Genomic DNA, 54,906 nt, shown 5'->3' on the forward strand with positions numbered 1-54,906 from the left:
GTGGCCACAGGCGCGGCTCAGCCCTGCTTGGGCACGTTGATCATCCACGGCACGCCCCAGGCGTCGGTCACGCAGCCGAAGCTTTCGGCCCAGAACGTGGCCTGCAGCGGCATGGTGATCTTGCCGCCTTCGGCCAGGCCGGCGAACACGCGCTCGGCTTCGTTCGCCGATTCCAGGTTGAGCGAGACCGAGATGCCCTTGACGCCCTCGTAGGGGTACAGGGCGTTGGCGTCGGAGGCCATGAGCATGAAGTCCTTGCCGCTGAGGCTGACGTGCATGACCTTGCGCTGGTCGGCCTCGCTCAAGTCGTCGCAGCCGCTGCCCGCGGGGGCTTCGCCGTAGCGGGTGAGCAGTTCGATCTTGCCGCCCAGCACGCGTGCGTAGTGCTGGAAGGCCTGTTCGGCGGTGCCGTCGTAGGTGAGGTAAGGGGTGACGTGCATGGGTGTGCTCCGGTGGTGGCGGATGGGGTGGCTCAGGCCGGATCGCCTTCGACGATCAGGTGCAGGTCGGTGTTGCCGTCGCCGGCCACGGCCAGGAAGCGGCGGCTGTATTCGATCGCCGCTTCGGTGGACTCGGCCTGGATCAGCGCGTAGCCGGCGATCACTTCCTTGGCTTCGCTGTAGGGGCCGTCGGTGATCGAGATCTGCGTGCCGCGGCGCTGCAGGCGGGCGCCGCCCTGCGGCATCAGGCCGCCGGTGGACAGCAGGTAGCCCTCGCGGAAGCCTTGTTCGATCAGTTCGCCCAGGCGCTGTTGCTGCATGGGTTCGTCGTCGCAAGTGCGGTCGGCGTCGGGGGTGTAGATGGCGAGGAACTTCATCGGCGGGTCCGGTCGTTGGATGGAGGGCAGGGCGGCGGGCGCAAACGCGCGCGCCGCCGCGTGGGTCAATGCGCGGTCTGCGCGCGCAGGCGCTGTTCCTGTTCGCGCAGCTCCGGGGTGAGTTCGGCGCCGAAGTCCTCGGCTTCGAACACCTGGCGGATCTCGATCTCCGATTCGCCGTCGCCTGGGTTGGGGCAGCGCTTGACCCACTCGATCGCTTCTTCCTTGGACTTGGCCTGAATCAGCCAGAAGCCGCCGATCAGGCTGTCGGCCTGCTCGAACGGGCCTTCGATCACGTTGCGGCGCTGGCCGGAGAAGCGCACGCGGGCGCCGCGCGCGGACGGGTGCAGGCCTTCGCCGGCCAGCAGCACGCCGGCCTTGACCAGCTCTTCGTTGTACTTGCCCATCGCGGTCAGCAGTTCTTCGCTGGGCATGGCACCGGCTTCGGCGGCGGCGTTGGATTTGACGATCAGCATGAAACGCATGGCGGACTCTCCTGGGTTGGGGTGCGGGACGCCGCGGTCATGGCGGCGTTCTTACTCAGGGCGACGAAGCAGGGGGCGAGGAATCGACATGACAGGCGTAACTTTTTTTCGCCCCATCGCGGTGCTAGCGTGCGGCTCCCAACCCCCAGCCCCAGGCTCAGGTCCATGAAGAAGATCAAGTATTTGATTCCGCTGGCGTTTTTCTGCGGCGCCGCGGCCGCCGCACCGGTCACCTACGACATCGACCCCTCGCACACCTATCCCAGTTTCGAGGCTCCGCACATGGGCATCTCGATGTGGCGCGGCAAGTTCAACGGCTCCAGCGGCAAGATCGTGCTGGACAAGGCCAAGGGCGCCGGCACGGTCGAGGTCACCGTGGATGCGAGCAGCATCGACTTCGGTCACGACCAGATGAACGAGCACGCGCGCGGCGCCGACCTGTTCGACGTGGCCAAGTACCCCACCGCGGTCTACAAGGGCAAGCTCGAGGGCTTCGTAGACGGTGCGCCGACGAAGGTGGTGGGAGAGTTGACCCTGCACGGGGTGACCAAGCCGCTGGAACTGAAGATCAATTCGTTCAAGTGCATTCCGCACCCGCTGCACAAGCCGCGCGAGCTGTGCGGCGCCGACGCCCTGGCCACCTTCCAGCGCGACGCGTTCGGCATGGACGCGGGTAAGGACTGGGGCTTCACCATGGACGTCACCCTGCGCATACAGGTCGAAGCGGTGCAGCAGGCAAAGTAAGCGATCCACGCTATCCCTCATCGAAGGAGTGAAGTCATGAACAACGAACCGCAGTCCGAACACCGTTGGCTGGCCAAGCTGGTGGGCGAGTGGGAAGGCAAGGGCGAGGCCGAAGGCCCGGCCGGCGAAGGCACCAGCACCTGGCGCTCGCGCCAGAGCGTGCGCGCGATCGGCGAGCTGTGGATCCAGTGCGAGGCCAGCAACGAGATGGACGACGGCTCCTCGCCGTCGACCATGCTGATCACCCTGGGCTACGACCCGGCCCAGGGCCGCTATGTCGGCAACTTCGTCGGCTCGATGATGTCCAGCCAGTGGATCTACAGCGGCAGCGTCGATGCCGGCGGTCGCAGCCTGACCCTGGACACGCGCGGTCCGGATTGGAGCACGGGCGAGCTGCGCGACTATCAGGACATCATCGATATCGTCGACGACAATGAGCACGTGCTGCGTTCGCGCATGCTCGGCGACGACGGCCAGTGGCAGCAGATCATGCAGGTGCGTTACCGCCGCGTGAGCTAAGCGCAGCCCGCCGCCGCGACACCGGTCACGGCGGCGGGACTTGCCTGTGCGCGCCGCGCGTTCCAGTCTTGGGCTTTCCGAGGCGGAGAGCGACGGCATGGCGGGCAAGGCGTGGCGGTGGTGGAGCGGTGCGGCCCTGGCCGCGTGGGCCTGCTGCAGTGCGGCGGCGGTGCCGGCCGACGAGGCCGAATTCCGCGCCCTGTACCGCGAACTGGTCGAGATCAACACCACGCGTTCGGCCGGCGACTGCACCCGCGCCGCGGAGGCCATGCGCGCGCGCCTTCGCGCGGCCGGCCTGCCCGAGGCCGACATGCAGGTGCTGGCGCCGCCGGACCGGCCGCGCGACGGCGCGCTGATCGCCTTGCTGCGCGGCCGCGAGCCGGCGCTGAAGCCGGTGTTGCTGCTGGCCCATATCGACGTGGTCGAGGCCCGCCGCGAGGACTGGGAGCGCGACCCCTTCACCCTGGTGGAGGAGGACGGCTGGTTCTACGCGCGCGGCGCGGCCGACGACAAGGCCATGGCGGCGGTGCTCACCGACAGCCTGATCCGCTACCGCCGCGCAGGCCACGTGCCGCGCCGCGGACTGAAGCTGGCGCTGACCTGCGGCGAGGAAACCCCCGACGTGTTCAACGGGGTGAAATGGCTGCTGCAGGCGCACCCGCAGGCGCTGGATGCCGAGTTCGCGGTCAACGAAGGCGCCGGCGGCGAGCTCGACGACCAGGGCCGTGCGCTGGCGCTGCAGGTGCAGGCCGGCGAAAAGGTCTATCAGGACTTCGAGCTGGCCACGTCCGACATCGGCGGCCACAGCTCGCGCCCCACCCACAGCAACCCCATCGTGCGCCTGTCCGCGGCCTTGCTGCGTCTGGACGCGTACCGCTTCCCGATCGCGCTGAACCCGGTCACGCGCGGCTATTTCGAGGCCCAGGCCAGACTGTCGCCGCCGGCGGTGGCCGCCGACATGCGCGCGGTGCTGGCCGATCCCAAGGACGAAGCCGCGGCCGGCCGGCTGTGGGACGTGAACCCGGGCTGGAACAGCATGCTGCGCACCACCTGCGCGATCACCCAGACCACCGGCGGGCACGCGCCCAATGCGCTGCCGCAGCAAGCGCGCGCCAACGTCAATTGCCGGATCCTGCCGGGCGTGCCGGTGCCGTCGGTGCGCGACGAGATCGCGCGCGTGCTGGCCGACGAGCGCATCAGCGTGAGCGCGCGCGGCGAGCCGGGCATGGCGACCACGATGCCGCCCTTGAACGACCGCGTCCTGGGCCCGGTGCGCGAAGTCGCCGCGTCGCTCTGGCCGGGCGTGGCGGTGGTGCCGACCATGGCCACCGGCGCCACCGACGGGCGCTTCCTCAACGCCGCCGGCATTCCCACCTACGGCATGACCGGCGCCTTCCACGACGCGCGTGGCAGCGGCGCGCACGGCTTGAACGAGCGCATCCGGGTGAAATCGCTGCTGGACTCGCGCCGCTTCCTGTACGAGGTGGTGCGCCGCTACGGCGAGCTGCCGTAGGTTGCTGGGTGGCGGGGTGTGCGGGCTGTGCATACGAGTACCCCGTCATTCCGGCGTAAGCCGGAACCCATCTGACGTTCGCTCTGGTTGCAGCGCAGTCCAGGCCGGTACAGCAAGATCAAAATGGGTTCCGGCTTGCGCCGGAATGACGGTACAGAGCGGGGCGCGCTGCGCTGCCGGCAAACCGCATCGGACGCAGCCCGCATGCGATGCTCGCAGCCGACGCCACTATGGCAGCTTTCAGGGCAAGCGCATGGACATCCTGCTGCACATCAGCGAACTCGGCCCCGGCCTCAGTGTGGACAGCGCCAGCGAGGCCGACCTAGCCGAGGTGATCGCGCGCACCGCCCACCTGGGCCCGGCCCGTTACCTCGTGTACGACGAGCATCGCTTCCGCGTGGTCGCCGCCACCGCGCCGGACTGGCAGGCCAAGCTGGCCCAGTCCGACGTGCCGGACACCATGCTGGCCCTGCTGAGCGCCTTGCGCGCCGGCACTACGCCGGCTCCGGGCTGAGGCCGGGCGCTCACGCCGGCCCCGCCGCAACGCGCGATAATGACGCCCGTTTCCTAACGGCGAGGTGTCCCATGGTTCAGCGCTACGAAATCGGACCGCGCATGTCCGAGGCGGCCGTGCATAACGGCGTGGTCTATCTGGCCGGCCAGGTGGCCGACGACGAGCATGCCGACATCGCCGAACAGACCCGGCAGGTGCTGGCTTCCATCGACGCCCTGCTCAAGCAGGCCGATACCGACAAGTCCAAGATCCTGCGCGCGCAGATCTACCTGGCCGACATCGCCGACTTCGCGGCCATGAATCAGGTCTGGGACCGCTGGGTGCTGCACGGGCACACGCCGCCGCGGGCGACGGTGCAGGCGGCGCTGGCGAATCCGAATTGGAAGATCGAGATCGTGGTAACGGCGGCGCTGTAAGAGGCGCGAAAGCAAATCCTCCCCGGTCCACCCGGCCAGCAAGCGCAGCTTGCTGGCGTTCGATCGTGCGCGAACCTGCGGTTCGCATGCGCACGCTCTTACCTTTTTCAAAGGAGGGAGCAAAGCGCGATCCGCCGCTGGTCTTCCCCCTTTGAAAAAGGGGGTTGAGGGGGATTTGCCTTTGCTTCGCGCGCGATCCGCCTCAGTCCCCGCGCTCCCGCCGATCCTGCGCCACCGCTAAAAACGCCTCCAGCAGCGGCCGCCCCGGCATCAGCTCCGGAAAGCGCGCATCGTGGAACTCCGGGTGCCATTGCACCCCAACCACGAACGCCGCCTCGCGCACGCGGATGCATTCGGGGATGCCGTCCTCCGACCAGGCCTCCACCGCCAGGCCGTCGCCGAGGCGGCGCACGCCCTGGTGGTGGATGGAATTGACCCGCACCTCGTCCTGGGCCGGATACAAGGCCGCCAGCCAGCCGCCGGGTTCCACCCGCAGGCGGTGGACGTGCTCGTCGTAACGTTCGGGCAGGTAGTGCTGGTTGGCGGTGGCGCCGGCGGCGACCAGGTCCTGATACAGGCTGCCGCCGTAGGCCACGTTGATCAGCTGCATGCCGCGGCAGACGCCCAGCACCGGCTTGCCGGCATCGATGAAGGCGCGCAGCAGCGACAGTTCGAAACGGTCGCGCACCGGGTCGGTGGTCTGCAGCAGCTCGCTGGGCTGTTCGCCGTAAGCCACCGGGTCGATGTCGGCGCCGCCCTGCAGGATCAGGCCGTCGAAGGACCGGGCGTACTCGCGCACCGACAGGGTGGCGCGCTGCACGTCGCCGTCGGGATCGACGGTGGGGATCATCGCCACCAGCGCGCCGGCGGACAGCACCCAGTGCGCCATCGACTGCTCCAGGTACTGCAGGGTCTTGTTGCGGAAGCCGTACTGCACCGGCAGGTTGCGCATCAGCCGCGGCGACAGGCCGATCATCAGTTTGCGCGCGGCGGCGTTCATGCGGCGGTGTCCTCGAAGTCGATGGTGGCGGCGCGCAGCCAGTCCACGACCGCGTCCAGCGCGCGCACGCGGTGCAGGCCGGCGTCGCGCTGTTGGCGGTAGATGGCCAGTTGCACGTGGGCGCTGCTGCCCTCGGCGACGATCGCGTCCAGCGGCGCGAGCGCGGTTTCGCTGTCCAGGTCGCGGATGTCCTGCGCGCACATCGCGCGCAGGCGGGCCAGGGCCTGCGGCAGCGGTTCGGGCTCGTCGCCGCTCTCGTCGAAGAGCAGCGCTTGGGTGCCGAAGCGCTTGGCGCGCCAGCGGTTCTCGTCGATGACCCGGCGGGTCAGGGCGCTGCGCGGCGGGTCGTGCTCGGGGTGGCGGACCAGGTAGCGCAGCAGGCAGCGGTACAAGGCGGCGATGGCCAGCGCGTCGCGCGCGCGGGTGCAGCAGTCGGCGATGCGCAGCTCCAGAGTGGGGTAGCGCGGCGAGGGACGGATGCCCCACCACAGCGCGCGCGCGTCGGGGATCGCGCGCACCCGGGTCAGCAGCGCGGCCAGGGCGTCGTATTCGGTTTCGTCGGCGTAGAAGTCGGGCACGCCGGTGCGCGGCCATTCGTCGTACACCGCCTGGCGGTAGCTGAGCAGGCCGGTGCGCGAGCGGTTCCAGAACGGCGAGGACGTGGACAGGGCCAGGAACAGCGGCAGCCAGGGCATGGCGCGGTTCATCACCTGCACGCGGTCCACGCCCGGCGGCAGCTGCACGTGCACGTGCAGGCCGCAGACCAGGCTGCGGCGGGCGACGATCTGGAAGTCTTCCATCATCCGGCGGTAGCGCGAACGCGGCGTGCGCTCCTGTTCGCGCCACACGCCCAGCGGATGCGTGCCGGCCGCCACCAGGCCCAGCTCGTGGCGCGCGGCCACCTGCGACAGGCCCTGGCGCAGGCCGGTCAAGGTGCGCGCGGCATCGGCTGCGTCGCGCAGTATCGGGCTGGAGATTTCGATCTGCGACTGCAGCAGTTCGTTGGCGACAGAGTCGCCGAGCTCGCGCCGCGCGTCCTTGAGCAGCTTGCTCGGGGCGCGCGTGGCCAGGCCGTGCGCGCCGGGGCGGACCAGGAAGTACTCCTCCTCGATGCCGTAGGTGTAGTCGTGCTGGTCGCTCACGCGCGAAGGTCCGGCGCGGGGGCGGGGCGGGTGGGGTACATGCGCGACTCCTGTCGGGGCGGGTTCAGGCGACGGTAGCGCGGGCCGTGTAAGCGGCAGTTGAAGGCCGCGCGGTATCATCGGCGCATGGCGAAACTGCTGATGGTGCTGCGGCACGTGCCCGAGGACGAGGTCGAGGAAGTGCGCGCGCTGCTGGACGCGCACGGCATCGGCCATTACCAGACCGAACCCAGCCGCTGGGGCGTGTCGCACGGCGGGCTGTGGCTGGCCGAGGACGGCGACCACGCCGCGGCGCGCGCGCTGCTGGACGACTACCAGCGCCAGCGACAGGCGCGCGCACGCGAGCAGGCCGAACAGGACCGCCGCGAAGGCCGCGAGGAAAGTTTCGTCGATCAGTTGCGGCGCGAGCCGCTGCGGGTGCTGGCGGCGGTGGCCGCGATCGTCGCCTTGCTGGCGCTGATGGCCTTGCCGGCCTGGCTGCTGTGGCCCTGAGGGCTGCGCTTCGCTACCTGCCGTACCAGTTCCGTCATTCGGTCCGCCGCGGCCCTGCATTTCCGGTCATTGCGGCGCTTTCAGGGCGGCCGCTTGGACGGGCCAAGCGACAGTCAAAATGGGTTCCGGCTTGCGCCGGAATGACGACGGATTCTCTACGGTTGGTGAGCACGTGACGGTGCGGTTGTCGCCGTACCCTACAGCTGTGCGCCGCTGGGCGCGCCTTCCACTTCCAATGCGGTCAGGTACAGGCGCAGGTCGAACTCCAGCTGGTGGTAGTTCGCTTCCATGTGCGTGCACAGCTGATAGAAAGCGCGGTTGTGATCGCGTTCCTTCAGGTGCGCCAGTTCGTGCACCACGATCATCTTCAGGAACGGCGCCGGTGCGTCGCGGAACAGGCTGGCGATGCGGATCTCGCGGTTGGCCTTGAGCTTGGCCCCCTGCACGCGCGAAATCACCGTGTGGGTGCCCAGCGCCTGGCCGATCACCCGCAGCTTGCTGTCGTACAGCACCTTGTGCAGCGGCTCGGACTTGCGCAGGTAGCGCGCCTTGAGTTCGTTGGCGTAGTCGTACAGCGCGCGGTCGCTGCGGATCTCGTGGTCTTCGCCGTAGCGTTCGCGCAGACGCGCGCCCAGGCGACCCTGTTCGATCAGCTCGCGCACGCGCGCAAGCACGGGTTCTGGATAACCGCCCAGATAATGGAACCGCTGCATGCCCACACGATACGGCAAGCGGCGCGCGCAGCGGACATGCGCGCAGTGCGCGCGATCACGCTCTACGCAATACAGATGCATTTCTCGCATCGAGTTTGCTGCTGTTTTATACGGAAAGAATGCTCCCGATGTTGACAATTTTTAGTTGGTCTTGATTGTCAATTTCGGATTGTGTTTTCCTCGTTCGCAAATGAAGCCGCCGCGTTCTCCGAATGGGATCGCGTCGGCTCCAGGGATGGCGACGGGGAGACGTGACAGTGGCATCTAGAGACAAGGCAAAAGGCGTCGCGGTCGCGGCAGCGGTCGCCGCACTGGCGGTGACGGCGTGGTGGTGGTCGGCAGCGAAGCCGGATTCGCAAGCGGGCGGCGTCGCGGGCGCGCCGGCCGTACAGGAGCACGGGCCGGCCAGCGACGCCGCCGATGCCGCACGCGACGATGCGAGCCGGTCGCCCGCGGGCAACGCAGCTCGGGCCCGCCCGCCCGCATCGGCCGGCATCGAGCGCAGCTACCTTCCGCCGCCCGGCGATGCGGCCGAGGTCTACGCCGCACTGGAAGCGCGCGCACGCGGCGGCGATATCGATGCCGCGCTGAGTCTGTACGCCAAGGTCAACGACTGCCGCCTGCGCGCGAGCATCGCCATGCGCCGTGCGCCCGATACGGACGTGCAGGCGCTGATTCCGCCGGAGTGCCGCAGTCTGAGCGCCGAACACTATCGCGAGGCCGGGCGCTGGCTGGAGCGCAGCGCCGACGCCGGCGACGCCTACGCGCAGCTGCTGTACGCCGACAGCGCCGAGAGCGTGCTGGGCCCGCGCGGCGAATGGCTGCGCGATCCGCAGGCGCTGCAGCGCTATACGCGCAAATCCTTGGACTACCTCAACGCCCAGGCCGCGCGCGGCGGCATGGAGGCGATGAACCGCCTGGCCTACGTCTACGCCAGCGGCAAGCGCGTGCCGCAGGACCTGGGCAAGGCCTACGCCTACTTCTACGCCCTGCAGTTGGCGGGCGATCCGAATCTGAGCTTGGGCCACATGCGCCAGGTCGAACAGCGGCTGTCGCCGCAACAACGGTCGTTAGCGACCCAACAGGGGAGAAGGATCTATGAACAATGCTGCAAGCGTTAAACACACCCGCAAGCGCGGCAAGCGCATCGCGGTAGCCGCGGTGCTGGTGGCCGGCTTGGCCACGGCCTTGTGGCTGTACGCCGAGGACCGCATGGGCCCGTTCACCTGCAACCACTGCCCGCTGCAGAACCCATTGGTGGATGCCACCACCAAGGCCTTCATCAACGACCTGCGGCCGATGTGGGGCATGGGCGCGCCTTGGGAAGCCGACGACGTCTACGTGGTCTGCAACACGGCTTACTGCGTGGACTACCGTATCGCTTACCCGGACGAGCAGAGCTACGAAGGCTTCAACGCCCGCCCGATCCAGGACGGCGGCAGCGGCAGCACGGGTGGCGGCGGCGGTAACGAAACCGGCGGCAGTGGCGGCGGTTACAACCCCGGCGCGGGCGGTGGCGGGGGCGGTGGCGGCAGCAGCGGCGGCGGCAGGGTGATCGTCGGCGATCCGGTGGTGGTGGAGAACTGAGCACAGACGGAGCCCGCTTCGGCGGGCTTCGTTGCGTACGCTGCCAGGAAACTGGGCGGTAGTAGTGAGCACAACGCGCGTTTGCGAATGATTAAATGTGGAAATGAGGTGCTAATACAGTGAGTTCTTGCGCTCTTACTTTCGCGGGAGTTGTTCAGCACTTTTCTATATATGGGTTGCTTTCGCCTCTACAGCGCTGTGCTTGCTTGTGCTTGTAACGGAGTTCTAGGACGGTTATGGAGTTGGCCAACAAGCGAATGTGCTGGGCTCCAATCGCGGCGGTGGCCGCCATTTGTTTGGTAATCGCGTGCCTGACTTGGTCAAGACGTTCGACTGGACTCCAAGAGACGGAACTATCAACGCACGTCAACTTAGACCGCAAGGGCCAACCTGCCAATTCCAATTCAAGGCTGGGTGAGGGGCAGGGGGGGAGCGTCGTTGCTGTCGAGTCGCGTAAAGGGCGAGCCTACTTCAACCAACGCAGCTACTTCGCACCCGCAGGCGATGTCGAGGATGTCGCGCGACGCCTGACGCTCTTGGCTGAGGCCGGGGATGCGGAGGCGGCCTTTCTGCTCTATTTGAAGTTCGAGGAGTGCAGGCGAGCGCTGGAGGATGGCGTCAGCCAAGCAGAGCTGCGTCTCTATTCCGATGCAAAAGCAGTGCAGAATCGACTGAACGCAGAGGCACGGACACTAGATGGCTGTGCGAACTACTCAAAGATCAAGGAGCCACGGGCGGGATATTGGTTGGAGCAATCCGCTGACGCCGGCTATCTAATCGCTCAGTTGATGTACGCCTCCGACTCTCGTGCTGTGCTCGGCTCGAGAGCGGATATGTTGCGCTCGCCTGAGGACACGATCCGCTACCGACGCAAGGCGATCGCGTACTTGGAACGCGCGGCCAACACCGGGAACGTGGACGCATTGATCTCGCTGGGGAAATCGTACCAGAGCGGGATTATTGCCAAGGAAGATTTGGTCAAAGCGTATTCGTACTTCTACGCAGCGGGCATGGTGAATCCAAACTTTACCCGGAATTACATCGGGAGGCTCGAGCGCAAATTGACCCGTGAACAAATGGAGCAAGCCAAGCAGCGCGGCGTCCAGATTTTCAATGGCTGCTGCAAATAAAGGGTGGAATGGAGTGCTATGAATAGGATGTTTTTTGGATGGGCGGCGCTGTGCTTGGGCCTATCCGTTCTGATCGTAGTTGCGGCCGATCCTGGGAGCAGATCGTTTGGTCCGTATTTGTGTTCTGGCGGTTGTGCTTTAGGTATGCCCATGCCGGATTCTGCCACCGACGCGTTTATTGACGCTTTGGATCACGGCCCCGCTTTTCCGGCCAGCATAATAAACCCAGGGCTGAACATGGTGGCCGGGGATTCGATCATGGTCTGCGACAGCACGCACTGTGCGACCTATGTTCTCTCGGATGATGACCTCTACCAAGGGATAAAAATCGAGGAGCGTACGAACGGCAGCGGCAGCGCGGACGGTGGCGGTGGTGCCGAAACTGGCGAAAACGGCGGCGGCTACAACCCGGGCGCGGGTGGCGGCGGCGGTGGTGGCGGTAGCAGCGGCGGCGGCAAGGTGACCATTGGCGATCCGGTGGTGGTGGAGAACTGAGCGCGAACGGAGCCCGCCCAGGCGGGCTTCGTTGCGTTTGCCGGTCGCGCCCCAGGCGCTTTGCGGGTCCAGGCCCTATCGCAACAAATCCGTCATCGTCCGGCCATAGTCTGCGCGGCATGGACATCCTGATGCTGTCGGACGTGTACTTCCCTCGGGTCAACGGCGTGTCGACCTCGATCCGCACCTTCGCCCAGGTGCTGGCGCGCATGGGCCACCGGGTGACCCTGGTGGCGCCGGACTACGGGCCGGACAGCGGCCAGGAGCAGCACGACGGCCACGGCGAGTTCGAGGTGATCCGCCTGCCGGCGCGGGTGATCTTCTTCGACCCCGAGGACCGGCTGATCCGCGCCAGCGCCTTGCGCCGTGCGCAGGAGGAACTGGCCCAGCGGCGCTGGGACGTGATCCACATCCACACGCCGTTCCGCGCCCACAGCCTGGGCGTACGTCTGGCGCGGCGCGGCGGCTGGCCGACGGTGGAGACCTACCACACCTATTTCGAGGAATACGTGGGCCACTACCTGCCGTGGGCGCCGGCGCCGCTGCTGCGTGCGTTCGCGCGTCGCGCCTCGCGCTCGCTGTGTCACGGCGTGGATCACCTGATCGTGCCCACGGCGCAGATGGTGCAGGTGCTGGACGGCTACGGCATCACCACGCCGTCGACGGTGCTGCCCACCGGCATCGAGCTCAGCGAGTTCGCGCGTGGCGACGGCGCGCGCTTCCGCGCCGAGCATGGCATCGCGCCGGAGCGGCCGACGCTGGTCACGGTGAGCCGGTTGGCGGTGGAGAAGAACATCGCCTTCCTGCTGCGCGTGGCGCAGCGTCTGGTCGGCGAATTTCCGGATCTGCTGTTCCTGATCGCCGGCGAAGGTCCGGACGCGACGCGGCTGAAGCGGCTCAGCGCCGAGTTGGGGTTGCAGGAACATGTGCGCTTCTTCGGCAACCTGGACCGGCGCACCACGCTGCTGGATGCCTACCGCGCGGGCGATGTGTTCGTGTTCGCATCGCCCACCGAAACCCAAGGCTTGGTGCTGATCGAGGCCATGGCGCTGGGCGTGCCCATCGTTTCCACTGCGGTCATGGGCACGGCCACGGTGCTGCGCGATGCGCGCAGCGCGGTGATCAGCGAGGAGGACGAGGCCGCGTTCGCCGGGCATGTGGCGCGGGTGCTGCGCTCGCCGGAGACGCGAGCCGCGTTGTCGGCGGCGGGGCCGTCGGATGCGCGCGTGTGGAGCGCGGACGGTTTGATGGAGCAGGTGGTTGCGCTGTATCAGCGCTTGGCGCATGCGCGGCAGCGGACGGCGGCAGAGCCGGTGCAGGCGGCCTAGCAGCGGCTGCGCGCGACGTTCCCATTCGCCGGGCCGTCGTGGGGCGCTGTCGTTCCCGTCCCGTCATTCCGGCGAAAGCCGGAACCCATTTTGATCTTGCTGCCGCAGCTCAGCCTTTTTCGCAGCCGGCGACTTATCGAGCAACGGCACAATGGGTTCCGGCTTTCGCCGGAATGACGGTGTGTGGGAAGTGGAGGGTGTCAGGACGAACTAAATCAACCCACCGGCCGCACCCGCGGCGCCAGCCACGCGCCCAGCGCGGCCAGCGCCAGCGACACGCCGAAGCCGGCCAGGTAGGCCGCCGACGGCGCGACCGGCAGTAGTGCGGCGAACAGCGTGCCGCCGACCGCGAGCACGCTGGCGGTGAACAGCGCATCGCCCAACTGCAACGCGGAGACGTTGATGCCCTGGCTCTCCGGCGGCGACAGTTCCAGCGCCAGCACCGACAGCGTGGGATAGACCAGGCCCATGCCCAGGCCCGCGAGCAGCCAGCCGGCCACGCCCAGGGCCACCGGTGCCGCCGGCAGCAAGGTCGCGGCGATCGCGGCCGCGCCCAGGGCGATGCCGAGCAGGCCGGCGCGCAGCACCTGCGGAGCCGCGTAGCGCTGCCGCGGCCGGCCGCGGTACCAGGAACCGGTGGACCAGCCGACCGCGCCCAGGGTCAGCACCAGGCCGGCCGCGGTCGGCGACCAGCCGTGCTCGCGCGAGAGCAGCAGCGGCACGAACACTTCGGTGCCGAAGAACGCGGCCGAGGCCAGGCCGCGCAAGGCGATCACGGTGGGCAAACCGCGCGCGGCGCGCAGGCTGCCGACGGGCAGCAGGCGGCGTGCGCACAGGATCAGCGCGGCCACCGCCAGTGCCAGGCCGGCCCAGCGTGCGATGCCGGGCCAATGGCCGGCCAGATGCAGCAGCAAGGCGCTGGTGGCGGCGCCCACCGCCCAGTACAAGCGCGTGCGCGCCACCGGATCGGCGGCCGCTGGCGGTGTCGCCAAACCGCGCAGCGCGGGCAGCACCAGCGCCGCCGCGGCCAGGGCCAGCGCCGGCACCGACAGGAATACCCAACGCCAGCCCAGGTGCTCGACGATGGCGCCGCTGATCGCCGGGCCGACCACGGCCGGTATCACCCAGGCGGCGGCGAACGCGGCGAAGATGCGCGGGCGCAGCGCCTCGGGATAGGTGCGGCCCACGGCCACGTACAGCGACACCGACATCAGGCCGCCGGCATAGCCCTGCACCACGCGTCCCAGCAGCAACCAGCCCATGCTAGGCGCCAGGCCGGCGATCAGCAGGCCCAGCGCGAACCAGGCGATGCCCTGGCGCAGCGGCGCGGCCGGGCCGCGTCGGTCGGCCCAGGCGCCGGCCGCGACCATGCCGACCACGCTCGCGGCCAGGCTGCCGCCGAAGGCCAGCGCGTACAGCGACAGGCCGTCCAGCGCGCGCGCCACGGTCGGCATGGCGGTGGCCACGGCCAGCGCTTCGAACGCGCCCATCGCCACCAGCGCGATCGCGCCGATGCTGAGCGCGCGGCGTTCGCGATCGAACAGGCTGGCGGTCTGCGTGGCGGTCGTTTCGGACGGTTCGCCCGCGTTGGCGTAGGCCTGACTCACGGATCGAAACCGCTGTCGCCGGTGGGGTAGACCATCAGCACGACCTTGCCGCGGCCGTGGCCGGTTTCGACGTCGCGGTGGGCGACGGCGGCGTGGGCCAGCGGATAGATCTCGCGCACGTGCACGTGCAGGTGGCCTTGTTCGTACAGGTCGACCAGCGCGTGCAGGCGCTCGCGCTCGCATTCCACGCGCAGGCGCAGCACGCCGTGACGCTGGGCGCCGTCGCCGTCGACCAGGGTGGCGATGCGTTCGCGCGCCACGCCCAGCGCCAGGGAGGCCTCGATCGCGCCGCGCCCGGCCGCGTCCAGGGCCACGCTCACGCCCTGCGGCGCGAGCGCGCGCACGCGTTCGACCAGGCCTTCGCCGTAGAGCACGGGCTCGGCGCCTAGCGAGCGCAGGTAGGCGTGGTTCTCGCGGCTGGCGCTGCCGATCACCTGCGCGCCGGCCAGGCGCGCGAGCTGCACGGCCAGGGTGCCGACGCCGCCGGCGGCGCCGTGCACCAGCAGGGTGTCGCCGCGGCGCAGGCGCAAGGCCTGCAGCGACAGCAAGGCGGTCTGGCCGGAGGAGGGCAAGGCGCCGGCCACCGCCCAGGACATCATCGGCGGCTTGGCCACCACCTGCGCGGCCGACACGGTCAGCGCTTCGGCGTAACCGCCGCCGTCGCACCAGCCCAGCACTTCCTGGCCGTGGTAGTAACCGCGCACGCCGTCGCCGACCTGGTCGACGGTGCCGGCGAAGTCGTAGCCGGGGTGCTGCGGGAAGGGAGCGTCGGCGCCGATGCCGCGGCGCGCGAAGTCGCCGCTGCGGCGGGCGATGTCGGCCGGTTGCACGCCGGCCGCGCGCACCCGCACGCGCAACTGGCCGGGCCCGGCCTGGGGCAGCGGCACGCGCGCGGCGTAGAGCACGTCGGCGGCACCGTAGCGGTCGTAGCGCACCGCCTGCATGGCGGTTTCGACGACCGCGAGTTCGTCGTCGCTGGCGCGCTCGTCGAGTTCGACCGCGCGCTGGGAGCGGTTGTCCATGGCTTGACCGGCTGTGTGGGGACGGGCAGCATAAGACCTGAAGTTAAGTTGAGGTCAAGCGATGAGCGGCGAACTCAGCGTGGGCGAGATGGCGCAGCGCAGCGGGGTGGCGGTGTCGACCCTGCACTTCTACGAGACCAAGGGCCTGATCCACAGCCGCCGCACCGCCGGCAACCAGCGCCGCTACGGCCGCGACATGCTGCGGCGCATCGCCATCATCCGCGTGGCCCAGCGCGTGGGCATGCCGCTGGCGACGATCCTGGCCGCGTTCTCGACCCTGCCCGACGGGCGCACGCCCACGCGCAAGGACTGGGCGCGGCTGTCGTCGGCCTGGCGCGAGGAGCTGGACGAGCGCATCGGCAAGCTGGTGCAGATGCGCGACACCCTGGACGACTGCATCGGTTGCGGCTGCCTGTCGATCGACCGCTGCCGCCTGGCCAACCCCGGCGACGTGCTGGCCGAAGACGGGCAGGGCGCGCAGCGTTGGGAGCATCACGAGGCCTAGCGCGCGCCGTTCGATCGGATCGGGGTTCAATTGAATCTGGGTTCGATCGAACCCGGCGGGATCGGCGCTGCCGGCAGGACGCAGCGATCCATCGGCAGGCAGAGGGCGGCGGCGCGCCGAACGCGTACCATGCCGGCTCCACCACGAGCCCCACCACGAGCCCGTCATGACCGTTTCCCTGCACACCGCGTCCGTCCCCGTGTTCAAGCAGTTCCTCGGCAGCCTCAGCGCGCTGCTGGACAAGACCCAGGCCTACGCCGCCGAGAAGAAGATCGAACCGGAGGTGCTGCTGCAGTCGCGCCTGTTCCCGGACATGTTCCCGCTGGTGCGCCAGGTGCAGATCGCCGCCGATTTCGCCAAGAGCGTGAGCGCGCGCCTGGCCGACGCCGAAGTGCCCTCGTATCCGGACGACGAGACCAGTGTGGAGCAGTTGCAGGCGCGCATCGCCAAGACCGTCGCCTATATCGACAGCCTGGAGCCGCTGCTGTTCGAGGGCGCGGAGGCGCGCGAAGTGGTGCTGCGCCCGGGCACGCCCAAGGAGCGCCGTTTCGCCGGCCAGGATTACCTGCTGCACTACGGCCTGCCGCAGTTCTACTTCCACGTCAGCACCGCCTACGCGATCCTGCGCCACAACGGCGTGGAAGTGGGCAAGCGCGACTACATGGGCGCCTGAGCCCCGCGGCGCGCGGCGGATCGCCGCTGCGCGCCCCAGTCCGCCGGCGCGCTTGCATCGTGCGCGCCGCGCGGCGACCATGCGGCTTGGTTTAGGGGAACCCCGCATGGAACTGCTGACGCTCGACCATTTCGCCCGTCACGTCGACGAAACCTTCTCGGCGGTCATGAACGACGGCGAGATCCCGTTCGTGCTGGTGGAAGCGCGCGCGCTCAACTCGTCGCAGGTATTGCCCGGCGGGGCGCGAGTGCCGTTCTCGCTGCTGTTCCGCAACGCGTCGGCGTTCCTGTTCCCGCAGCAGACCTATCTGATGCGCCATGCCGAGGTCGGCGAGGTGGGGATCTTCCTGGTGCCGGTGGCGCGCGAGCAGGCCGGGTTTTTGTACCAGGCGATTTTTAACTGACGGGGTAGGTGGGGTGCGGGTCCGGCTTACGCCGCTGCTAACTCTAAACAGGGCTTTGCTCATCAGGCGTTCTCGCACCCAAAGCCCTGGATGCCCGCGTTCGCGGGAATGACGGGGATGGGGCAGTGCGCAGGCTTGAAGGATGCGCCAGTAGCGAGCTAGCTCTGCACCCAGCGCAGCAGCAGGTGCGAGCGCAGATCCTCGACCATCACGAAGCCCAGACGCTGGTACAGCCGGCGCGCGGCGGCGTTGTCCGATTGCACGTGCAATTGCAGGCCGCAGTCTTGCGCGGCGGCGGTGCGCTGGCTGTGGGCGATGAGCGCTGCGGCCACGCCGCGGCCGCGTTCGTCCGGAAGCAGGCAGATGTCCACGATCAGGTGATGCGGCGCGGCGCGCTGCAGGTAGTAGCGTCCCGCCGGCGCGCCGTCGCGCTCGATGGCCAGGAAGTCGGAGTCGCCGTAGTGCGCCAGGTAGTGCTGGTGCTGCAAGGCGAACTGGCTGGCCAGGAACGCGCGCTTGGCCGCGTCGGGCCAGGGCACCGGGGCCATTTCCTCGGCGCGGGTGCTGGCGTAGAGCTCGCGCAGCCAGGGCAGGTCGCCGTCGTGCAGCGGCCGCAAGGCGTACCCGCGCTCGCTCAGGAGCGCGGGTGCCGTCAGGCGGTCGTCGCGGCCCGCCGGAAACGAAGTGAGCTGCGACGGCGCCTGCATGTCCTCAGCCGAAGCTGGGGAACACGCCCTGCAACGCGATGCAGAAGTTCGTCGCGAGGTAGGGCTGGCGGTTTTCGTGCGGCTGGCCGCCGCCGGCCGGCCCGATCATGTTGGGGCTGAACTGGGCGTTGGCGGTGGCGTTCTGCACGAAGGGATTGCCCGTGGTCGGCAGGCCCAGGTAGTTGCCCGCTGCCGGCGTGGCGGTGCGCTTGCTTTCGTCGGGCTGGTTGTAGACGGTCAGCGGGTGGGTGTGCGACGGGATGGTGTTCTGGGTCAGGGTCACCGTGTTGCTGCCGTACACCTCGCCGATGCTGTGCGGGGTCAGGCCCGGGCCCTGGCCCTGTTCGATCGCCACGCGGTTGACGAAGTTGGGCAGTTGGAAGGTGGTCTGGCCGTTGCCGCCGTACTGGGTGCCCAACAGCGAGAACAGCGCGGTGTTCTGCTGGATCGCCAGGGTGGTGCCGTTGCAGAAGGCCCAGCCGCGCGGCGGGAAGTTGAAGCCGAACAGCTGGATTTCGCCGATGAAAGGTTCGGTCATGGTCGTGTCCTCGAATCGTGATGGCGCGCGGTGGCGGCTCAGCCCTGCGACGGGAAGATGCCCGCCCAGGCGATGCAGAACTGCACCGTCAGCGTCGGCATTTCGTTGTCGTGCGGCTGGTTGCCGCCGGTGGCGACGATCGCGTTGGCCGCCAGCGCCGCGCCGGTGGCGCCGGTGATGTCGGTGACGTACATGGTTTCGCCGGAGACCGCGGCGGGCAGAACGGTGTTGCCGACCGCGCCGGTGGTGGCCAGGGCGGTGGTGGCCATGAGCGGGTGGTTGTGGATGGGCAGCTGGCCCTGGATCAGGGTGACGCTCTCGCTGCCGGCCATCTGCCCGATCACGTAGGTGCCCAGGCCCTGGCCGTGGCCCTGGTGGATCGGCACGCGGCCGCGCAGGTCGGGCACGGCGAAGGTGTTGATGCCGTCGCCGCCGTAGGTGGTGCCGAGCAGGGTGTACAGAACCTCGTACTCGGCGATGGACTTAAGCGAGCCGTCGCAAGCGAACCAGCCGTTGGGCACGCGCGAAAAGCCGAACATCCGGATTTCTCCGACGTAAGGGGTGCTCATAAGGAACTCCTGTAGTGGATGCCGGAAGCGTCAGTTGCGCGACGGATAGATGCCGACCAGCGCGATCACGAAATTGATCACGGTGTAGGGCTGCAGATTCGGATGCGGCTGGCTGCCGCCGGCCGGGCCCACACCCTGCAGCGGGACCAGGGCGCCGGTGGCCGGTCCGAAGATGTTGGTGCCGTTGGTGCCGTACAGGCCGTTGGTGGGGTTGCGCAGCGCGCCGGCCACGTTGGTGCCGTTGACCAGGTGGTTGTGCTGCGGAATCTGGGTGGTCAACAGGGTCACGTTCTCCACGCCGCCGATTTCGCCCTGGTTGTAGGGCGAGGGGTTCCAGCTGGGATCGACCGAGTTGCCGGCGCCGACCGGAGTGCGCGACTGCATGTTCGGCAGCGCGAAATTGGTGGTGCCGTTACCGCCGTAGGTGGTGCCTAGCAACGAAAAAAGGGCCTGATTTTGCGCAATCGCGAGCAGTTGCCCGTTGCACAGGGCAAATCCCTTGGGCGCAAAATTGAACCCCGTGAGCATGATTTGCCCGAGGAAGACTTCGGTCATACCTTTTCCCCCGAAAGGTTGGTGGCACGGACGTCATGTCCGGCGCGGGCGCTACTCTCGCTCACACTCCGTACACCGTACAAGCGAAATTTTTGCGGCGGTGCAGCAAGGAAAATGTGTGAGCTATGTGGCACTTTCTTTGTGCCACGAATCCTGCTTGAATGGTAGTGAGCAGTTCGCAAGGGGTGCGGCCCGGGTCCTAAGCCCGGTGTCCGCGGACAAGGATACAGGTCTCGCCGGACTGGCTCGAAAGCCCGTGGGCGTTCGGGCCTGTGCGGTGCCAACAGGGGCAGAACATGCATCAGCAGTTTGCGCATAGCGTGGAGACGCCGCGTGCGCCTTCGCACGTCTTCTTTTCTTCGTTCTTCTCCTGGTTCGCACTAGCGCTGCTGTTGCTGGGCAGCCTGTGGCCGCGGATGGCGGCGGCGGCGCCGTCTACGTTCTGCCCGACGCTGAGCATGTCGGTGGCCCATAGCGGCTCGCAGACGATCAACATCAACCACTGCCACGGCGGCTTCGGTATCGCCGCGGGCAGCGCGGCCACGCCGCACGGCACCCGCACGGTGGGCGTGCAGTCGGGCGCGAATATCCCGTTGACCTACACCCACAACGGCGATAGCGCGACCTCCGACACGTTCATCATCAAGGACGATTTCAACAACGACATCACCGTGACCGTCGCCATCGGTCCGGCGTCGACCATCACCATCGGCGCCAGCCCGGCGGTCGCGCTGACCGTGGGCGTGCCCTTCAGCACCACCCTCAGCGGCAGCGGCGGCACCGCGCCGTACACCTTCACTCTCGATAGCGGCCCCATGCCGCCGGGCCTGAGCCTGAGCGGCAACACCATCAGCGGCACGCCGACCCGGCGCGGCGCCTACGCCTTCACCATCCGCGCCACCGACAACGTCGGCGACAGCGGCGTGCGCACCTTCAGCGGTTCGGCCGCCAATCCGACCCTGGTCCTCGCGCCCCAGCCACCGCCCGTGGCTGCGCAGGGCATCCCCTACTCGGTCACCTTCACCGCCAGCGGCGGCGTGCCCACGTATGCCTTCGCGCACGAAGTCGCGTCCGGCCCGCTCCCGCCCGGCCTCACATTGAGCGGCGCCACCCTGAGCGGCACGCCGACCACCGTGGGCACCTTCACCTTCGGCATTCGCGTCACCGACAGCAGCACCGGCACCGGCAGCTACGCCGAGATCGAGACGGTGACCCTGCAGGTGATCCTGCCGCCGACCATCGTGGTCAACCCGGCCACCGTGCCAGGCGCCACCGTCGGCGTGGCGTACAGCCAGACCTTCACCGGCAGCGGCGGCACCGCGCCGTACACCTTCGCCATCACCGCCGGTGCGCTGCCTGCGGGGCTGAGCCTCAATACCACCACCGGCGCGCTGACCGGCACGCCGACCGCGGCGGGCACGTTCAACTTCACGGTGCGCGCGACCGACGCCAACAACTTCTCCGGCACCCGCGCCTACACCCTGGTGTCGGCGCCGCCGGTGATCGTGGTCGCACCGGCCACGCTGCCCAACGGCGCGGTGGCGGCGGCGTATAGCCAAACCGTCAGCGCCAGTGGCGGCATCGCGCCGTACACCTTCGCGGTCACCGCCGGCGCCTTGCCGGCCGGCCTGACCCTGAACACCAGCAGCGGCGTCATCAGCGGCACGCCGACCGCGGGCGGCACCTTCAATTTCACTGTGACCGCCACCGGCAGCAGTACCGGCACCGGCGCGCCGCACACCGGCTCGCGCGCCTACGCGCTGGTGATCGCACCGCCGACCGTGAACCTGCCGGCGACCAGCCTGGCCAACGGCACCCAGGGCGTGGCCTACAGCGCCACGCTCAATCCGGCCAACGGCGGCACCGCGCCGTACACCTATGCAGTGACCGCGGGTGCTCTGCCGCCGGGCATCACCCTGACCGCCAGCACGGGCGCGCTGTCCGGCACGCCCACGGCCTCGGGCACCTTCAACTTCGCTGTGATCGCGACCGACAGCAGCACCGGCTCCGGCCCGTACAACTCGGCGCCGCGCGGCTATGCGCTGCAGATCGTCAACATTCCGCCGGTGGCCAATCCGGTCTCGGCGTCGGTGGCCTACAACAGCGGCGCCAACCCGATCGCGCTGAACATCACCGGCGGCGTGCCGACCTCGGTCGCCATCGGCACCGCGCCGCTGCACGGCACGGCGATCGCCAGTGGCACCTCGATCACGTATCAGCCGGTCGCCGGTTACGCCGGTCCGGACAGCTTCACCTACACCGCGACCAACAGCGCCGGCACCTCGGCGCCGGCCACGGTCAGCATCACCGTCGGCAACCCGACCATCACCGTGACCGCGGGCGGTCCGCTGACCGCGCAGATCGGCGTGGCCTACAGCCAGACCTTCACCTGGAACGGCGGTACCCAGCCGTTCTCCGGTTACACCGTCGGCGGCCTGCCGGCGGGTCTGGCGATCACCGGCACCACCGCCAACAGCGTGACCGTGTCCGGTACGCCGAGCGCGGCGGGCTCGTTCACGCTCAGCCCGAGCGCGACCGACAGCAGCACCGGCAACGGTCCGTTCACCGTCTCGCAGAACTTCACCCTGTCGGTGAGCGCGCCCACGCTGACGCTGACGCCCGCCGCGGGCACGCTGAGCGCGACCTACGGCAGTGCGTTCAGCCAGACCTGGGTCGCTGGCGGCGGCACCCCGGCCTACACCTATGCGATCTCGGCGGGCGCCTTGCCGGCCGGCCTGAGCCTGGACGCCAGCACCGGCGTGCTGTCGGGCACGCCCACCGTCACCGGTCTGTTCACCTTCTCGGTGCGCGCGACCGACAGCTCCACCGGCGCGGGCGCACCGTTCGCACGCACCCAGAACTACGTGCTGCAGGTGGCGGCGCCGACCATCACGGTTTCGCCGGCCACCGTGCCGGGCGCGCAGGTGGGCACGGCCTACAGCCAGGCCCTGAGCGCCAGCGGCGGCATCGCGCCGTACACGTTCGCCACCACCGCCGGCGCCTTGCCGCCGGGCATCACCCTGAGCGCCGGCACCCTGAGCGGTACGCCGACCGCGGGCGGCACCTTCAACTTCACCATCACCGCCACCGACAACCACGGCCAGACCGGCTCGCGCGCCTACAGCCTGACCGTGGGCGCGGCGACGATCACCGTGGCGCCGGCCTCGCTGGCCGACGGTGGCGTGGCCCAGGCCTACAGCCAGACCGTGACCGCTTCGGGCGGCACCGCCGGCTATAGCTTCGCGGTCACCGCGGGCGCGTTGCCGACCGGCCTGAGCCTGGCCACGAACGGCGCGATCACCGGTACGCCCACCGCCGGCGGCAGCTTCAACTTCACCATCACCGCCACCGACAGCAGCTCGGGCAGCGGCCCGTACACCGGTTCGCAGTCCTACAGCGTGCTGATCACCGCCGCGACCGTGGTGCTGCCGCCGTCGGTCCTGCCCAACGGCACGGTCAGCAGCGCCTACGGCGTGGCGATCAATCCGGCCACCGGCGGCACCGCGCCTTACAGTTATGCCGTCGGCACCGGCAGCCTGCCGCCGGGCCTGTCGATCGGCGGCGCCGGCGCCATCACCGGCACGCCGACCACGCCGGGCACCTACAGCTTCACCCTGATCGCCACCGACAGCAGCACCGGCAGCGGCCCGTACTCGTCGGCGCCGCAGAGCTACAGCCTGCAGATCAACGACATCGTGCCGGTGGCCAACCCGGTCAGCGCGACGGTGGCCTATGGCAGCGGCGCCAACCCGGTGACGCTGAACATCACCGGCGGCATTCCGGCCTCGGTGGCCATCGGCACCGCGCCCGCGCACGGCACGGCGATCGCCAGCGGCACCTCGATCACGTACCAGCCGGCCGCCGGTTATGCCGGTCCGGACAGCTTCACCTACACCGCGACCAACAGCGCCGGCACCTCGGCGCCGGCCACGGTCACCATCACCGTCGGTAACCCGACCATCACCGTGACCGCGGGCGCTCCGCTGACCACCCAGGTCGGCGCCAGCTACAGCCAGACCTTCACCTGGGCCGGCGGCACTTCGCCGTACAGCGGTTTCGCCGTCACCGGTCTGCCGGCCGGTCTGAGCATCAGCGGCACCACCGCCGACAGCGTGACCATCTCGGGCACGCCGACGGCGGCGGGCAGCTTCAGCCTCAACGCCAGCGCCACCGACAGCAGCACCGGCAACGGTCCGTTCACCGTGGGTCAGGTCTTCACCCTGACCGTGGGCGCGCCGACGCTGACGATGACCCCGGCCGCGGGCAACCTGCCGATGAACTACGGCACGGCCACCACCATCAACTTCGCCAGCAGCGGCGGCACCGCGCCGTACAGCTATTCGCTGGCCGCCGGTTCGCTGCCGGTGGGCGTGAGCCTGAGTTCGACCGGCGTGCTCAGCGGTACGCCGACCGTGCCGGGCAACTACAACGTCACCGTGCGCTCCACCGATGCCAGCACCGGCGCGGGCGCGCCGTTCTCGGTGCAGCAGAACTACACCATCGTGGTGGCGACGCCGGCGATCGCCATCGATCCGCCCAGCCTGCCCAACGGCACCGCGGCCACGGCCTACAGCGCGCAGCTCAGCTCCACCGGCGGCGTCGCGCCGTACAGCTACTCGCTGCTGGCCGGTGCGCTGCCGATCGGCATGAGCTTCAGCTCGACCGGCGCGCTCTCGGGCATCCCGCGTTCGGACGGCAACTTCAGCATCACCGTGCGCTCCACCGACGCCAACGGCCAGACCGGCAGCCGCGTGTACACCTTCACCATCGCCCCGGCGACGGTGGTGATCGCGCCGGCCAGCCTGCCGGGCGGCGTGGTGGGCGTGGCCTACTCGCAAAGCCTGAGCAGCAGCGGCGGCATCGCGCCGTACACCTACTCGATCGTGTCCGGCACGCTGCCGGTCGGCATCGCCTTCAGCTCGGCCGGCGCCATCAGCGGTACGCCGGTGACCGCCGGCAGCTACACCTTCGTGGTGCGCTCCACCGACGATGCCGGCTACAACAGCACCCAGAGCTACACCATCGTGATCGCCGACGCGGTCCCGGTGGCGGTGAACGACAGCGCGACCACGCCGTCGCAGCAGGCGGTGACCATTCCGGTCACGGCCAACGACAGCGGCGTGATCACCTCGGTCGCGGTGGCCAGCGCTCCGGCGCACGGCACCGCCACGGTCAGCGGCCTGAACGTGGTCTACACGCCGACCGGCACCTACTTCGGCGCCGACAGCTTCACCTACACCGCGACCGGTCCGGGCGGCACGTCGGCCCCGGCTACGGTGTCGATCACCGTCACCGCGCTGCCGGTGCCGGTGGGCCAGCCGCGCACCGCCACCACCCTGGCGGGCCAGCCGGTCGTCATCGACACCACCGTGGGCGCCACCGGCGGTCCGTTCACCGGCGTGACCCTGGTGACGCCGCCGGCCACCGGCACCACCACGGTGACCGGCACCAACATCACCTACACCCCGCTGGCCTCGGCCTCGGGCACGGTGAGCATCGTCTACACCTTGAACAACGCCTACGGCGCTTCGGCTCCGATCACCTCCACGGTCACGGTCAATCCGGTGCCGGTCGCGGTCTCGCGCCGGGTCACCGCCAACGCGGGCGTCCCGGCGGTGGTCGAGCTGACCACCGGCGCCACCGGCGGTCCGTTCACCGCGGCCAACCTGGTGTCGCTGTCGCCGGCCGGTGCGGGCACCGCCACGATCGCGTCCTCGGGCAGCGGCGCCAGCGCGAGCTACCGCCTGACGTTCACCCCGGCGGCCACGTTCTCCGGCACCGCCACGGCCACGTTCACCCTGAGCAACGCGTTCGCGACCTCGGCGCCGGCGACGATCGACTTCGACGTCATCGGCCGCCCGGATCCGACCCAGGACGCGGAAGTGATGGGCCTGCTGGGCGCGCAGACCGCCACCGCGCGGCGCTTCGCCACCACCCAGATCGGCAACTTCCAGCGTCGTATGGAAGGCATGCACGACGGCGGCAGCGGCGCGCGCTTCGACAACGGCCTGAGCTTCGGCGTCGACCGCCGCTGCCAGGACGAGGCGCGGCGCACGCCGGGCAGCGATTGCCGTCAGGTGTCGATGCTCGACGAGTCCGCGCCGGTCGACAACGCCGCGGCCGCGCGCAGCGGCGGCGACGGCGGCGGCCTGACCATCTGGACCGGCGGTTCGCTCAACAGCGGCGACCGCGACAGCCGTTCGGGCAGCGCGGGCTTCGACTTCGAGACCAGCGGCATCAGCGCCGGTATCGACACCCGCGTGAACCAGGCCTTCGCCTTCGGCGGCGGCATCGGCTACGGCCGCGACAACACCGACGTCGGCCGCAACGGCACCCGCAGCGACGGCAAGAGCTACACCCTGGCCGTGTACGGCAGTTACCACCCGGGCGAGAGCTTCTTCGTCGACGGCCTGCTGGGCTACCAGTGGCTGTCGTTCGACTCGCGCCGCTACGTGACCGCCAACGGCGCGCTGGTGCGCGGCGACCGCGACGGCAAGCAGTGGTTCGCCTCGCTGTCGCTGGGCGGCGATTACCACCGCGACCAGCTGTCGCTGACCCCGTACGCGCGCCTGGACATCGCCCGCGCCACGCTGGACGGCTACACCGAGCGCGGCGACGCGATCTATGCGCTGCGTTACCAGGATCAGGATGTGGACACCACCACCGCCAGCCTGGGCCTGCGCATGGATTACCGCTTCCCGGTCAGCTACGGCACGTTCTCGCCGCAGCTGCGCCTGGAGTACCAGCACGACTTCCAGGACGACAGCTCGGTGACCCTGAGCTACGCCGACCTGCCGGGCGGGCCGTTCTACCGCGGCGAAATCGACGGTCTCAAGCGCAACCGGTTCGTGTTCGGCCTGGGCGCGGTGTTGCAGACCGAGCGCGACTTCACCCTGCGGTTCGAGTACCGCGGCCTGTTCGGCAGCGACGACGATAGCGACCATGGCGTGCTGCTGAACCTGGAGAAGAAGTACTGATCGAGCGGGGGCGCGGCGACGCGCCCTCCGTTCTCAGGAACGCCGGCGCGGCGTCGCCGTGAACGCCGCGCCGGCATTTTTTTGCGCGCCCCGCAACGGGCGTGCAGGGGAGGGGACGCGTGCGCTGGCGCATCGCGGGACTGATCCTGGCCGCGGCCTGTTGGGCGCCGCCCGTGGCCGGCCATGGCGGCGGGCTGGACAAGCACGGCTGCCATAACGACCGCCGCAACGGCGGTTATCACTGCCACCGCGGTGGCGGCGCGGCTGCGCCGGCACGCGAGTCCGCTCGCGATGAGGCGGCTTCGTTCGTGTTTGATCGCGGGCCTGCGCGGTCGGGCGGCGCCTACCGCAATTGCAGCGAAGCCCGCGCCGCTGGCGCCGCGCCCTTGAGCCGCGGCGAGCCTGGGTACGGCGCGCATCTGGATCGCGATGGCGACGGGATCGCCTGCGAGCCGTATCGGGGGCGGTGAGCCGCGGCGCGAACTTGTGGCTGCGCGTGCCCTCACCCCAACCCCTCTCCCGCAGGCGGGAGAGGGGCTAAAAGCAGCAAGCGGCGTCGGATTTGTTCCCTCTCCCGCTTGCGGGAGAGGGCTAGGGTGAGGGGATGAGCGCGCAGCGCGAATGCTCTTGAACCGGCAGCCAGGGAATTCGCGCCTATCCCACACATTCGATGCCAATATCCGTCCCATCGACGGATGCCATCCACCCCCATGCCTGCCGACCTGCCAGCCCTGCCCATCGACCTGCCGCCCGAGCAATGGCAGGCGCTGCAGGCCGCCTATGCGCAGCCGCCGCGCGCGTACCACAACTTCGAGCACGTTCGCGAAGTGCTGCGCCATTACGGCGAGGTCGCCGCCGGCCCGGGCTGGCGGCAGCCGGCCGAGGTCGCGCTGGCGGTGCTGTACCACGACGCGATCTACGAGGCCGGGCGCCGCGACAACGAGGCGCGCTCGGCGCAGCTCGCGGCCGAGCACATCGCCCGCTATCTGCCCCACGCCGGGATCGACGTGGCGCGGGTGAGGGAACTGATCGAGCTGACCGCGCGCCACGGCCAGATCGGCCGCGACCAGGTCGACGAGGAGACCGCGCTGTTCCTGGACGGCGACATGGCCATCCTCGGCGCGGAACCGGCGGCGTTCGACGCCTACGACCGCGGCATCGCCTCCGAGTACCGCGGCCACGTGCCCGGCCCGCTGTTCCGCCTGAACCGCCGCCGCTTCCTCAAGGCCCTGCTCAAGCGCGAACGCATCTATCTGAGCGAGCATTACCACGCGCGCTATGACGCGGCGGCGCGGAACAATTTGCGGCGGGCGGTGACTACCAAGCGGTGAAGCTGCTTTAGGAGGTAGCGGGTAGGAGTTAGAAGATAGCGAAAGCAGGCTTTTCGCTATCGTCTAACTCCTGATCGCCATCTTCTGCCCCATCGGTCCCAAACCGCGCCGTTACAATACGGAGCATGATTCTCAACGTCGCCGCCTACCACTTCGTCCGCATCGACGATCCCGACGCCCTGGCCGGGACCCTGCGCGAGCGCGCGGAGGCGGCCGAGCTGCGCGGCACCGTGCTGGTGGCGGAGGAGGGCGTGAACCTGTTCCTGGCCGGCGCCGAGGATGTACTCAAGGGATACCTGGACGCGTTGCGCGCCGACCCGCGCTTCGCCGATCTGCAGGCCAAGCTCAGCCACAGCCGCGCCCAGCCCTTCGACCGGCTCAAGGTCAAGCGCAAAAGCGAGATCGTGACCTTCCGCCGCGACGGCGCCACGCCGCTGCCGCAGCGCGCGCCCACGGTGTCGCCGGAGCGGCTGGCCGCCTGGCTGGACCAGGGCCACGACGACGATGGCCGGCGCGTCGTGCTGCTGGACACGCGCAATCGCGAGGAGATCGGCTACGGCGCCTTCGCCGGCGCGCTGACCCTGCCCATCGACAACTTCGTCGACCTGCCCGAGGCGCTGGCGCCGCACCGCGCCGAGCTGGCCGACGCCACCGTGGTCAGCTATTGCACCGGCGGCATCCGCTGCGAGAAGGCCGCGTTGTGGCTGCGCGAGGACGGCATGGACAACCTGCTGCAGCTCGACGGCGGCATCCTGGGCTATTTCGAGCGCGTCGGCGGCCGCCACTACGACGGCCGCTGCTTCGTCTTCGACCAGCGCGTGGCCCTGGATGCGCAGCTGCAACCACTGGTAGACGGCGCCACCGGCTGAGCGCAAAGGCACGCCCGCGGCGGCCTGAATCGGTGGCCTGGGCGCCGCGAACCCGGGGCCGGCGCGGCCGCGCAGAAACGCGGCTGCGGTCCCATTCAGACAAATCAAGGGGTTACGCGAGGCGGCGCCGCGGCTATGATCCAGGGTCGTCTCTTCCAGCCCCCGTACGAAGGACCCCTGATGCCCCGATACTCCCGCTTGCTTCCGCGCATGCGCCTTTGCGTGCTGCCTTTGGCCGCCCTGGTCGCGCTGAGCGCCTGCCAGCAGCAGGCCGCCGTGCCGGTCAGCGCCGCCGCCCCTGAAGAAACCGTCGCCGCACCGCCGCCGGCGCTTCCGTCGCCGGACCCCAACGCCGCGCCGGTCGAGCGCGCCGCGCCGCCGGTGATCAAGCCCGTGGCGCTGGGCGACTTCGTGCCCGGTACCCCGGTGGCCAACACCGCCACCGGCCGCCTGAGCATCGAGGACAGCAAGCTGCAGGGCGCCAACGGCGCCAGCTTCGGCACCGAGCGCGTGGCCCTGGTCAAGGGCGGCGACGAATACAGCGCCGGCGCGACCTACGCCGCCTCCATGCAGATCGACGCCAGCCAGCCGGTGGAGCTGCGCCACGTGGTCGAGCAGACCCCGCCCACCGCCAATCCGGCCGATGCCTTCTGCGGCGGGGCGCCTACGGGTTACATTGCGCTGGCCAAGGTCGGTGAGGGAGACCAGGAAATGGTCAAGGTGTTGGCTCTGCAGGGCGACGATCTGCCCGCACCGGGCGCCAAGGGCGTGAGCGTGTGCGCTGCCGCCAGCTACCTGGTGGCCAGCCGATGATCCGGGCGCCGCGCGCATGGGCCGGCCTGCTGGCGTTGACGCTGGCGGCCGCGAACGCGCACGCGGCGCCGCCGATGCCGCGTCAGCCGCCGACCCTGCGCGTGGCCGGCGATACCGCCATGGCCGCGCGCGCGCCGCAATCGCGCCCGGCCACCGGCTGGGGCGAGGCGCTGCCGATGATGCTGCGCGGCGACGTGGTCGGTTACGAAAACCGCGCGGCCGAGGGCCGCAGCACTCGCCGCTACGTGGACGAAGGCCTGTGGGCGCGGCTGATGGGCGCCACCCGCGGCGGCGACGTGGTGTTCATCGCCTTCGGCGGCGACGATGCGTCCAAGCAGCCGCAGCGTTACGTGGCGCCGGAAGCCTTCCGCCGCTATCTGGAAAATTTCGTCGACGAGGCGCGCATGCGCGGCGCCACGCCGGTGCTGCTGACGCCGGTGGCCACGGCGGAGTTCCGCTCCGGCGGCCTGAACATCGTCTATTCGCCGCACGCCGACCTGGTGCGCGCGGTGGCGGTGGAGCGCAAGGTGCCGCTGATCGACATGCAGCGGGCCAGCGAGTCGTTGCTGCGCGACGCCGGTTCCGAAGGCGCCAAGGCCATGTTCGTCGAGGTCGAGCCGCTGTACAGCGAGGTCTACCTGGATCGCCGCACGCGCTATCTGATGCCGGTGACCGACGAGCTCTCGTCCAACGCCTGCGGCGCGGCGCGCCTGGCGCAACGCGCGACCCAGCTGATGCGTGCCGGAGGCCTGGAGGCCTGGCTCGAGGATCCGCAGACGATCCAGCAACGCATCGACCAGGTCTGCAACGCCGAACGCGACGCCCAGCGCGCGCGCTGACCGCCGCGAACGCCGACGGCCAGACCGCAATTACGACGAATGCCGCGGTTCCCCCTGTAGGAGCTGCGCAAGCTGCGACCGCGAACCCACAGTTACGACCAAGCTCTCGGTCGGCGTGGGGTCTGCTCTGACGCTTTGGGGTAGGAGCGGCGTGAGCCGCGATCAGCTCCGAGCTCGCGGAGGTGTGTGGTGTGCTGGGAAGCAACAGCAACAGCTTCCGTCCGCAAGCGGCCGGGTCACTTTCTTTTGATAAGTGTCAAAAGAAAGTAACCAAAGAAAAACGCTGCCCCAGAGCTCCCGTGCGAGATCGGAGTTTGCGCGGGGATTTTTCGATGGCACATCCTGTGCCAGCGAAAAACGGCGCACGTCCTGTGCGCCGCCCCCCGCCTTCGCGGGGGCAGGCTCTCCGGGTCTTTTATTGGTGTGGCGAGTTCGGTGCCCGAGCGAGGATCAAGTGCATTCGCTGCGCTCATCCCCTCACCCTAACCCTCTCCCGCTAGCGGGAGAGGGGTTGGGTGAGGGCAGACGCAACTGCAAATGCGCGCGTTGCAACGACTAGCGCGGATCCATTCGCCTCAACCTGCGCCTTTCAGCGCCGCCGCCGCGCCACGCCCCGCAATCAGCCCGCTAGCGAAGCACGCAGTGAGCAAATACCCGCCCGTAGGCGCTTCCCAGTCCAGCATCTCGCCGGCGCAATAGGTGCCGGGGCGCTCACGCAGTTGCAAATCCTCATCCAGCGCTTCCAGCCGCACGCCGCCGGCGCTGCTGATGGCTTCGGCGATGGGACGCGCGCGTAGCAGGGTCAAGGGCAGGCGTTTGATCGCCGCGGCCACGCGCTCCGGATCCTGTCTGGCCGAGGCGTCCAACACCTCGTGCAATAAGGCCGCCTTGACTCCGCTCAAACCGGTCTGGCGCCGCAAATGCTCGCTGAAGCTGCGGCCGGCGCGGGGCTTGGCCAGGTCCTGCTGCAAACGTTGCAAGTCGCGGCCGGGCGCCAGGTCCAGTTCCAGGCGCGCGCTGCCGTCGCGGGCGATGGCCTCGCGCAGCGGTGCCGACAGCGCGTACACCAGGCTGCCTTCGATGCCGTGCGCGGTGGCCACGCATTCGCCCTGCAGCGATCGTTGCTGCCCGTGTTCGTCGCGCCAATGCGCGATCACCGGCTTCAGCGGCGCGCCGGCGTGGCGCTGGGCGAAGTGGTCGCTCCAGGCCAGGTCGAAGCCGCAGTTGGACGGCTGCAGCGGCGCCAGATCGATGCCGGCGGCTTGCAGCGCTGGCACCCAGGCGCCATCGGAGCCCAGCTCCGGCCAGCTGCCGCCGCCCAGCGCGAGCACGCAGGCGGGTGCCTGCACGCGGCGCTCGCCCTCGGGCGTGGCCAAGCGCAGCGCGCCGTCGGCGTCCCAGCCCAGCCAGCGGTGTTGCACGTGGAAGCGCACGCCGTCCTCGCGCAGGCGGCGCACCCAGCCGCGCAGCAGCGGCGCCGCCTTGCGGTCCAGCGGGAACACGCGGTCGGAGCTGCCGACGTAGGTGTCCACGCCCAGTTCCTTGGACCAGGCCCGCAGCGCATCGGCGTCGAAGACGTCCAGCCAGCGCCCGACCTGCGCCGCGCGCTCGCGGTAGCGCGCATCGAACGCCGGCCGCGGTTCGGCATGGGTGAGGTTGAGCCCGCCCTTGCCGGCGATCAGGAACTTGCGCCCTACCGAGCCCTTGGCCTCGAACAGGTCCACGTCCAAGCCGGCCGCGCGCGCGACCTGCGCGGCCATCAGGCCGGCGGGGCCGCCGCCGATCACGGCCAGGCCGGGCAGGGTGGAAGGGGCAAGGGACATCGGCGCGGTGCGGTGACGGGGCGCGCCATTATGACCGCAGCGGCCGCGCATGACCTTCGCGCCGGGCCGCAGCGGCGGGCTTGGGGTATCGTCGGGCGCTTTCGTCCACCGGAATCCGCCCACGATGCGATCGCCCCTGTTGGCCGCCGCCCTGCTCAGCGCCAGCCTGGCCTGCGCCGCCGCCGAGCCCGCTGCATCCGATGCTCCCGCCGCGCCCGCCGCGCCGCTGCCGGAGCAACTGCAGGACTTCGACGCCTACGTCGAAGGCGTGCGCAGGCGCTTCGAGGTGCCTGGCATCGCCGTGGCCATCGTCAAGGACGGGCAGGTGGTGCTGGAACGCGGCTACGGCCTGCGCCAACTCGACCGCCCCGAGCCGGTGGACGCGCACACCCTGTTCGCCATCGCCTCCAACACCAAGGCCTTCACCGCCGCCTCGCTGTCGATGCTGGCCGACGACGGCAAGCTCAGCCTGGACGACCGGGTCATCGACCACCTGCCGTGGTTCCGCATGTCCGATCCCTACGTCACCCGCGAACTGCGCGTGCGCGATCTGCTCGCCCACCGCAGCGGCCTGGGCCTGGGCGCGGGCGACCTGCTGTACTGGCCGACCACCACCTACAGCAACCAGGAAGTCGCCCAGCGCCTGCGCGACGTGCCGCTGACCGGCAGCTTCCGCGGCCAGTACGCCTACGACAACATTCTCTACGGCGTGGCCCAACTGGTGATCGAGCAGGCCAGCGGCCTGAGCTACGAGCGCTTCCTGCACACGCGCATCCTCGCGCCGCTGGGCATGGACGAAACCCGCTACAACAGCGACGCGCTGCGCCCCGGCGACAACGTCGCCACCGGTTACGCCCGCGCCGACTTCAAGGACCTGCAGCCGGCGCCGCGCATGGCCTGGGCCAACGTCTCCGGCGCCGGCGGCCTGTACGCCAGCGTGCACGACATGAGCAAGTGGATGCGCGCCCAGCTCGACGGCGGCGCCTACACCGGCGCCGACGGCAAGCCGGGCCGCCTGTTTTCGGCCAAGCGCCAGCAGGCGATGTGGTCGATCGTCACGCCCATGAACATCGGCGAGCCCTCGGTGCCGGATCTGGCCGCGGCCAAGCCCAACTTCCTCGGTTACGGCGAAGGCTGGCAACTGTCGGATTACCGCGGCCGCAAGCTGGTCTGGCACACCGGCGGCTGGCCGGGCATGGTCTCGCGCGTGACCCTGGTGCCCGAGCACAAGCTGGGCATCGTGGTGCTCACCAGCGCCGAACTGCCGGGCGCGTTCCAGGCCGTGACCATGCGCGCGCTGGACGCCTACCTGGACGGCCCGCGCCGCGACTGGACCGCGGCCTACGGCGCGGCGCTGGACAAGTCGCTGGCCAAGGGCGACGACGACTGGGCGCGGCACCAGGCCGCGCGCGACGCGCGCAGCCAGCCCTCGCTGCCGCTGGCCCGGTATGCGGCGACCTATCGCGATCCCTGGTACGGCGACGTCATCGTCGAACAGCGGCAGGGCCAGTTGCGCATGCGCTTCTCGCGCACGCCGTCGCTGCACGGCGAACTGCGGCACTGGCAGCACGACACCTTCATCGTGCGCTGGGACGAGCGCTGGCTCAACGCCGACGCCTTCGTCAGCTTCGCCCTCACGCCCGACGGCGCGGTGCGCGAGCTGCGCATGGAGCCGGTCTCGCCGAACACCGATTTCAGCTTCGACTTCCACGACCTGCGCTTGGCGCCGTTGCCCGAGAAGCCGGCGGCGGGCGGTTGAGCTAGAGCAGCAGCGCGCGCGTTACCGCGGCCAGCACGCACCAGACCACCGCCCACAGCGGCGGCCGCCTTAGCCAGGTCAGCAGGGCGAAAGCGACGGCGGCGATCACCACGTCGCCCAGGCCGGCGATGCCGGCGATCCAGATCGGGTCGTACAGCGCCGCCGCCAGCACGCCGACCACGGCGGCATTGACGCCGGCCACCGCGCGCGCGGCGCGCGCCGAGCCGGCGATGCGGTTCCACAGCGGCAGCGCCGCGGTCAGCAGCAGGAAACCGGGGGCGAAGATCGCCAGCAACGCCACCACCGTGTTGAGCGCGGCAGGCGCGCCTGTGGGCGTCTGCGCGCCCAATAGCGCGGCCAGCGAGAACATCGGCCCCGGCACCGCCTGCGCGGCGCCGTAGCCGGCCAGGAACGCATCGGCGCTGAGCCAGCCGGTGTCGACGGTGGCGTGTTCCAGCAAGGGCAGCACCACGTGGCCGCCGCCGAACACCAGGGCGCCGGCGCGATAGAAGGCCGCGGCCAAGGTCGGCAGCGTCGGCGCGGTCAGCGGTACGACCAACGCAGCGATCAGGCCCAATGCGAACACGGCCGATGCCAGCCATGCGACGCGCGTCGCGTACGGCACCGCGAACGCGACGGAGTCGGGGGCGGTGAGACGTCGGCATAGCCAGGGCCCGAGCACGGCGCCCAACGCGATCGCCGCCAACTGCGCCCAGGCCGAGCCGATGGCCAGCACCAGCGTCGCCGCCAACACGGCCAGCACGCGCCGCGGCGCATCCGGCGCCAGCGTGCGCGCCATCGCCCATACGCCTTGCGCGACCACCGCCACCGCCACCAGTTTCAGGCCATGGGTGAGCGCATCGGCGATCCGCGCGCCCAGGTGCGGCAGCAGTGCGGCATAGGCGAACAGCAGCAGCGCCGAGGGCAGGGTGAAGCCGACGAAGGCCGCCAGCGCGCCGCGCGCGCCCGCGCGCTGCAGGCCGATCGCAAAGCCCAGCTGGCTGCTGGCCGGGCCGGGCAGGAACTGGCAGACCGCCAACAGCTGCGCATAGCGCTCGTCGTCCAGCCAGCGCCGGCGCTGCACGAATTCGCGGCGGAAATAGCCCAGGTGCGCGATCGGTCCGCCGAACGAGGTCAGGCCCAGGCGCAGGAAGGCCAGGAACACTTCGCGCGCGGTGCCGGTCGCGGGTGCGGGCGATGCGGAAGACATGCCGGGCATTGTGCGCCATGGCCTATGACACTGGGGCCCGCGCGCACGGCTGCTAAGCTCGGCGGTGCAGGGCGGTCGGCCCGGCATCGGCAGGAGCAGGCAATGAGTTGGTTGGCTATCGTGGTCGTGGTCGTCGCGGGCTATCTCGCGTTCAAGGTCGTCAAGTTCGCGCTCAAGCTGCTGCTGTGGGCGGTGGTGCTGGGCGCTCTGTACTGGGCCGTGGCGCCATCGCTGGGCTGGCCCTTACCGTTCTGATCCGAGGCGCTCGGCATGTCCTATGTGAGGTGTCTGCGCGGCCTGGCTTCGGGCATCGAGTACTCCGCCGATACGGCGATGAATCTCGACCCCGCCGACGGCCGCCCGGTGGAGATGGTGCTGGATCTGCAACGCCTGGCGGCCGAGCGTCCCGACGCGGCCTGGTACGACCCGCGCCGCCGCGACCTGTGGCGCTTCGGCGCGCTGATGGCCTTGGATATCGCCGATCCCGACGACGCGCGCCACATCGTCGCGCTCGGCGAGGGCTGCACGCCCTTGCTGGATTACGCCGCGCATCCGCTCGCGCGCGCGGCCGGCATCGCCTTGCAGCTCAAGGACGAGGGCCGCGCCCATGCGGGCTACGGCGCCAATCCCACCCAGAGTTTCAAGGACCGCGGCATGGCCATGGTGGCCGCGCAAGCGCGCCGCCTGGGCTTGCGCAAGCTGGCGGTGCCGACCCAGGGCAATGCCGGCGATTCCTTGCTGCGCTACGCGCTGGCCGGCGATCTGTCGGTGGCCATCGCCATGCCCGAAGACACGCCCATGCCGATCCTGGGCAACGTGGCCGCGGCCGCGCAGCGCCATCCGCAGCGGGTGGCGCTGGAACTGGTCGGTCCGACCATCCGCGAGGCCGGCGCGCTGCTGAAGGAGCGCTACCTGCCGCAGGGCTATTTCTCGGTGGCCACGTTCCAGGAGCCGGGCTGGCGCATCGAGGGCAAGAAATCGCTGGGCCTGGAGCTGGCCGAACCCGCGCCGGGTTCCACGCGCTGGTCGCTGCCCGACGCGGTGATCTATCCCACCGGCGGCGGCACCGGCGTGCTGGGCATGTGGAAGGCCTGGGACGAATTGCAGGCGCTGGGCCTGATCGACGCGCGCCGGCCGCGCATGCTGTGCGTGCAGAGCGCGGCCACCACGCCGCTGGTGCGCGCCTTCGACAGCGGCGCGGCCGATACCGAAGCGCTCGCGGCGGGACAGACTTTGGCCTACGGCCTCAACGTGCCCGGCGGCGTCGGCCACTTCCGCGTGCTGCAGATCCTGCGCGCCAGCGGCGGCGCCGCGGTGGCGGTGGACGAAAGCGCCACGGCGGCCGAGTTCGCGCGCCTGTGGCGCGAGCCCGTGGGCGGCGGCGCGGCGGGCTGGATCGGCCCGGAAGGCGCGGCCTGCCTGGCGGCGCTGCCGCAGCTGATCGAACGCGGCCTGATCGCGCGCGGCGAGCGCGTGGTCGTGGTCAATACCGGTTCGGCGGAGAAGTACCTGCCGGACCTGCGGCACCTACTCTGATCGCGGAGCGCGCATGGACACCGACAACGCCGAATGGTGGCAGGACACCCAGGACATCGAGCGCTGCGTGCGCGCGATCTACGCCAGCATTTCCGGCCCGGCCGGCGCGCCGCGCGACTGGGCGCGCTTCCGCTACCTGCAGCACCCGCAGGCGCGCAGCCTGCGCACCGTGGTCGAGGCCGACGGCAGCACCCATGCCATGGTGTTCGATGCCGACAGCTACATCGCCAACGTCGAGCCGTTCTTCGCCGCCAACGATTTCTACGAGGTCGAGATCGACCGCCGGGTGCAGCGGTTCGGCCAGGTCGCGCACGTGTGGAGCCTGTACGAGGCGCGGCCGACGGCGGATTCGCCGGTGCTGCTCAAGCGCGGTGCGAACAGCATCCAGCTGTGCCATGAGCATGGACGCTGGTGGGTGTTTAGTACGATTTGGGATAACGAGCGCGAGGGGCTGGTGTTCGATCTTTGGTGAGGGGGAGAGCAAATCCCCCCTAACCCCCCTTTTCCAAAGGGGGGATCAAAGGCAAAGAGAAACGGCTGCGGCTGTTCCCCCCTTTGAAAAAGGGGGCAGGGGGGATTTGCTTCACCCCGCAACGCCACCTCCGAAACACAGCGTGCGCCGCACGCACTGGCAAACCCTGCGCCGCGCCCCAAGCATGTAAACGAGCCATCGCCGCGAGCGCCCATGATCCCGTTCTCCGTCCTAGACCTGGCCCCGGTCACCGAAGGCAGCGATGCCGGCCAGGCCTTCGCCCACAGCCTGTCGCTGGCGCGCCTGGCCGAACGCCTGGGCTACCGCCGCTATTGGCTGGCCGAGCACCACAACATGCCGGGCATCGCCAGCGCCGCCACCGCGGTGCTGATCGGGCATATCGCCGGTGGGACTTCCACGATCCGCGTCGGCGCCGGCGGCATCATGCTGCCCAACCATTCGCCGCTGCAGGTGGCCGAGCAGTTCGGCACCCTGGCCGCGCTGTATCCGGACCGTATCGACCTGGGCCTGGGCCGCGCGCCCGGCACCGACCAGGCCACGGCGCGCGCGCTGCGTCGCTATTACGACAGCGCCGACCATTTCCCGCAGGACGTGGCCGAGCTGCTGCATTACTTCGAACCCGCGCAGCCCGGGCAAGCCGTGCGCGCGGTGCCCGGCGCGGGACTGCGGGTGCCGGTGTGGCTGCTGGGTTCCAGTCTGTTCGGCGCGCGTCTGGCCGCGCAATTGGGGCTGCCGTATGCGTTCGCCTCGCATTTCGCGCCCGACGCGATGGACCAGGCGCTGACGGTGTACCGGCGCGAGTACCGGCCGTCGGCGGCGTGGCCGCAGCCGTATGCGTTGCTGGCCTTGAACGTGGTGGCCGCGGACGACGACGCGCAGGCGCGGCGCCTGTTCACCACTCAGCAGCAGGCCTTCGTCAATCTGCGCCGCGGCCGACCGGGCCTGATTCCGCCGCCGATCGACGACATCGACGCATTCTGGACGCGGGAGGAGCGCAGCGGCGTCGAGCGTGCCCTGGCTTGCGCGGTGGTCGGCGGCCCCGACACGGTGCGCGCGGGCATCGCCGCCTTCATCGAGCGCCATCGTCCGGACGAGCTGATGCTGACGGCGAACATCTACGACCACGCCGCACGCCTGCGCTCGTTCGAGTTGGCCGCGCAGGCGCGCGCGGCCCTGGCCTGCGGCTGACGGCGTCAGCGCGAGCCGGGCACGTGCTCGCGCACGCCCAGCAGTTCGACTTCGAACACCATCGAGGCGTCCGGCGGGATCACGCCGCCGCCGGCGCCCTCGGCGCCGTAGCCGAATTCCGGCGGCACCATCAGCACGCGCTTGCCGCCGACCTGCATGCCGGCCACGCCTTCGTCCCAGCCGCGAACCACGCGGCCGGCGCCCAGCAGGAACGAGAACGGGCGGCCGCGGTCGACCGAGCTGTCGAACTTGCGCCCGCGCTTGTCGGCGGCCTTTTCGTCGTAGAGCCAGCCGGTGTAATGCACGCTCACGTCCTGGCCGGCGCGCGCAGCCGGGCCGGTGCCCACGCGCTCGTCGACCCATTCGAAGCGGGCGATGCGGCCGCCGTAGGCGGGCGCTTCTTCGGCCTGGGGGCGCTTGCAGGCGCTCAGGGCGAGCAGGCCCAGCATCAGGGCGGTCGGTAGGGCTAGGTGGCGGCGCATCGGTGTCGTCCCTGAAAGCGGTGTCGATGCGCGAGGATACCCGAAGCCGCCACGCCTATTGGCTCTGGTGGACGAACGCTGCGCCCACCCCTGTAGGAGCTGCGCAAGCTGCGACCGCGAACCCGCAACTGCGACCAAGCCCCCGGTAGCCTGGCGCCTTGGGGTAGGAGCGGCGTAAGCCGCGATCAGCTCCGAACTCGCGCAGGTGTGTGGGGCTGCTGGTTGAAGCAACAGCAACAGCTTCCGTCCGCAAGCGGCCGGGTCACTTTCTTTTGATAAGCGTCAAAAGAAAGTAACCAAAGAAAAACGCTACGCCAGAGCTCCCGTGCGAGAGCGGAGTTGGCGCGGGGATTTTTCGATGGCACATCCTGTGCCAGCGAAAAACGGCGCACGCCCTGTGCGCCGCCCTCGGGGTCTGCGATTGCGGCTGCGAGTTCGGTGCCCGATCAAGAGCATTCGCGCGTTGCGCTCCCCCCTCACCCTAGCCCTCTCCCGCAAGCGGGAGAGGGGACACATTCGATGCCGCTGGCTTTAGCCCCTCTCCCGCTTGCGGGAGAGGGGTTGGGGTGAGGGCACGCGATGCAGCAAGTTGCGGCGCGATCGGCCCTGCAACACAACACCGCTCAATCCACCACCGCCCCGCAACTCAAATTAGCCACCGCGCCCGTCGTCGCGCCCGCGCGATCCGAAGCCAGGAAGGTCGCGTACTCCGCTACCTGCTCCAGCGTCGGCAGGCGTCCTAGCAGCGTTCCCTGTTGGCCCGCCTGTTCCAGCATGGTCTCGATGGAGATGCCGGCGCGGCGGGCGCTGTCGGCGAAGACCTCGCGTGCGTGCGAGACCGGCACGGCTTCGGGGATGGCGTGCGGGCGCAGGCAGACGGTGCGGATGCCGGCGGGGCCGAGTTCGGCGGCGAGCAGGCGGGTGAAGGCTTCGACGGATGCGCAGGTCACGCCGTAGCCGAGAAAGCCGGTGCCGGCCATGCGCGAGCCCGGGGTGGACAGGGTCAGGATCACGCCGCCGCGGCGCATGTGGCGTGCGGCGGCATGGGCGGTGAGGAAGTGGCAGCGGTTGTAGTCGGCGATCGGCTGCAGATAGTCCTGCACCGACAGTTCGGCGAAGGACGGGCCCTGCACATGCACGATGCCGACAGCGTTGAGCATGATGTCGATGCCGCCGGCCTGCGCCGCGACCGCGTCGGCGTGCGCATCCACCGCGGCCGCGTCGAGTGCATCCAACGGCGCGATCTCGGCGCGGCCGCCGGCGGCGCGGATGTCCTCGGCAACGCGATGCAGTTTGTCGCGCGTGCGTCCGGTCAGGTGCACTTGCGCGCCTTCGCGGGCGTAGGCGCGGGCGACTGCGCCGCCGATGGCGCCGCTGCCGCCGTGGACGATGGCGATCTTGCCGCTGAGCAACATGGAAGGCTCCTGGGGGAGGGGCGGCGTCAGGCCGGAATGCGGCTTTCGTATTCGCCTTCCAGGCGCATGTGCCGCGACCAGAAGTGGGTGGGGGTGCGGCCTTCGAGCAGTTCGCGCAGCACGTCGAGGTGGCTGTGCCAGCCCGCGGCCACGCTGACCATTTCGTCGCGGTTCGGCAAGCGGCTGTGAGTGACGACCAGCAGCACGCGGTCGCCTTGCGGGGTCAGTTCGAAGCGCACCTGCGAGCTCGCATCCCAGGTGTAGCTGAGCAGGCGCGGCGGATCGCATTCGAGCACTTCGCCGGAGGAGCGCACTTCCGGGTCGAAGCTGCGGTATTTCTCCGGCACCGGATCGTCGCCGCCGGTGAGCTCGGAGTGGCGGAAGATGTGTTCGACCTTGCCGCCCGGACGCAGCTCCATGCGGCCGGCCGCCATCCAGGCGCTGCGCTTTTCCGATTCGGTCAGGTAGCTCCACAAGCGTTCGATCGGCCCGGGCAAGAGGCGTTCGATGCGAACGGTGTCGGTGGCGGCGAGGGTGCCGTAGTCGTTCATGGCCATCTCCTAGGTGGGGTCAGTGCAGCGGCTGGGCCAGGCGCTGGGCCAGGGTGGCCAGGATGTGGCGCCAGCCGGATTCGGTGCGGTCGGCGTACTGGGCGTACTGCGGCGCGAGTTCGTGGGTGAGTTGCAGCTCGCAGCCGTCGCCCGCGCGCTGGATCTCCACGGTGATGCGGTCGCCGGCCTGCGCAGGGTCCAGCGACAGGGTGAACACCAGGCGGTGCGGGCGCTCGATTTCCAGGTAGCGGCCGTAGTGCGCGGCATCGCCGTCCTCGCGCGTTTCGACGATGACGTAGCCGCCGCCCACGCGCGCGTCGATCTCGACCCGCTGCATGCGGCCCTGGTCGGTGGCGTAGAGGAAGCGCGCGGCCATCTGCGGGTCCAGCCAGGCATCGAACACGCGTTCGGCCGAGGCGGTATAGCGGTGCGACACGCGGATCAGGGTAGGGGCGTCGTTCATCGGCGGCTCCGGGGCTTGCGCGCCGAGGCGGCGGCGCGGTCTTCGGCTTGCAGCAGGGCGTCCAGGGCATCCAGACGCTGGTTCCAGTAGCGCTCGTAGTGGCGCATCCATTCCAGGCCGCCGTGCATGGGCGCTGCGTCGAGCCGGCACAGGTGAGTGCGGCCTTGCACCTCGCGCCGCACCAGGCCGGCGCGTTCGAGCACCTTGATGTGCTTGGAGGCCGCGGCCAGGCTCATGTCGAAGGGCGCGGCGAGCTCGCCGACGCTGGCCTGGCCCTGCGACAGGCTGCGCAGCATCGCGCGTCGGGTGGGGTCGGCCAGGGCGTGGAAGACCGCATCGAGTTGGGCGTCTTTATCAACCATAAGGTTGAATATCCGCCGGTCGCGGGCGATTGTCAACCGTTAGGTAAAATATTGATCCGGGCGGTTAAGCGGGACCGCGCTCAGTTCGCGGCCGCCGCCTCGGCTTCGGCCAGCGCGCGCAGCGCGGCGGCGGTCCCGGCATCGGCGGGGAAAAAAGACTCGATCGCCAGTTCCGACAGGGTCACGTCCATCGGCGTGCCGAACACGGTAGTGGTGCTGATGTAGGCGTGCTCGCCGCCGTCCTTGCTGCGCAGGCGCAGCGGCACCGCGACCGCGGGCGCGGCCGGCAGTTCGGGTGCGTCGCCGTCGGCGCAGGGGTAGGCCTGCAATTCCTGGTACAGCGCGTCGAGCACCGGATCGCCGGTGGCGTCGGCCTGGTGGCGCAGGCGGTGCAGCAGGTGCGCGCGCCACTGCGCCTGATTGACGATCAGCGGCGCCAGGCCTTCGGGGTGCAGGCTCAGGCGCAGCACGTTGATCGGCGGTTGCAGCACCGACGCCGGCAACTGGCTGATCAGGCGCTCGACCGCGCGGTTGGCGGCGAGCAGGTTCCAGTGCCGGTCGATGGCCAGCGCGGGGTAGGGCTCGTGGCCGTTGAGCACCAGCCCGATCGCCGTGTGCGCTTCGCGCATGGCCGGGTCGTCCAGGCGGCGTTCGGCGTAGATCGGCGCGAGCCCGGCGGCGGTCATCAGCGAGTTGCGCTCGCGCAGCGGCACGTCCAGGCGGTCGGCCAGGCGCAGCAGCATGGCCCGGCTGGGCAGCGAGCGTCCGGTCTCGATGAAGCTGACGTGGCGGGTGGAGATGTCGGCCATGCCGGCCAGATCGAGTTGGGTCAGGCGCCGGCGCTGGCGCCAGTCGCGGATCAGTTCGCCTACGGGTCGGGTCGCGTTCATGGCGCCACCTTAGCCCAGCCGGCCCGCATCCGGGATTACCCCGCAGGTAATCGACCGCGGCAGGCGCCTGCGCTGAGATGGCGGCGAATCGACAACCAGAGCAGACAGGAGCAACGCCATGAACGCCATCGCCCACACCCCTACCAGCAATCTGCTGCGCCGTGCGGTGCAGCTCGATGCCTTCGCCACGGCCGCCATGGCCGCGCTGCTGATCGCGACCGCGGCGCCGCTGTCGCAGTGGCTGCACCTGCCGCAGAACCTGTTGCTCGGCGCCGGGCTGGTGCTGGTGCCTTACGTGGCCTTCCTGGGCTGGCTGCTGCGGCGCGAGCGCATCACGCCGGCGCAGGCGTGGACGGTGATCCTGATCAACGCGGCCTGGGTGGTGGACAGCGCGGTGCTGCTGCTCAGCGGCTGGGTGAGTCCGAACGCGCTGGGCACGGCCTTCGTGATCGTGCAGGCGGTGGCGGTGGCGGCGTTCGCGGAACTGCAGTTCTTCGGGCTGCGCCGGCAGCGGCGCGGCTGAGGCCGGCTATTCGCGAGGTCTGGCGCGTCGCTCCCTCGGGGGCGGCGCGCTTCTGCTTTGGGGTAGGAGCGGCGTAAGCCGCGACCGCGAATCCGAAGCTGCGCCGTACGCCCCGTCTTTTGCTTCCCCCTTTGCTTGTCTTCCCCCTTTGTTGAGGGGGATTTGCTCTGGCTGTTGCTCTTAGAAGCAACAGCAACCGCTTCCGCCCGCAAGCGGCCGGGTCACTTTCTCTTGCTCGCCCTAGAGAAAGTAACCAAAGAGAAGGGCAGACTTATTTCGACGCCGTTCGGCGCGAGAACGGAGTAGGCGCGGTGATTTTTCGATAGGCCATCCCTGGCCTCGCGAAAAACGGCGCGCACATCCTGTGCGCCGCCCCCCGCCTTCGCGGGGGCAGGCTCTTCGGGTCTGACGATTGGGACCGCGAGGGCGGTAACGGCGTTTGGGATCAAGAGCATTCGCGCTTTGCGCTCATCCCCTCACCCTAACCCTCTCCCGTGAACGGGAGAGGGGACGCATACGACGTTGCTGGCTCTTAGCCCCTCTCCCGTTCACGGGAGAGGGGTTGGGGTGAGGGCCGCTTTAAACCGCCATCCCCGCCGCATGTCCCGATGCCCAGGCCCATTGGAAGTTGTAGCCGCCCAGCCAGCCGGTCACGTCGACGACTTCGCCAACGAAATGCAGGCCGGGCACGCGGCGCGATTCCATGGTGCTGGACGACAGCTCGTCGGTGTCCACGCCGCCCAGGGTGACTTCGGCGGTGCGGTAGCCCTCGGTGCCGCTGGCGGTCAGGGGCCAGTCCTGCAGCGTGGCCGCGAGCTGCTTGAGCTCGGGCGCGGTGTACTGCTTCATCGGCTTGTTGCTGAGCCACAGTTCGCACAGACGCTGGGCGAAGCGCTTGGGCATGGCGTCGGCGAGCACGGTCTTGAGCTCGGCGGCGGGGCGCTCCAGCTGTTGCGCGCGCAGCCAAGCGATTGCCTCGTGGCCGGGCAGCAGGTCCAGGCGCAGGTCGTCGCCGGGCTGCCAGTAAGAGGAGATCTGCAGGATCGCCGGGCCGCTGACGCCGCGGTGGGTGATCAGCATCTGGTTGCTGAAGCTGCGGCCGTTGCAGCGTGCGGTCACCGGCAGGGCGACGCCGCTGAGGTCGGCCAGGCGTTCCTGGTGTTTGCCGCTGAGGGTCAGCGGCACCAGGCCGGCGCGCGTGGGCAGCACGCTGTGGCCGAACTGGCGCGCCAGTTCGTAGCCGAAGCCGGTCGCGCCCAGGCTGGGGATGGACAGCGCGCCGGTGGCGATCACCAGGCGCGGCGCGGCGAAGGCGCCGCGCGCGGTATGCAGACGGAACGGCGCCTCGCCCTCGCCGTGCAGCACGCGTTCGACGCTGCAGGAGGTCTCGACGCGCACGCCGGCGTCGGCGCATTCGTCCAGCAGCATCTTCACGATCAGCTTGGACGAGACGTCGCAGAACAGCTGGCCCAGTTCCTTCTCGTGGTAGGCGATGCGGTGGCGTTCGACCAGCTCGATGAAGTCGGCCGGGGTGTAGCGCGCCAGCGCCGACTTGCAATAGTGCGGATTGGCCGAGAGGAAGTTGGCGGGCGTGGTGCCGGTGTTGGTGAAATTGCAGCGGCCGCCGCCGGACATCAGGATCTTCTTGCCCACGCGGTTGGCGTGTTCCACCACCAGCACGCGGCGGCCGCGTTGGCCGGCGGTGAGCGCGCACATCAGGCCGGCGGCGCCGCCGCCGATCACGATGACGTCGTAGGCCTCGGCCATCGCCTTAGGCGGCCTGCGCGGCCAGGCGCACGCCGGGGCTGAAGTTCAGGCTGGCCTGGTCGCTGGTCAGCGCGACTTCGCCGTCCTGGATCTGGCAGTCCAGGCGGAAGCTGCGTTCGACCAGGTCGGCCATGGCGTCGACGGTGGCCGCATCGAAGTCGAGCACGCTCAGGTTCTTCAGGCGCGACAGCACCGCGCTGTTCTTGTCCCACCAGATGTCGGCGGCGCGGCCGCCGTAGTTGAGGATCACCACGCGGCGCGCGCGGCCGCAGGCCTTGCGCACGCGCGACTCGTCGGGCTGGCCCACGTCGATCCACAGTTCGATGTCGCCGCTGTAGTCGCGCTGGCTCAGGTCCGGTTCGCCCTCGCTGCTCAGGCCGGGGCCGAACTCCAGGCGCTCGTGCGCGTACAGGGCGAAGGCCAGCAGCCGCACCATCAGCCGCTGCGCGGTTTCGGACGGGTGCTGGGCCAGGGTCAGGGCGTGGCCGGCGTAGTAATGCCGGTCCATGTCGCTGATCTGCAGGTCGACTTTGACGATGGTGGCGTTGGGCGCCATGGGCGAACCCCGTGGAAAGCAGCGCGCATTCTAGGCCCTTGCGGCCGGCGCGTCCGGCCGGATGCGCGGACGGGCCGGGGTTTGGGCCAAGATGGCGGCATGAGCGCGCACGATTCCCACGCCGACGACGATGGCATCGCCGCCAGCCGCCTGCAGCTGCCACCCGGGCCATGGGTCAGCCTGCTCGATGGCCTGTGCGCGCGTTTCCCCGCGATCTCGCGCGAACGCTGGCTGGACCGCTTCGCGCACGGGCGCGTGCTCGACGCGCAGCGGCGCCCGCTGAGCGCCGATGCGCCGTATCGGGTCGGCATGGAGATCCTGTACTACCGCGCGATCGCACAGGAGGCGGCGATCCCGTTCCAGGAGCGTGTGCTGTTGCGTGACGAGCACCTGCTGGTGGTGGACAAGCCGCATTTCCTGCCGGTCACGCCGTCGGGCGGTTTCGTGGCCGAAACCCTGCTGGCCAGGCTGCGACGGCGCTACGGCGAGACCGACCTGGCCCCCTTGCACCGGCTCGATCGCGGCACCGCCGGGCTGGTGCTGTTCTCGCGCGAGCCGGCCACGCGCGCCGCGTATCAGGCGCTGTTCCGCGAGCGCCGCATCGTCAAGCGCTATGAAGCCCTGGCCGCTCCGCTGCCGGAGTTGCGGTTTCCGCTGCTCAGGCGCAGCCGGCTGGCACGCGGCGAACCGTTCTTCCGCATGCGCGAGGTCGAGGGCGAGCCGAACAGCGAGACCGCGATCGACGTCATCGAGCGTGGCGAGCCAGCCTGGCGCTATGCGCTGGCGCCGGTCAGCGGCCGCAAGCACCAACTGCGCGTGCATATGGCCGCGCTGGGGGCGCCCATCCTCAACGATCCTTATTACCCGCTCGCGGAACCGCAGGCGCCCGACGACTACGCGCGGCCGCTGAAACTGCTGGCACGCTCGCTGTCGTTCGCCGACCCGCTCAGCGGCGAGGAACGGCAATTCGAGAGCGGCTTGTCGTTGTGATCAGGCTGCAAGCGCGACGGCCGCCGACAGCGCAGGCCGCCGCCACGCGATCGCTCACACCCACTCGCGCGAGGGCAGGGTGTAGCGGCGCTGCGGGCGCCCGACCAGGTCCAGGAAGTTGTTGAACACCGCGTCGGCGCGCTGCTGCATGGCGGCGATGTGTTCGGCGGTCTGCGCGCGGATCGCCGCTTCGCTGGTGTCCTGGCCCAGTTCGGCCAGTTCGCGCTGGTAGGCCGGGTTGGCCAGCCAGCGCTCGATCAGCGGCACGTCCATTTCCAGATGGAATTGGAAGCCGTAGGCGTTGTCGCCCCAGCGGAAGGCCTGCTGTTCGCAGCTGTCGGTGCGGGCGAGGTGGACCGCGCCCTGCGGCACCTCGAAACTGTAGCGGTGCCATTGGAACACCGGCGCGCTGTGCGCCAGCGGCGCCAGTACCGGGTCCTGCGCGCCGTGCTCGGTGGCGTGCAACGGGTACCAGCCGATCTCCGGGCGGTGATGCTTGCGCACCGGCGCGCCCAGCACGTGGGCGAGCAGCTGCGCGCCCAGGCAGATGCCGAGCACGGGCTTGCCCTGTTCCAGCATGCGTTCGATCGCCAGCAGCTCGGTGCGCAGGTGCGGGCGCTGGGCCTGGTCTTCCACGTTCATCGGCCCGCCCAGCACGATCAGGCCGCGGTAACGGTCGACGTTGGGCTGGGCGTCGGGATCGCGCTCGAAATTGCTGAAGCGGACGCGGTGGCCGCGACGGCGGATCAGCGGGTCCAGCGTGCCCAGCGGCTCGGCGGCGACGTGTTGGAAAACCAGGATGCGGGGCATGGGCGGGCGGTGGCGCGGCTTACGCTGGCGACTATGCCAAAGGCGGGTGCGCTGTGGGCGTGCCCGGCTTATGACTTCTGGTTAGCAGTTCGACTGCAGCGGAAACAGCCCCTCTCCCGCGTGCGGGAGAGGGGTTGGGGTGAGGGCGCGCGGGGTCGCAAACTTGCGCCGTAGACCACATGTCGTGCGCCCTCATCCGCCCTTCGGGCACCTTCTCCCGCCAGCGGGAGAAGGGAAACGACGGCTCAGCGCGGATCGCGCGGCTTGAACGGCTTGCGCGGGCCGGCGCCGTGCGGCTTGCCGCCCGGGCGCGGGCCGCCGGGGCCGCGCGGCGGACCGGACGGACGGCGGCCGCGGCCGCCTTCGGCGTCGCCGGGGCCGGCGCGCTGGATGCGCAGGGCCTGGCCGGCCACGCGCACCTTCTTCAGGTGTTCCATCAGTTCGCGCGGCATGCCTTCGGGCAGGTCGATCAGGCTGTACTCGTCGCGGATATCGATACGGCCGATGTAGCGGCTTTCCAGGTCGGCCTCGTTGGCGATCGCGCCGACGATGTTGCCTGGCTGCACGCCGTGGGCGTGGCCGACCTCGATGCGGAAGGTCTCCATGCCGAATTCGTGCTCGCGCGGCGCGCGCTCGGGAGCGCGTTCGCTGCGCTCGCGGCGCGGTGCGGGCGCCGCGTCGTCCTCGAACATGGATTCGGCGGCGTTGAGCGAACGTTCGGCCGAGGGCGGGGTGTACTGGCGCTGCTCGTGCCGCGGCGGCGGCGGGCTGCGTTCGGCGGGCGCGCTGTCGCGGGCCGGGCGCTCGTACTCGGCGCGGCGGTGCGAGCCGGCATTGGCGGCGTTGTCGCGGCGGCCGCTGTCGGGGCGGCGCTCGTTGCGCTCGCGGTAGTTGTCGCGCTCGCGGCCACGAGCCTCATGAAAGCCGGCCTCGCGCGGGCGCTCGGCCGGCGCGGTCAGCAGCAGCGGGTTGTCGCCTTGGACCAGACGCGCCAGGGCCGCGGCGATTTCCACCGCCGGCACGTTGCGCTCGCGCTCGTAGCGTTCCACCAGGTCGCGGAACAGGCTCAGGTCGGCGCCTTCCAGCGCCTCGGCGATGCGGCCCAGGAAACGGTTCACGCGCTGCTCGTTGACCGTCTCGACGCTGGGCAGCTCCATCGGCTCGATCGGCTGGCGCGTGGCGCGTTCGATCGCGCGCAGCATGCCGCGCTCGCGCGGGGTCACGAACAGGATCGCCTCGCCCTTGCGCCCGGCGCGGCCGGTGCGGCCGATGCGGTGCACGTAGCTTTCGGTGTCGTAGGGGATGTCGAAGTTCAGCACGTGGCTGATGCGCTCCACGTCCAGGCCGCGCGCGGCCACGTCGGTGGCCACCAGCACGTCGATCTTGCCGTCCTTGAGCTGCTGGATGGTCTTCTCGCGCTGCGCCTGCTGCACGTCGCCGTTGATCGCTGCGGCCGACACGCCGCGCGCGGACAGTTTCTCGGCCAGTTCCTCGGTGCCCAGCTTGGTGCGCGCGAACACGATCATCGCGTCGAAGGGCTCGGCCTCGATGATGCGGGTGATCGCGTCGAGCTTGTGCACGCCGCTGACCGCCCAGTAGCGCTGGCGGATGTTGGCGGCGGTGGCGGTCTTGGCCTTGATCGCCACTTCGACCGGGTTTTTCAGGTAGGTCTGGGCGATGCGCTTGATCGGCGCCGGCATGGTGGCCGAGAACAGCGCCACCTGGCGCGTTTCCGGGGTCTTCTTCAGCACCGTCTCGACGTCGTCGATGAAGCCCATGCGCAGCATTTCGTCGGCTTCGTCCAGGACCAGGCAGCGCAGCTGCGACAGGTCCAGCGAACCGCGTTCGAGGTGGTCGATGACCCGGCCCGGGGTGCCCACCACCACCTGCACGCCGCGCTTGAGCGCCTGCAGCTGCGGGTAGTAGCTCTGGCCGCCGTAGATCGGCAGCACGTGGAAGCCGGGCAGGTGGCTGGCGTACTTCTGGAAGGCCTCGGCGACCTGGATCGCCAGTTCACGGGTCGGCGCCAGCACCAGCGCCTGCGGCGCGGCCTGGGCGGCGTCGATACGGGCCAGGATCGGCAGGGCGAAGGCGGCGGTCTTGCCGGTGCCGGTCTGGGCCTGGCCGAGCATGTCGCGGCCTTCCAGCAGCGGCGGGATGGTGGCGGCCTGGATCGGCGAGGGCGACTCGTAACCGACGTCGGCCAAGGCCCGCAGCAGCGGCTCGGGCAGGGCCAGGTCGGTGAATTTCAGGGACGGGGTATCGGAAGCGGAGGGCGTCTCGGCGCTCATGGGGCGGCTCGGCAGCGCCGGCGGAGGCCGGTCGGAAGACCGCATAGTGTACCGGACCGGGGTGGAGCACCGGCTCGGGGAGGCGGGCGAAGCTGAATATTTGCGGGGTTTTTGAGCCTGTTGTAACGGAGCGCCCCGGATTTGCGCGGTATTTGCAGCAGCGCCGTCGCGGCTCACGCCGCTCCTACCCCAAGGCAATGGGCGCTGCGGCCTTTACCGCCGGGTGTCGTGCTCGACCTTGCCGTCCTTCATCACGAACTCGACCCGCTTGAGCACGGTCACGTCCTGCAGCGGGTCGCCCGAGACCGCGATCAGGTCGGCGCGCTTGCCCGGCTCCAGGCTGCCGACCTGGTCGGCCAGGCCCAGCAGGTCGGCGGCGTTGACCGTGGCCGCCTGCAGCGCCTGCGCCGAGGTCATGCCGTGGGCCACCATCAGTTCGAACTCGTCGGCGTTGCGGCCGTGCAGGCTCACGCCGGCATCGGTGCCGAAGGCGATCCTGACCCCGGCGGGCACCGCGTGCTCCAGCGATTTGCCGGTGATGCCGATGCGCCATTCGATCTTGGCCCGGACCTCGCCGGTGTAGGCGCCCGGGTTGCGCGCCAGGCGCTCCTTGTAGCCGTTGACCGTGGACAGGGTGGGCACGTAGTAGGCGCCGGTCTTGCGGAACAGGGCCAGGCTGGCGTCGTCGAGCAGGGTGCCGTGCTCGATCGAGTCGGCGCCGGCGCGCAGGGCCACGGCGATGCCGTCGGCGCCGTGCGCGTGCACCGCGACCTTCTTGCCGTACAGGTGCGCGGTTTCGACGATGGCGCGGGCCTCGTCGTCGAACATCTGCTGGCCCAGGCCGGCGCCGATGCGGCTGTTGACGCCGCCGGTGGTGGCGATCTTGATCACGTCCACGCCGCGCGCGACCTGGCGCCGCACCGCGCGGCGGCAGTCGTCCACGCCGTCGCAGGTGTTGCCGTGCGCCGACAGCGCCTCGTGCAGGTCCTCGCGGAAGCCCAGGGTCGGGTCCATGTGGCCGGCGGTGGTGGAGATGGAATTGCCGGCATCGACGATGCGCGGGCCGGGCAGCTTGCCCGCCGCCACCGCGTCGCGCAGGGCCAGGGTCACGCCGCCGTCGTCGCCCAGGTTGCGCACCGTGGTGAAGCCGGCGTGCAGGGTCTTGCGCGCGTTCACCGCGGCTTCGTAGGCGTTGGCCGCGTCGCTGTTCTCGATGCCGGCGATGCGGCCTTCCAGGCCGGCCTTGTCCGAGATCAGGTGTACGTGGCAGTCGATCAGGCCGGGCAGCACGTAGCGGTCGCGCAGGTCGAGCACCGTCGCGTTCGCGGGCACGCCTTCGAACGCGGTCGCGGCCAGGTGGCCGTCGCGCACCGCTTCGACCTTGCCCGCGCGCAGCAGCAGGGTGCTGGCGCCGCGCGGCGCATGGCCGGGGCGGTCGAGCAGATGGCCGGCGTGGACCAGGGTCCAGTCGGCGGTCTGCGCGGCGGCGGCCAGCGGCAGCAGGCAGAGCAGGGCGGGCAGCAGGCGGCGGCGCAACGCGGTCATCGGCGGTACTCGGTGGCGGCGGACCACCGCAGCATACCCGGCGACGTGGCTGGAGACGGTTTGCCGAAGCGGGCGGGGATCGTCAGCGCCGCCGCGCCAGCCAGCGGTCGAGCTGGTTGGCGAAGGCCTGGCGGTCGCGGGCGTGGAACACCGGCGGGCCGCCGGTCTGCACCCCGGCGCCGCGCAGCTCGTCCATGAAATTGCGCATGGACAGGCGCTGGGCGATGTTGTCGGCGGTGTAGAGGTCTCCGCGCGGGTTCAGCGCGATCGCCCCGCGCTCCAGCACCAGGGCCGCCAGCGGGATGTCCTGGGTCACCACCAGGTCGCCGGCGGCCACGCGTTGCACGATCTCGTTGTCGGCCACGTCCAGCCCCGAGGGGACCTGGATCGCGCGCACGTAGCGCGAACCGGGCGTGCGCAGCCATTGGTTGGCCACCAGGGTCACCTGGATGCGCGCGCGTTCGGCGGCGCGGAACAGGATCTCGCGGATCACGCCGGGGCAGGCGTCGGCGTCGACCCAGATCTGCGGTTCGGGGGAGAGGGCGGATTCCATCGTCGCGCAGTCTAGGCGATGCGCCCGCTACCATGGGCGCTCCCCATCGCCGGCTGCGCCATGATCCGCGTCCACCACCTCAACAATTCCCGCTCGCAGCGCGTGCTGTGGCTGCTGGAGGAGCTGCAGCTGCCGTACGAGATCGTCGCCTACCAGCGCGACCCGCGCACGCTGCTGGCGCCGCCGGAGCTGCGCCAGGTCCACCCGCTGGGCAAGTCGCCGGTGCTGGAAGACGGCGGCCTGATGCTGGCCGAGTCCGCGGCGATCCTGGAATACCTGGCCGAGCGCTACGACGGCGCGCACGCGCTGTCGCCGCCGCCGCAACCGGTGGACGGGCCCGAGCGCCTGCGCTGCCGCTACTGGCTGCACTACGCCGAAGGCTCGGCGATGCCGCCGCTGCTGCTGAGCCTGGTGTTCGCGCGCCTGCGCAAGGCGCCGATGCCGTTCTTCGCCAAGCCCGTGGCCCGCGGCATCGCCGACAAGGCCATGGCCGCCTTCGTCGGCCCGCAGCTCAAGCTGCACCTGGACTACATCGAAGCCGAACTGGGCCGGCATGCCTGGTTCGCCGGCGAGCGCTTCACCGTCGCCGACATCCAGATGAGCTTCCCGGTGGAGGCGGCGGTCGCGCGCGCCGGCGGCGAGCGCCCGCACATGCGCGCGTTCCTGGAACGCATCCACGCGCGGCCGGCGTACCAGCGCGCGCTGCAGCGCGGCGGCCCGTTCGCGGTGGCCGGCTGAGCCATGCTTTCCTTCGCCTTCGACAACGCCTACGTGCGCGAACTGCCCGGCGATCCGGAGCCGGGGCCGGGCGTGCGCCAGGTCCACGGTGCGCTGTATTCGAAGGTGGCGCCCACGCCGGTCGCCGCGCCCGTGCTGCTCGCGCATTCGGCCGAGATGGCCGCGGCCTTGGGCATTGCCGAAGCCGACGTGCACACGCCGTTGTTCGCCCAGGTGTTCGGCGGCAATGCGCTGCTGCCGGGTATGGAGCCGTATGCCGGCAACTACGGCGGCCACCAGTTCGGTCACTGGGCCGGGCAGCTCGGCGACGGCCGCGCGATTTCGCTGGGCGAAGCGGTCGTCGCCGGCGGCGCGCGCTGGGAGCTGCAGCTCAAGGGCGCCGGGCCCACGCCGTACTCGCGCAGCGCCGACGGCCGCGCGGTGCTGCGCTCCTCGATCCGCGAGTTCCTGTGCAGCGAGGCCATGCACCACCTGGGCGTGCCGACCACGCGCGCACTGAGCCTGGTCGGCACCGGCGAAGCGGTGGTGCGCGACATGTTCTACGACGGCCACCCCAGGGCCGAGCCCGGCGCCGTGGTCTGCCGGGTCGCGCCCTCGTTCCTGCGCTTCGGCCATTTCGAACTGCCGGCTTCGCGCGGCGATACCGACCTGCTGCGCCGGCTGACCGACTTCTGCATCCGCCGCGACTTTCCGCACCTCACCGGCGAGGGTGAGGCCCTGCACGCGGCCTGGTTCGCAGAGATCTGCGAGCGCACCGCGGTGCTGATGGCGCATTGGATGCGGGTGGGCTTCGTGCACGGCGTGATGAACACCGACAACCTGTCCGTGCTGGGCCTGACCATCGACTACGGCCCCTATGGCTGGATCGACGACTACGACCCGGACTGGACGCCCAACACCACCGACGCCGGCGGCCGCCGCTACCGCTACGGCACCCAGCCGCAGGTGGCGTACTGGAATCTGTCGCGCCTGGCCGGTGCGCTGTCGCCGCTGTTCGCCGACGTGGCGCCCTTGCAGGACGGCCTGCGCCGCTACGTCGAGGCCTGGACCGCGGCCGAGCGCGACAGCGCCGCGCGCAAGCTGGGCCTGGCCGAGTGCCGCGATGAAGACCTGGCGCTGATGGACGAGCTGCGCGCGCTGCTGCAGGCGGGCGAGGTCGACATGACCCTGTGGTTCCGCGCGCTGGACGGCATCGATCCCGCGCAACCGACGTTGGCGCCGTTCGAGCACGCCTTCTACGACCCAGCCCGCCGCGCCGGTGCCGAGGCGGGGCTGCTGGCCTGGCTCGCTCGTTACGCCGCGCGCCTGGGCCAGGACCCGCTGCCGGCCGCGCAGCGGCACGAGCGCATGCGCGCGGCCAACCCGCGCTACGTGCTGCGCAACTACCTGGCGCAAGAGGCGATCGACCGCGCCGAGGCCGGCGACCTGGGCGGGGTGCACGAACTGCAAGAGGTGATGCGCCGTCCCTACGACGACCAGCCCGGCCGCGAGGCCTATGCCCGCCGCCGCCCGGATTGGGCGCGCGACAAGGCCGGCTGTTCGATGCTGTCCTGCAGTTCCTGACTGGACGAACCGCTTTGGGGTAGGAGCGGCGTGAGCCGCGATCGCGCCGCTCCGACCACGACACGCTCGCGGCTCACGCCGCTCCTACCCCAAGGCAAAACCGCAAGGCAGAACGCGGCGGCCGGCTACAATAGCGGGATGCCCCTGATCACCCTGCAAAACGTCGACTACAGCGTCGGCGGCCCGCTGCTGCTGGAAAACGTAGCCCTGACCATCGACGCCGGCGAGCGCATCGCCCTGATCGGCCGCAACGGCGCCGGCAAGTCCACCCTGATGCGCCTGCTCGCCGGCGAGCTGCAGCCCGACGACGGCGAGATTCGCCGCGAGGGCGGCGTGCGCGTGGCTCGGCTGGAACAAGAGGTGCCGCACGGCGCCGGCGGCACCGTGTTCGACGTGGTCGCCGGCGGCCTGGGCGAGCTGGGCGCCTGGCTGGCGCGCTACCACCACCTGCTGCACGAGCCCGAACTGGACACCGACGCCCTGGCCCAGGTGCAGGCCAGGATCGAGGCCGCGCACGGCTGGAGCGCCGACCAGCGCGTGGTCGAAACCCTGGGCCGGCTGGACCTGGACGGCGAGGCCGAGTTCGAGCGCCTGTCCGGCGGTCTCAAGCGCCGCGTGCTGCTGGCGCGCGCGCTGGTGTCGGCGCCGGACCTGCTGCTGCTGGACGAACCGACCAACCACCTCGACATCGCCGCCATCGACTGGCTGGAAGGCTTCCTCAAGGGCTGGAACGGCGCGCTGGTGTTCGTGACCCACGACCGCCGCTTCCTGCGCGCGCTGGCCAACCGCATCGTCGAGATCGACCGCGGCCAGGTCACCAGCTGGCCGGGCGACTGGGAGAACTATCAGCGCCGCCGCGAGGAGCGGCTGAACGCGGAGGCGCAGGAAAACGCGCGCTTCGACAAGCTGCTGGCGCAGGAAGAGGTGTGGATCCGCCAGGGCATCAAGGCCCGCCGCACCCGCGACGAAGGCCGCGTGCGCCGGCTCAAGGCCATGCGCGTGGAGCGCGCCGCGCGCCGCGACCTGACCGGCAACGTGCGCATGGATTTCGCCCAGGCCGAGTCCTCGGGCAAGAAGGTGGTCGAGGCCAAGGAC

Annotated in this window: 56 protein-coding genes (1 of these 56 cut by a window edge); 30 read left to right on the forward strand and 26 right to left on the reverse strand. The window is 70.1% G+C overall.

Annotated features, from left to right (window positions below; genetic code table 11):
• Positions 1–17 precede the first annotated feature (17 nt).
• The 3 genes from DX914_RS03395 to DX914_RS03405 form a co-directional block, all read right to left on the reverse strand.
• Entirely contained in the window at positions 18–440 is a 423-nt protein-coding gene (locus DX914_RS03395; RefSeq protein ID WP_115857646.1) for a VOC family protein, read from the reverse strand.
• 32 nt (positions 441–472) lie between these two features.
• On the reverse strand, positions 473–817 hold the full coding sequence (locus tag DX914_RS03400) for a YciI family protein (RefSeq protein ID WP_115857647.1): 345 nt from the start codon (positions 815–817) through the stop codon (positions 473–475).
• A gap of 65 nt (positions 818–882) precedes the next feature.
• Positions 883–1,302: a YciI family protein gene (locus DX914_RS03405; RefSeq protein ID WP_115857648.1), complete on the reverse strand. Its 420-nt coding sequence runs from the start codon at positions 1,300–1,302 to the stop codon at positions 883–885.
• A gap of 165 nt (positions 1,303–1,467) precedes the next feature.
• Between DX914_RS03405 and DX914_RS03410 the strand changes: the two genes are divergently transcribed.
• From DX914_RS03410 to DX914_RS03430, 5 genes are all read left to right on the forward strand, one after another.
• A complete protein-coding gene (locus tag DX914_RS03410) occupies positions 1,468–2,046 on the forward strand; it encodes a YceI family protein (protein WP_115857649.1) in 579 nt (192 codons plus the stop codon).
• A 36-nt stretch (positions 2,047–2,082) separates the two neighbouring features.
• The gene (locus tag DX914_RS03415) at positions 2,083–2,565 is read left to right on the forward strand and encodes a DUF1579 domain-containing protein (protein ID WP_115857650.1); all 483 of its coding nucleotides are present in this window, start codon (positions 2,083–2,085) and stop codon (positions 2,563–2,565) included.
• Positions 2,566–2,662: 97 nt separating this feature from the next.
• Complete coding sequence (locus tag DX914_RS03420) at positions 2,663–4,078, forward strand: M20/M25/M40 family metallo-hydrolase (RefSeq protein WP_115857651.1); 1,416 nt, start codon at positions 2,663–2,665, stop codon at positions 4,076–4,078.
• Between the two features lie 253 nt (positions 4,079–4,331).
• Positions 4,332–4,592, forward strand: coding sequence for a hypothetical protein (locus DX914_RS03425; RefSeq protein WP_115857652.1), 261 nt, complete (start codon positions 4,332–4,334; stop codon positions 4,590–4,592).
• A gap of 71 nt (positions 4,593–4,663) precedes the next feature.
• Positions 4,664–5,008: a RidA family protein gene (locus tag DX914_RS03430; RefSeq protein ID WP_115857653.1), complete on the forward strand. Its 345-nt coding sequence runs from the start codon at positions 4,664–4,666 to the stop codon at positions 5,006–5,008.
• A gap of 202 nt (positions 5,009–5,210) precedes the next feature.
• On the opposite strand, the gene DX914_RS03435 is transcribed toward DX914_RS03430, so the two are convergent.
• Complete coding sequence (locus tag DX914_RS03435; RefSeq protein WP_115857654.1) at positions 5,211–6,008, reverse strand: gamma-glutamyl-gamma-aminobutyrate hydrolase family protein; 798 nt, start codon at positions 6,006–6,008, stop codon at positions 5,211–5,213.
• Positions 6,005–7,150 (reverse strand): carboxylate-amine ligase, encoded by a 1,146-nt coding sequence (locus tag DX914_RS03440; RefSeq protein ID WP_231118130.1) that lies wholly within the window; start codon positions 7,148–7,150, stop codon positions 6,005–6,007. Before DX914_RS03440 ends, DX914_RS03435 begins: the two co-directional genes overlap by 4 nt.
• A gap of 126 nt (positions 7,151–7,276) precedes the next feature.
• On the opposite strand from DX914_RS03440, the gene DX914_RS03445 reads away from it, so the two are divergent.
• Entirely contained in the window at positions 7,277–7,642 is a 366-nt protein-coding gene (locus DX914_RS03445) for a DUF6164 family protein (protein WP_115857656.1), read from the forward strand.
• A 197-nt stretch (positions 7,643–7,839) separates the two neighbouring features.
• Here DX914_RS03445 and DX914_RS03450 read toward each other — a convergent pair whose 3' ends face one another.
• Positions 7,840–8,355, reverse strand: a complete 516-nt coding sequence (locus DX914_RS03450; protein WP_115857657.1) for a YgjP-like metallopeptidase domain-containing protein — start codon at positions 8,353–8,355, stop codon at positions 7,840–7,842.
• A gap of 257 nt (positions 8,356–8,612) precedes the next feature.
• On the opposite strand from DX914_RS03450, the gene DX914_RS03455 reads away from it, so the two are divergent.
• The 5 genes from DX914_RS03455 to DX914_RS03480 all read left to right on the forward strand — a co-directional run bounded on the left by DX914_RS03455 (position 8,613) and on the right by DX914_RS03480 (position 12,895).
• A complete protein-coding gene (locus DX914_RS03455; RefSeq protein ID WP_147300592.1) occupies positions 8,613–9,476 on the forward strand; it encodes an SEL1-like repeat protein in 864 nt (287 codons plus the stop codon).
• Positions 9,454–9,942, forward strand: coding sequence for a hypothetical protein (locus DX914_RS03460; protein WP_147300593.1), 489 nt, complete (start codon positions 9,454–9,456; stop codon positions 9,940–9,942). Before DX914_RS03455 ends, DX914_RS03460 begins: the two co-directional genes overlap by 23 nt.
• Before the next feature lie 236 nt (positions 9,943–10,178).
• Complete coding sequence (locus DX914_RS19965) at positions 10,179–11,072, forward strand: SEL1-like repeat protein (RefSeq protein ID WP_147300595.1); 894 nt, start codon at positions 10,179–10,181, stop codon at positions 11,070–11,072.
• 150 nt (positions 11,073–11,222) lie between these two features.
• Positions 11,223–11,567: a hypothetical protein gene (locus tag DX914_RS03475; RefSeq protein WP_147300596.1), complete on the forward strand. Its 345-nt coding sequence runs from the start codon at positions 11,223–11,225 to the stop codon at positions 11,565–11,567.
• 119 nt (positions 11,568–11,686) lie between these two features.
• Entirely contained in the window at positions 11,687–12,895 is a 1,209-nt protein-coding gene (locus tag DX914_RS03480; protein WP_115857663.1) for a glycosyltransferase, read from the forward strand.
• 215 nt (positions 12,896–13,110) lie between these two features.
• On the opposite strand, the gene DX914_RS03485 is transcribed toward DX914_RS03480, so the two are convergent.
• Both DX914_RS03485 and DX914_RS03490 read right to left on the reverse strand, forming a co-directional pair.
• Complete coding sequence (locus DX914_RS03485) at positions 13,111–14,502, reverse strand: MFS transporter (RefSeq protein WP_196778811.1); 1,392 nt, start codon at positions 14,500–14,502, stop codon at positions 13,111–13,113.
• Positions 14,499–15,524, reverse strand: coding sequence for an NADP-dependent oxidoreductase (locus DX914_RS03490; protein ID WP_196778812.1), 1,026 nt, complete (start codon positions 15,522–15,524; stop codon positions 14,499–14,501). The genes DX914_RS03485 and DX914_RS03490 overlap by 4 nt, the downstream gene beginning before the upstream one ends.
• A gap of 61 nt (positions 15,525–15,585) precedes the next feature.
• Here DX914_RS03490 and soxR point away from each other — a divergent pair, with 61 nt between their 5' ends.
• The 3 genes from soxR (at position 15,586) to DX914_RS03505 (ending at position 17,105) form a co-directional block, all read left to right on the forward strand.
• Positions 15,586–16,029, forward strand: coding sequence for a redox-sensitive transcriptional activator SoxR (gene soxR / locus DX914_RS03495; RefSeq protein WP_115857664.1), 444 nt, complete (start codon positions 15,586–15,588; stop codon positions 16,027–16,029).
• 166 nt (positions 16,030–16,195) lie between these two features.
• Positions 16,196–16,702, forward strand: coding sequence for a DUF1993 domain-containing protein (locus DX914_RS03500; RefSeq protein ID WP_115857665.1), 507 nt, complete (start codon positions 16,196–16,198; stop codon positions 16,700–16,702).
• 106 nt (positions 16,703–16,808) lie between these two features.
• Positions 16,809–17,105, forward strand: a complete 297-nt coding sequence (locus DX914_RS03505) for a DUF6916 family protein (protein ID WP_115857666.1) — start codon at positions 16,809–16,811, stop codon at positions 17,103–17,105.
• A gap of 158 nt (positions 17,106–17,263) precedes the next feature.
• Here the strand turns inward: DX914_RS03505 and DX914_RS03510 are convergent, their stop codons facing one another.
• Genes DX914_RS03510 through DX914_RS03525 form a run of 4 tightly spaced genes read right to left on the reverse strand, consistent with a single transcriptional unit; the run spans position 17,264 to position 19,474 of the window.
• On the reverse strand, positions 17,264–17,812 hold the full coding sequence (locus DX914_RS03510; RefSeq protein WP_115857667.1) for a GNAT family N-acetyltransferase: 549 nt from the start codon (positions 17,810–17,812) through the stop codon (positions 17,264–17,266).
• A 4-nt stretch (positions 17,813–17,816) separates the two neighbouring features.
• Positions 17,817–18,350 (reverse strand): phage tail protein, encoded by a 534-nt coding sequence (locus tag DX914_RS03515; protein WP_115857668.1) that lies wholly within the window; start codon positions 18,348–18,350, stop codon positions 17,817–17,819.
• A 38-nt stretch (positions 18,351–18,388) separates the two neighbouring features.
• Positions 18,389–18,919: a phage tail protein gene (locus DX914_RS03520; protein WP_115857669.1), complete on the reverse strand. Its 531-nt coding sequence runs from the start codon at positions 18,917–18,919 to the stop codon at positions 18,389–18,391.
• Positions 18,920–18,949: 30 nt separating this feature from the next.
• Entirely contained in the window at positions 18,950–19,474 is a 525-nt protein-coding gene (locus DX914_RS03525; RefSeq protein WP_115857670.1) for a phage tail protein, read from the reverse strand.
• A 296-nt stretch (positions 19,475–19,770) separates the two neighbouring features.
• Here DX914_RS03525 and DX914_RS03530 point away from each other — a divergent pair, with 296 nt between their 5' ends.
• The 6 genes from DX914_RS03530 (at position 19,771) to DX914_RS03555 (ending at position 30,303) form a co-directional block, all read left to right on the forward strand.
• On the forward strand, positions 19,771–26,451 hold the full coding sequence (locus DX914_RS03530) for a putative Ig domain-containing protein (protein WP_115857671.1): 6,681 nt from the start codon (positions 19,771–19,773) through the stop codon (positions 26,449–26,451).
• Positions 26,452–26,570: 119 nt separating this feature from the next.
• Positions 26,571–26,921 (forward strand): excalibur calcium-binding domain-containing protein, encoded by a 351-nt coding sequence (locus DX914_RS03535; protein ID WP_231118132.1) that lies wholly within the window; start codon positions 26,571–26,573, stop codon positions 26,919–26,921.
• A 240-nt stretch (positions 26,922–27,161) separates the two neighbouring features.
• Complete coding sequence (locus DX914_RS03540) at positions 27,162–27,782, forward strand: HD domain-containing protein (RefSeq protein WP_115857672.1); 621 nt, start codon at positions 27,162–27,164, stop codon at positions 27,780–27,782.
• A 125-nt stretch (positions 27,783–27,907) separates the two neighbouring features.
• A complete protein-coding gene (locus DX914_RS03545) occupies positions 27,908–28,651 on the forward strand; it encodes a sulfurtransferase (RefSeq protein ID WP_115857673.1) in 744 nt (247 codons plus the stop codon).
• A gap of 180 nt (positions 28,652–28,831) precedes the next feature.
• Positions 28,832–29,464, forward strand: coding sequence for a hypothetical protein (locus DX914_RS03550; RefSeq protein ID WP_147300597.1), 633 nt, complete (start codon positions 28,832–28,834; stop codon positions 29,462–29,464).
• The gene (locus DX914_RS03555; protein WP_115857675.1) at positions 29,461–30,303 is read left to right on the forward strand and encodes a GDSL-type esterase/lipase family protein; all 843 of its coding nucleotides are present in this window, start codon (positions 29,461–29,463) and stop codon (positions 30,301–30,303) included. Before DX914_RS03550 ends, DX914_RS03555 begins: the two co-directional genes overlap by 4 nt.
• A 575-nt stretch (positions 30,304–30,878) precedes the next feature.
• Here the strand turns inward: DX914_RS03555 and DX914_RS03560 are convergent.
• Positions 30,879–32,126 (reverse strand): TIGR03862 family flavoprotein, encoded by a 1,248-nt coding sequence (locus tag DX914_RS03560; protein ID WP_115857676.1) that lies wholly within the window; start codon positions 32,124–32,126, stop codon positions 30,879–30,881.
• A gap of 124 nt (positions 32,127–32,250) precedes the next feature.
• Between DX914_RS03560 and DX914_RS03565 the strand changes: the two genes are divergently transcribed.
• Positions 32,251–33,885 carry a serine hydrolase gene (locus DX914_RS03565; RefSeq protein WP_115857677.1) on the forward strand — a complete coding sequence of 545 codons (1,635 nt, stop codon included), beginning with the start codon at positions 32,251–32,253 and terminating at the stop codon, positions 33,883–33,885.
• Between the two features lies 1 nt (position 33,886).
• Here the strand turns inward: DX914_RS03565 and chrA are convergent, their stop codons facing one another.
• On the reverse strand, positions 33,887–35,095 hold the full coding sequence (chrA, locus tag DX914_RS03570) for a chromate efflux transporter (protein ID WP_196778813.1): 1,209 nt from the start codon (positions 35,093–35,095) through the stop codon (positions 33,887–33,889).
• A gap of 102 nt (positions 35,096–35,197) precedes the next feature.
• Here chrA and DX914_RS20165 point away from each other — a divergent pair, with 102 nt between their 5' ends.
• The 4 genes from DX914_RS20165 (at position 35,198) to DX914_RS03585 (ending at position 38,312) form a co-directional block, all read left to right on the forward strand.
• Positions 35,198–35,350, forward strand: coding sequence for a hypothetical protein (locus DX914_RS20165; protein ID WP_158549184.1), 153 nt, complete (start codon positions 35,198–35,200; stop codon positions 35,348–35,350).
• A 15-nt stretch (positions 35,351–35,365) separates the two neighbouring features.
• Entirely contained in the window at positions 35,366–36,631 is a 1,266-nt protein-coding gene (locus tag DX914_RS03575) for a threonine synthase (protein WP_115857679.1), read from the forward strand.
• Positions 36,632–36,644: 13 nt separating this feature from the next.
• Positions 36,645–37,103 (forward strand): hypothetical protein, encoded by a 459-nt coding sequence (locus tag DX914_RS03580; protein WP_115857680.1) that lies wholly within the window; start codon positions 36,645–36,647, stop codon positions 37,101–37,103.
• Between the two features lie 213 nt (positions 37,104–37,316).
• Positions 37,317–38,312, forward strand: a complete 996-nt coding sequence (locus DX914_RS03585; RefSeq protein WP_115857681.1) for an LLM class flavin-dependent oxidoreductase — start codon at positions 37,317–37,319, stop codon at positions 38,310–38,312.
• A gap of 5 nt (positions 38,313–38,317) precedes the next feature.
• Here DX914_RS03585 and DX914_RS03590 read toward each other — a convergent pair whose 3' ends face one another.
• From DX914_RS03590 to DX914_RS03615, 6 genes are all read right to left on the reverse strand, one after another.
• Positions 38,318–38,761 carry an FKBP-type peptidyl-prolyl cis-trans isomerase gene (locus DX914_RS03590; protein WP_425480668.1) on the reverse strand — a complete coding sequence of 148 codons (444 nt, stop codon included), beginning with the start codon at positions 38,759–38,761 and terminating at the stop codon, positions 38,318–38,320.
• Positions 38,762–39,417: 656 nt separating this feature from the next.
• Positions 39,418–40,209 (reverse strand): SDR family NAD(P)-dependent oxidoreductase, encoded by a 792-nt coding sequence (locus tag DX914_RS03595; RefSeq protein ID WP_115857683.1) that lies wholly within the window; start codon positions 40,207–40,209, stop codon positions 39,418–39,420.
• Between the two features lie 26 nt (positions 40,210–40,235).
• Entirely contained in the window at positions 40,236–40,760 is a 525-nt protein-coding gene (locus DX914_RS03600; RefSeq protein ID WP_115859116.1) for an SRPBCC family protein, read from the reverse strand.
• 19 nt (positions 40,761–40,779) lie between these two features.
• A complete protein-coding gene (locus DX914_RS03605) occupies positions 40,780–41,223 on the reverse strand; it encodes an SRPBCC family protein (RefSeq protein WP_115857684.1) in 444 nt (147 codons plus the stop codon).
• Entirely contained in the window at positions 41,220–41,585 is a 366-nt protein-coding gene (locus tag DX914_RS03610) for an ArsR/SmtB family transcription factor (RefSeq protein WP_115857685.1), read from the reverse strand. Before DX914_RS03610 ends, DX914_RS03605 begins: the two co-directional genes overlap by 4 nt.
• 80 nt (positions 41,586–41,665) lie before the next feature.
• A complete protein-coding gene (locus tag DX914_RS03615; protein ID WP_115857686.1) occupies positions 41,666–42,475 on the reverse strand; it encodes a helix-turn-helix domain-containing protein in 810 nt (269 codons plus the stop codon).
• A gap of 118 nt (positions 42,476–42,593) precedes the next feature.
• On the opposite strand from DX914_RS03615, the gene DX914_RS03620 reads away from it, so the two are divergent.
• On the forward strand, positions 42,594–42,998 hold the full coding sequence (locus DX914_RS03620) for a hypothetical protein (RefSeq protein WP_115857687.1): 405 nt from the start codon (positions 42,594–42,596) through the stop codon (positions 42,996–42,998).
• A 579-nt stretch (positions 42,999–43,577) separates the two neighbouring features.
• On the opposite strand, the gene DX914_RS03625 is transcribed toward DX914_RS03620, so the two are convergent.
• Positions 43,578–44,765, reverse strand: coding sequence for a BaiN/RdsA family NAD(P)/FAD-dependent oxidoreductase (locus DX914_RS03625; protein ID WP_115857688.1), 1,188 nt, complete (start codon positions 44,763–44,765; stop codon positions 43,578–43,580).
• 4 nt (positions 44,766–44,769) lie between these two features.
• Complete coding sequence (locus DX914_RS03630) at positions 44,770–45,321, reverse strand: YaeQ family protein (RefSeq protein ID WP_115857689.1); 552 nt, start codon at positions 45,319–45,321, stop codon at positions 44,770–44,772.
• A 99-nt stretch (positions 45,322–45,420) separates the two neighbouring features.
• Between DX914_RS03630 and DX914_RS03635 the strand changes: the two genes are divergently transcribed.
• Entirely contained in the window at positions 45,421–46,311 is an 891-nt protein-coding gene (locus DX914_RS03635) for a pseudouridine synthase (RefSeq protein WP_115857690.1), read from the forward strand.
• A gap of 54 nt (positions 46,312–46,365) precedes the next feature.
• Here the strand turns inward: DX914_RS03635 and DX914_RS03640 are convergent, their stop codons facing one another.
• From DX914_RS03640 to DX914_RS03655, 4 genes are all read right to left on the reverse strand, one after another.
• Positions 46,366–47,121, reverse strand: a complete 756-nt coding sequence (locus tag DX914_RS03640) for a type 1 glutamine amidotransferase (RefSeq protein ID WP_115857691.1) — start codon at positions 47,119–47,121, stop codon at positions 46,366–46,368.
• A 245-nt stretch (positions 47,122–47,366) separates the two neighbouring features.
• Positions 47,367–49,412 (reverse strand): DEAD/DEAH box helicase, encoded by a 2,046-nt coding sequence (locus DX914_RS03645; RefSeq protein ID WP_115857692.1) that lies wholly within the window; start codon positions 49,410–49,412, stop codon positions 47,367–47,369.
• Positions 49,413–49,625: 213 nt separating this feature from the next.
• A complete protein-coding gene (locus DX914_RS03650; RefSeq protein WP_115857693.1) occupies positions 49,626–50,957 on the reverse strand; it encodes a metal-dependent hydrolase family protein in 1,332 nt (443 codons plus the stop codon).
• Between the two features lie 82 nt (positions 50,958–51,039).
• Positions 51,040–51,510 carry a YaiI/YqxD family protein gene (locus DX914_RS03655; protein ID WP_115857694.1) on the reverse strand — a complete coding sequence of 157 codons (471 nt, stop codon included), beginning with the start codon at positions 51,508–51,510 and terminating at the stop codon, positions 51,040–51,042.
• A 60-nt stretch (positions 51,511–51,570) separates the two neighbouring features.
• Between DX914_RS03655 and DX914_RS03660 the strand changes: the two genes are divergently transcribed.
• From DX914_RS03660 to DX914_RS03670, 3 genes are all read left to right on the forward strand, one after another.
• A complete protein-coding gene (locus tag DX914_RS03660; RefSeq protein WP_115857695.1) occupies positions 51,571–52,248 on the forward strand; it encodes a glutathione S-transferase in 678 nt (225 codons plus the stop codon).
• Between the two features lie 3 nt (positions 52,249–52,251).
• Positions 52,252–53,811: a protein adenylyltransferase SelO gene (locus tag DX914_RS03665; RefSeq protein WP_115857696.1), complete on the forward strand. Its 1,560-nt coding sequence runs from the start codon at positions 52,252–52,254 to the stop codon at positions 53,809–53,811.
• 138 nt (positions 53,812–53,949) lie between these two features.
• On the forward strand, positions 53,950–54,906 hold the 5' portion of the coding sequence (locus tag DX914_RS03670) for an ATP-binding cassette domain-containing protein (RefSeq protein WP_115857697.1). The gene runs 942 nt beyond the window's last position; 957 of the gene's 1,899 nt are visible here — the first part of the coding sequence; it begins with the start codon at positions 53,950–53,952; its stop codon lies off the right edge, out of view.

Source organism: Lysobacter silvisoli (assembly GCF_003382365.1).
GTDB classification, from domain to species: Bacteria; Pseudomonadota; Gammaproteobacteria; order Xanthomonadales; family Xanthomonadaceae; genus Lysobacter; species Lysobacter silvisoli.

Excerpts from the sequence above, each read along its gene's own strand:
- DX914_RS03395 (WP_115857646.1), bottom strand. The coding sequence starts at position 440 with ATGCACGTCACCCCTTACCTCACCTACGACGGCACCGCCGAACAGGCC.
- DX914_RS03400 (WP_115857647.1), bottom strand. The coding sequence starts at position 817 with ATGAAGTTCCTCGCCATCTACACCCCCGACGCCGACCGCACTTGCGAC.
- DX914_RS03405 (WP_115857648.1), bottom strand. The coding sequence starts at position 1,302 with ATGCGTTTCATGCTGATCGTCAAATCCAACGCCGCCGCCGAAGCCGGT.
- DX914_RS03410 (WP_115857649.1), top strand. The coding sequence starts at position 1,468 with ATGAAGAAGATCAAGTATTTGATTCCGCTGGCGTTTTTCTGCGGCGCC.
- DX914_RS03415 (WP_115857650.1), top strand. The coding sequence starts at position 2,083 with ATGAACAACGAACCGCAGTCCGAACACCGTTGGCTGGCCAAGCTGGTG.
- DX914_RS03420 (WP_115857651.1), top strand. The coding sequence starts at position 2,663 with ATGGCGGGCAAGGCGTGGCGGTGGTGGAGCGGTGCGGCCCTGGCCGCG.
- DX914_RS03425 (WP_115857652.1), top strand. The coding sequence starts at position 4,332 with ATGGACATCCTGCTGCACATCAGCGAACTCGGCCCCGGCCTCAGTGTG.
- DX914_RS03430 (WP_115857653.1), top strand. The coding sequence starts at position 4,664 with ATGGTTCAGCGCTACGAAATCGGACCGCGCATGTCCGAGGCGGCCGTG.
- DX914_RS03435 (WP_115857654.1), bottom strand. The coding sequence starts at position 6,008 with ATGAACGCCGCCGCGCGCAAACTGATGATCGGCCTGTCGCCGCGGCTG.
- DX914_RS03445 (WP_115857656.1), top strand. The coding sequence starts at position 7,277 with ATGGCGAAACTGCTGATGGTGCTGCGGCACGTGCCCGAGGACGAGGTC.
- DX914_RS03450 (WP_115857657.1), bottom strand. The coding sequence starts at position 8,355 with ATGCAGCGGTTCCATTATCTGGGCGGTTATCCAGAACCCGTGCTTGCG.
- DX914_RS03460 (WP_147300593.1), top strand. The coding sequence starts at position 9,454 with ATGAACAATGCTGCAAGCGTTAAACACACCCGCAAGCGCGGCAAGCGC.
- DX914_RS19965 (WP_147300595.1), top strand. The coding sequence starts at position 10,179 with ATGGAGTTGGCCAACAAGCGAATGTGCTGGGCTCCAATCGCGGCGGTG.
- DX914_RS03475 (WP_147300596.1), top strand. The coding sequence starts at position 11,223 with ATGCCGGATTCTGCCACCGACGCGTTTATTGACGCTTTGGATCACGGC.
- DX914_RS03480 (WP_115857663.1), top strand. The coding sequence starts at position 11,687 with ATGGACATCCTGATGCTGTCGGACGTGTACTTCCCTCGGGTCAACGGC.
- DX914_RS03490 (WP_196778812.1), bottom strand. The coding sequence starts at position 15,524 with ATGGACAACCGCTCCCAGCGCGCGGTCGAACTCGACGAGCGCGCCAGC.
- soxR (WP_115857664.1), top strand. The coding sequence starts at position 15,586 with ATGAGCGGCGAACTCAGCGTGGGCGAGATGGCGCAGCGCAGCGGGGTG.
- DX914_RS03500 (WP_115857665.1), top strand. The coding sequence starts at position 16,196 with ATGACCGTTTCCCTGCACACCGCGTCCGTCCCCGTGTTCAAGCAGTTC.
- DX914_RS03505 (WP_115857666.1), top strand. The coding sequence starts at position 16,809 with ATGGAACTGCTGACGCTCGACCATTTCGCCCGTCACGTCGACGAAACC.
- DX914_RS03510 (WP_115857667.1), bottom strand. The coding sequence starts at position 17,812 with ATGCAGGCGCCGTCGCAGCTCACTTCGTTTCCGGCGGGCCGCGACGAC.
- DX914_RS03515 (WP_115857668.1), bottom strand. The coding sequence starts at position 18,350 with ATGACCGAACCTTTCATCGGCGAAATCCAGCTGTTCGGCTTCAACTTC.
- DX914_RS03520 (WP_115857669.1), bottom strand. The coding sequence starts at position 18,919 with ATGAGCACCCCTTACGTCGGAGAAATCCGGATGTTCGGCTTTTCGCGC.
- DX914_RS03525 (WP_115857670.1), bottom strand. The coding sequence starts at position 19,474 with ATGACCGAAGTCTTCCTCGGGCAAATCATGCTCACGGGGTTCAATTTT.
- DX914_RS03530 (WP_115857671.1), top strand. The coding sequence starts at position 19,771 with ATGCATCAGCAGTTTGCGCATAGCGTGGAGACGCCGCGTGCGCCTTCG.
- DX914_RS03540 (WP_115857672.1), top strand. The coding sequence starts at position 27,162 with ATGCCTGCCGACCTGCCAGCCCTGCCCATCGACCTGCCGCCCGAGCAA.
- DX914_RS03545 (WP_115857673.1), top strand. The coding sequence starts at position 27,908 with ATGATTCTCAACGTCGCCGCCTACCACTTCGTCCGCATCGACGATCCC.
- DX914_RS03550 (WP_147300597.1), top strand. The coding sequence starts at position 28,832 with ATGCCCCGATACTCCCGCTTGCTTCCGCGCATGCGCCTTTGCGTGCTG.
- DX914_RS03555 (WP_115857675.1), top strand. The coding sequence starts at position 29,461 with ATGATCCGGGCGCCGCGCGCATGGGCCGGCCTGCTGGCGTTGACGCTG.
- DX914_RS03560 (WP_115857676.1), bottom strand. The coding sequence starts at position 32,126 with ATGTCCCTTGCCCCTTCCACCCTGCCCGGCCTGGCCGTGATCGGCGGC.
- DX914_RS03565 (WP_115857677.1), top strand. The coding sequence starts at position 32,251 with ATGCGATCGCCCCTGTTGGCCGCCGCCCTGCTCAGCGCCAGCCTGGCC.
- chrA (WP_196778813.1), bottom strand. The coding sequence starts at position 35,095 with ATGTCTTCCGCATCGCCCGCACCCGCGACCGGCACCGCGCGCGAAGTG.
- DX914_RS20165 (WP_158549184.1), top strand. The coding sequence starts at position 35,198 with ATGAGTTGGTTGGCTATCGTGGTCGTGGTCGTCGCGGGCTATCTCGCG.
- DX914_RS03575 (WP_115857679.1), top strand. The coding sequence starts at position 35,366 with ATGTCCTATGTGAGGTGTCTGCGCGGCCTGGCTTCGGGCATCGAGTAC.
- DX914_RS03580 (WP_115857680.1), top strand. The coding sequence starts at position 36,645 with ATGGACACCGACAACGCCGAATGGTGGCAGGACACCCAGGACATCGAG.
- DX914_RS03585 (WP_115857681.1), top strand. The coding sequence starts at position 37,317 with ATGATCCCGTTCTCCGTCCTAGACCTGGCCCCGGTCACCGAAGGCAGC.
- DX914_RS03590 (WP_425480668.1), bottom strand. The coding sequence starts at position 38,761 with ATGCTGGGCCTGCTCGCCCTGAGCGCCTGCAAGCGCCCCCAGGCCGAA.
- DX914_RS03595 (WP_115857683.1), bottom strand. The coding sequence starts at position 40,209 with ATGTTGCTCAGCGGCAAGATCGCCATCGTCCACGGCGGCAGCGGCGCC.
- DX914_RS03600 (WP_115859116.1), bottom strand. The coding sequence starts at position 40,760 with ATGAACGACTACGGCACCCTCGCCGCCACCGACACCGTTCGCATCGAA.
- DX914_RS03605 (WP_115857684.1), bottom strand. The coding sequence starts at position 41,223 with ATGAACGACGCCCCTACCCTGATCCGCGTGTCGCACCGCTATACCGCC.
- DX914_RS03610 (WP_115857685.1), bottom strand. The coding sequence starts at position 41,585 with ATGGTTGATAAAGACGCCCAACTCGATGCGGTCTTCCACGCCCTGGCC.
- DX914_RS03615 (WP_115857686.1), bottom strand. The coding sequence starts at position 42,475 with ATGAACGCGACCCGACCCGTAGGCGAACTGATCCGCGACTGGCGCCAG.
- DX914_RS03620 (WP_115857687.1), top strand. The coding sequence starts at position 42,594 with ATGAACGCCATCGCCCACACCCCTACCAGCAATCTGCTGCGCCGTGCG.
- DX914_RS03625 (WP_115857688.1), bottom strand. The coding sequence starts at position 44,765 with ATGGCCGAGGCCTACGACGTCATCGTGATCGGCGGCGGCGCCGCCGGC.
- DX914_RS03630 (WP_115857689.1), bottom strand. The coding sequence starts at position 45,321 with ATGGCGCCCAACGCCACCATCGTCAAAGTCGACCTGCAGATCAGCGAC.
- DX914_RS03635 (WP_115857690.1), top strand. The coding sequence starts at position 45,421 with ATGAGCGCGCACGATTCCCACGCCGACGACGATGGCATCGCCGCCAGC.
- DX914_RS03640 (WP_115857691.1), bottom strand. The coding sequence starts at position 47,121 with ATGCCCCGCATCCTGGTTTTCCAACACGTCGCCGCCGAGCCGCTGGGC.
- DX914_RS03645 (WP_115857692.1), bottom strand. The coding sequence starts at position 49,412 with ATGAGCGCCGAGACGCCCTCCGCTTCCGATACCCCGTCCCTGAAATTC.
- DX914_RS03650 (WP_115857693.1), bottom strand. The coding sequence starts at position 50,957 with ATGACCGCGTTGCGCCGCCGCCTGCTGCCCGCCCTGCTCTGCCTGCTG.
- DX914_RS03655 (WP_115857694.1), bottom strand. The coding sequence starts at position 51,510 with ATGGAATCCGCCCTCTCCCCCGAACCGCAGATCTGGGTCGACGCCGAC.
- DX914_RS03660 (WP_115857695.1), top strand. The coding sequence starts at position 51,571 with ATGATCCGCGTCCACCACCTCAACAATTCCCGCTCGCAGCGCGTGCTG.
- DX914_RS03665 (WP_115857696.1), top strand. The coding sequence starts at position 52,252 with ATGCTTTCCTTCGCCTTCGACAACGCCTACGTGCGCGAACTGCCCGGC.